Origin of the sequence: Thalassovita mangrovi (assembly GCF_009857745.1) — a bacterium.
GTDB lineage: Bacteria > Pseudomonadota > Alphaproteobacteria > Rhodobacterales > Rhodobacteraceae > Thalassobius > Thalassobius mangrovi.
The window spans coordinates 54,117-109,881 of sequence record NZ_WWEN01000009.1 but is presented as its reverse complement, the minus strand read 5'-3'; the positions used below and the strand labels follow the sequence as shown (position 1 = coordinate 109,881).

Sequence of the window (55,765 nt, the reverse complement as noted above, 5' to 3'; positions counted from 1 at the left end):
GCCGTGGCGCTGAGCGCCTGGCCGCTGCATGCCTGGATGATCGCCTCGCACGGCGCGATGGCGGCGGTGATCGCCACCCACACGCTGACCTTCGCGCTGCTGTCGGTGCCGCTGGGATCGGGCCCGGCGCTGTTCGTCGAAATGTTCCCCGAACGCGACCGGCTGTCGGGCTATTCGGTGGCGTTCAACCTCGGCATCGGCGTGTTCGGCGGGCTGACCCCGATGATCGCCACCAGCCTGATCGCCAGGACCGGATCGGCCATGGCCCCGGCCGCCTACATGGCCGTCGCGGGCGCGGTGGCGGTGATCGCCCTGGCCCTGACCCCCGACCGCAGCCGCACACCGCTGCGATGAGCGGGTCCCGGCGCCTTACCGGGGCCGGACCGTCTGATACCCTTCGCCCATGACGCGCAGCATGCCGCCGGCGATATCGATGACCTCGATATCCGGGGCCGCCGCCGCCACCTGCTTCGAGGCGCGCGAGGTCCGGTTGCCCGACCGGCAGATCAGCGACAGGGACTGGCCGTCCTTGAGATGCGGCCGCACCGCCTTCAGGAAGCTGTTCGCGTCGGTATAGGTAACCAGCAGGGCGCCTTCGACAACACCGGTCTGGTTCCATTCCTCGGGGCGCCGGATATCGACCAGCAGCGTGCTGTCGTCCTTGGCCAGCTCCTGCCCCGTCGCCTTCTTCAAAAGCACGGTGGACGGCGTTGCCGTCGCGCTCACATAAGCCCAGCCTGCTGCAACGACGGCGACAATCCCGCCAACCAAGAAAAAACGTCTACGCATTCTGCTTTCCTTATGTGAAACTCCCGCCCATGTAGGAGGTTGCCTGCGGCGGTTCAAGCCGAAGCGGCCGTTGACCTGCATCAAGGCCCCCTGAAAATCCCGCAATATATTTTTCCACGACGTTCATTTTCCCAACCAAAGTGACTGAGATGGAAAAGATTCAGAAATTCGTCGCCTTGGGATTCACGGTGGCATTCACGGTCCTTGCCGTGGTCTCGGCTGCAGGCCACGCGACCGCAAGCGAAACCCGCTCTGCCTGCAAGCAGGTCGAGGCGGATGGAAAGCGCATGTATCTGACCAGCAGCCTCACCCTGAACGACAACCATACCGGATGCGTGGAGGGGCGGAACGTCATCGATTTCATGACCGAAGAGGCGGCTCTCACCTACACGAACGAGTTGCGAGCGGCGGAACAAACGAGTTCCCTGATGCTGTGCACGATCATCGGCACGGGCGTTTCGGTGTCATCGCCGGTTCTCGGCCCGATCGCAGGTTTTGTCTGCTCCAGAATCGCCTTCGACACCAGGGAGCAATTGCGCGCCGGCGACCGGGTTGTCGAACTGGTGTCGTCCTGCTCCTTCGGCGGAGGCGGAGGCATGGAGACCCTGAACATCAAGGTCGCCCTGAGAATGACCGATGCAGGCCCCCGGCTCGTCTACCTTGCCGCGCCCCTCGGCAAGCTTCCCGACAAGGACGTGCTGGAAAAGATCATCGCGGAAGAGATGGAAAAGTTCGCAGCGAAAGACAGCGCACCGGAAACATGCGCGGAAGACACCGGCAAACCGGCCCCTGCCGGGCAGGAGGAGGCACAGAAAGCCGCGCTGCTCGACGGCAGATATTCCTGGGAGGCGGAGTTTTACAACAAGGACGCGGAGGAACGGCACGTTGAAACCTGTGAAGCGTCGGTCGGCGGCACGACCGTTCATGTCAGCTATACCTACAAGTCCGACAAATACCTCCACACGCGCCTGGATCTGACCCTGACCGGGCATTACTGGCCCGAGGACGCCAACGACATGCACAGCGAGGTCGCCAGCAACAAGGCCCATGTGAATTTCGAACTCGGGGAAATTTCCGGCACCTGGACGCTGTTCCGCGACGGATGGGGCAACGAGGAAAAGAAGGTCGAGGATGTGAAGGGAACCGACGACAGGTACTGGTTCTTCAGGACGCAGGATGGCGGCAAGACCTATGCCTTGCGATGGGCTGCCAGCCGGTTCTCTGGGGATACTTTCAGCGGCGATGCAAGCGGCGATTGCCTGTTCGACCCGGACAACCCGGGCAGGGACGGTGCCATCGGTCACAAGGTCACAATCGCGCGCACGTCCAATCCGTAGCCACGGCCCTAAGGGGGCTGCGCCGCCGATTCCCGCTGGGCGGCGCCCCGAATACGCCCCCTGCCCTCTCCCCTTCCCAGCGCTTGCGCGCGCCTTGGGGCATTTGTACAAAACCCCGGTACGTATTGCACAAATGGCGACAAACTTCTGTGCGCCATGAGGGGGGGAAATGGCGGAATTTCTATTGGTCCACGGGGCCGGGCACGGCGCCTGGTGCTGGCGCGACGTGGTCCCGGCGCTGGAACGGCTGGGACATCGGGCAAAGGCCATCGACCTGCCCGGGCATGGCGAAGATACCACGCCTTATCAAGAGGTTACGCTCGATCTCTATGCCGATGCCATCCTCGATGCGCTGGATCATCCGATGATCGTGGTGGGCCATTCGATGGGCGGCTACCCGATCACCCTCGCCGCCGAACGCAACCCGTTGAATTTCCAGCACTTAGTCTACCTCTGCGCCTATGTGCCCAAGCCCGGCCTGTCACTGGCGCAGATGCGGATGGAAGCCCCCTACCAGCCGCTTCTGCCCGCGATCCGGATGACCGAGGACCGCACCGGCTGGACCGCCGATCCCGACATGATCGGCGACGTGTTCTATCACGACTGCCCCGAGGGCACGGTCGACTTTGCCCGCGACAGGCTGTGCATTCAGGCCACCCAGCCGACCTCCGTTCCGGTCGAGACAGGCAAAAATTACGCAAGCGTGCCAAGAAGTTACATCCGCTGCGCCGACGACCGGGCGATCCCGCCGGAATACCAGGTGACGATGACCGAGGACTGGCCAAGCGATCATGTCTTCACTATGGACTGCGCCCATTCGCCCTTCTTCGCCGACCCCGACGGGTTGGCGCGCATCCTCGACCAGATCGCAAAAGGATAAGCCATGGCCGCGTCGGTTTTCACCTCGGAGCTTTATCACCGCCTGTTCCCCTCGGGCGACGCCGGGCGGCTGTTCACCGACAGCGCCGAGGTACGTGCGATGCTGCTGGTCGAAGGCGCATTGGCCAAGGTGCAGGGCCAGATGGGCGTGATCCCCGACCTGTCGGCCCAGTTCATCCACCGCTCGTCGATGGAGCTGCAGATCGATCCCGGCGGGCTGGCCGAAGCGACCGGGCAGAACGGCGTCAGCGTGCCCGGTCTGGTGGCGGCGTTCCGCAAGCTGATGGAGGCGCCGGAACATGCGCAATACGTGCATTGGGGCGCGACGTCGCAGGATATCATCGACACCGCGCTGGTGCTGCGGCTGCGACAATACCTGACCCATGTGGAAACCGGGCTGAAACAGACACTTGGCGACCTTGCGCGGCTGGCCGAGGCCCATGCGGACCTGCCGATGGCCGGGCGTACCTGGGGGCTGCATGCCACCCCGATCACCTTCGGCGCCACCGCGGCCCGCTGGGGCGCGCCGCTGCTCGACCTGCTGAACGACTTGCCCCGCCTGCGCGAACAGGTGCTGTGGGTATCGCTGTCGGGGGCCGCCGGAACCGGGTCGGAACTGGGTCCCGAGGCGGCAGAGATGCGCGCGGCGCTGGCCAAGGCGCTGAACCTGAACGACCCGGGGCGCAGCTGGCACGCCGACCGCGGGCCGATTCTGGCGCTGTCCGGCTGGCTGACCCGGCTGGCGGCGGCGCTTGGTAAGCTGGGCGAGGATCTGCTTCTGCTGACCCAGACCGGCATCGCTGAGGTGACGCTGGGCGGCGGCGGCAGTTCCTCCACCATGCCGCAGAAACAGAACCCGGTCGCGCCCTCGGCCCTGGTCGCGCTGTCGCGGCAGGTCGTGGGACTGAACGCGATCCTGCAGGGCGCGGGGCTGCACCGGCAGGACCGCGACGGCGCCGCGTGGTTCACCGAATGGATGACCCTGCCGCAGCTTTGCCTTGCCACCGCTTCGGCCTTGGAACATGGCAAGGCGCTGGCCGCCAGCCTGTCGCCCGAAGCCGAGGCGATGGCGGCGGCGCTGCGCGACGGTCAGGGGCTGATCCATGCCGAGGCGCTGTCGTTCCGGCTGGCCGCCCACATGCCCCGCCCCGAGGCGCAGGCGGCGGTGAAGGCGCTGTGCAAGCAGGCCGCGCAAAGCGGCGCGGAACTGTCCGATCTGGCCCGCGCGGCCTATCCCGACCTGCCGCTGGACGGGGTGTTCGATCCGGCGCAGCAGACCGGCCACGCGCCGATTGAAGCCCGCGCCTTCGCGCAGGCGGTCAAGGCGATCTGACCTCGGGTCGGGGCTTTTCAGCCCGGCCCCTTGGGCCTATCGTCCAGCCACGGCCCAAGGCCGCGATTTCAGACAGGCCTTTTCAGATGACCAACAGATTCGCGATCCTTTTCATCCTGATGACCGTGGTCATCGACGCGATGGGGATCGGGTTGATCATGCCCGTCATGCCCGGGTTGATCCGCGAAGTCGGCGGCGGCGGGTTGGCCGATGCGGCGATCTGGGGCGGCATCCTGTCGACCTCCTTCGCGGTGATGCAATTCCTGTTCGGGCCGCTGCTGGGGCGGCTGTCGGATGCCTTCGGGCGGCGGCCGGTGCTGCTGGTGTCGCTGGTGGTGATGGCGGCGGATTACCTGGTGATGGCGCTGGCCGGGACGATCTGGCTGCTGCTGGCGGGGCGCATCGTCGGCGGCATCACGGCGGCCACCCATTCCACCGCCAACGCCTTCATGGCCGACATTTCCGCGCCCGAAAACAAGGCGCGCAACTTCGGCCTGATCGGCGCGGCCTTCGGGGCGGGTTTCGTTCTGGGCCCGGTGCTGGGCGGGCTGCTGGCGGAATACGGCACGCGGGCGCCGTTTTACCTTGCCGCCGCGCTGGCGCTTGGCAACGCGATCTTCGGCGCGCTGATCCTGCCCGAAACGGTGACCGACAGAACCCGCCGGACCTTTTACTGGCGCGGCGCCAACCCGTTTTCCGCCTTCAAAGGGCTGGCCCACCTGCCCGCGATCCGGCCGTTGTCGCTGGTGTTCTTCTTCTACCAGATGGCCAACGTGGTCTACCCGGCGATCTGGGCCTATTTCTGCACCGAACGCTTCGGCTGGTCGCCTGGCATGATCGGGGTGTCGCTGGCGCTTTACGGGCTCTTCATGGCGGCGGCACAGGGGATGCTGGTCGCCCCCGCGATCCGGCGTTTCGGGGAAACCCGCACCGTGCTTATCGGGCTGAGCATCGAATGCGCTACCCTGCTGATCCTGGTATTCCTCTCCTCCGGCACCGTAACGCTGGCCTTGATCCCGGTGATCTGCCTCGGCGCGGTGGGGCTGCCGGCGCTGCAGGGCATCCTGTCACGCGCCACCCCCGATGACAGCCAGGGCGAATTGCAGGGCGTGCTGTCCAGCGTCACCTCGGTCGCGATGATCGCGGGGCCGATCGTGATGACGCAGATCTTCGCGATGTTCACCCGCGATGGCGCGGCACTTTACCTGCCCGGCGCGCCCTTCCTTCTGGCCGCCGTGATGATGGCGCTGGCGCTGATGATTTTCGCCCGCGTCGCCCGTCCGGAAAATTGACGTAGCGTCGCCCGTATTTCGCATGGTAAAACCAAATTTCGCACTTGCGGTAAAATCCGCCACTGGTGCAGGTTTCGGGCGAACTGAAGAGGGGGGAATCTCATGTCGAAAGTCAAAGCAGCCGTCTGCCACGAATACGGTGCGCCGCTGGTGATCGAGGAGGTCGAACTGCGCGCGCCCGAAATGGGCGAGGTCGAGGTGATCGTCGACGCGGTCGCGATCTGCCATTCCGACATTTCTTACTGGGAAGGCGGCTTTGGCGGTTCCCTGCCCGCCGTCTACGGCCACGAAGCGGCCGGGCGCATCACCGCCATCGGCGCCGGGGTGCAGGGGTTTGCGATCGGCGACAGCGTCGCAGTGACGCTGATCCGCGCTTGCGGTCACTGCAACAGCTGCGGCAGCGGCAAGCCGACCATCTGCGAAACCCCCGTCGACCACTCCAAGGGGCCGATCACGACAACCGAGGGCGACGCGGTCTACCAGGCGATGGAAACCGGCGCCTTCGCCGAAAAGGTCGTCGTCGATCAAAGCCAGATCGTGAAAATCCCCGGCGACATGGCCAAGGACGTGGCCTCGCTGTTGTCCTGCGGGGTGATCACCGGGGTTGGCGCGGCGGTGAATGCTGCCGGCATCCGTCCGGGTCAGGACGTGGTGGTGATCGGCGCCGGCGGTGTCGGGCTGAACGCCATCCAGGGCGCGCGGATCGCCGGGGCGCGCCGCATCGTCGCGGTCGACATGAACCCCGACAAGCTGGACGTGGCGAAGGAATTCGGCGCCACCGACGGCGTGCTGGCAAGCGACCCCAAGCCATGGAACGCGGTCAAGAAACTGCTGGGCCGCGGCGCCGACGTGGTGCTGGTCACCGTGGGCGTGGCCCCGGTTTACGACGTCGCGCCGCGCTATATCGGCAATGGCGGCAAGGTGATCATGGTCGGCATGCCGCATTTCGACAAGTCGTCGACCTATTCGCCGCTGCTGGTCGCCGATATGGGCCAAAGCATGATCGGGTCGAAAATGGGTGACGTGGTGATCAAGCGCGATATCCCCTGGATGGTGGACCTGTATCAGCAGAACCGGCTGAAGCTGGACGAGCTGATTTCCGGCCGCTGGACGCTGGAGCAGATCAACGAAGCGATCGCCGACACCAAGACCGGCGCCGCCCGGCGCAACGTGATCATTTTCGATCACGGCTGATCCTGATTGAGACGGCCCTTGAAAGAGGGCCGTCATGCATCTGAAAGACCTCGACGCCATCCGGGAGGCCTGCCGCCCCAGGATATCGGGACCGGCCGACCATCGGCCCGCGCAACACCTGTTCCGGCGTCAAACTGCATCTGGAAATGCAGCCCCCCCTTGCGAATAGCCTGCAAGAGAACCAATTTGAAGGCGGAACCCAGACAACGCAGCGCCGATCTCGCTCTCTGCGAAAAGACGTGCTATGAAATCTGGAAAGACGAGGATTGTATCGAAACGTGAACCAGCAAACACCACCCGCCCCACCTTCGGAAATGGCCCGCAGCGCGGAAACCGCCGCGGCCTATCTCAAGACCCTGGCCCATGAAGGCCGACTGATGATCCTGTGCCACCTTGGCTCCGGCGAAAAATCCGTGGGCGAGCTGGAAAATCTGCTGGGCATCCGTCAGGCGGCGGTCAGCCAGATGCTGGCCCGGCTGCGCGAAGAAGGGCTGGTCACCACCCGCCGCGAAGGCAAGACGATCTATTACTCGCTGGCCGACAACAACACCTATGAGGTGATCAGCCTGCTATACCGGCTGTTCTGCGGTCCCGAGGACAATCCCGAAGGCAAGGTGACCTGCTGAGGCCCCTATCCGTGCAGCGGCGCTAGATCCTGTCCTGGTTCAGTTCGTCCGCGATCCGTCCCAGCACCCCGCGCACCCATTTATACATCGCCGAATGGTGGGTGCGCGACGTCCAATAGAGGTCGATGCTAAACGGCGCGGGAAACGGGCATTGCCCGATCGCCACCCGATCGCCATAGGCGCGCGCGATGCGCAGCGGCACCGTGGCGATCAGATCGGTGCCGGTCAGGATATCGGGCAGGTTGGCCGGGCTTGGCACCTCCATCACCGCGTTCAGCGCCAATCCCGCCGCGTCAAGCTCGACAAGGTAGCGCGACCGCCAGTTACCGCCGTAATTCACCACCACCTGCGGCACCGCCACGTAGCTTTCCGCATCCAGCACCCGATCCGCCAGCGGATTTTCCGGCGCCATCACGCAGACATAGTGATCGCCGATCAAACCGCGGCCGTAAAAACCGCCCTCGGTGATCTGCACCGGCCCGGCCAGCAGGTCGCTTTCGCCGCGCGCCAGCTGTTCCTTGCCCAGCACCGTCGATGAGATGATGTCGAGCTTCAGCCCCGGCGCCAGTTCGCGCAGCCGCCGCACCAGTGGCGGCACCAGCGTGACCCGTTCGTAGAAATTGCACGACAGGGTGATGGTCGCGCGGGCATTGGCCGGGTCAAAGTCGAGCGGTTCGCTCAGCGCCGCGAATTCATCGACCATCCGCCCTGCCACCGCGACGATTTCCTCGCAGCGGTCGGTGGCGACGATCCCGGCGCCCTGGCGCACGAAAAGCGGGTCCTTGAACACCTTGCGCAGCCGGTCGATCGCATAGCTGACGGTGGACTGGTTCACCCCCAATGCCTCGGCCGCGCGGGTGAAGGACCCGTGCGCATGCACCAGCCGCAACACTTTCAGCGCGGCGAAATCGACCGTCATCGGATCAAAGGACGACACGGGGCACCTCCATCGACTTTTTCGATCCGGTATATCAATTTCATCGGATTGTCGAATGAAAGCGCAAATCCTACTCTGGTCCCCGTTCACGTTCTGGGGAGGGAACGATGGCCGGCACCATAGACAATCTCGCGCCGCTCGATGAATCGATCACGATTCAGCAGCTCACGCTCGACCCGTATCCGATCTACAAGCGGCTGCGCGCCGAATCCCCCGTGCTGCGGGTGAAATCGGTGGGCCGGACCCTGCTGACCAAGGCGGAAGACACCAAATACGTCAAGGACACGCCCGAGCTGTTCAGCGCCAACGACCCCAACACGCCGATGGAACGCGCCTTCCGCGCCCACACCTTGATGCGCAAGGACGGCGAGGAACACGCGCGCGAACGCGGTGCGATGGCGCCGTCGTTTTCGGCCAAGAACATCACCCAGTGCTGGACCCCGATCTATACCGAGATCGCCGAGAACTACGTCGCCGCCCTGCCGCGCGGCGAAACCGTCGATCTGTTCCCAACGCTGGCCGGGCCGTTTGCCGCCCATACCCTGTCGCACCTGCTGGGCATACCCGAAGCCAGCCCCGACGACATGCAGCGCTGGAGCCAGATCCTAATCGACGGCGCCGGCAATTTCGGCTGGGCGGATGAATTGTTCGCGCAATGCGACGCGGCCAACGACGAAATGGACGCGCTGTTCGACAAGGCGGCGGACCGCCACCGGAAGGATCCGAACCAATCGGCGCTGTCGGTGATGGTGAATGCCGAGGACCCGATCCCCAAGTCGCAGATCTACGCCAATGTGAAAATCGCCATCGGCGGCGGCATCAACGAACCGCGCGACGCGCTGCTGACGATCATCTACGGGCTGCTGAGCAACCCCGACCAGTTCGATGCCTGCAAGGCCGACGGCATGTGGCTGCAGGCCTTCGAGGAAGGCGTCCGTTGGGTCGCGCCGATCCAGGCCTCGTCGCGGCTGGTGACCGAGGACACAGAAATCCGCGGGCATTTCATCCCCAAGGGCGACACGGTGATGACGATCCAGGCCTCGGCCAATCACGACGAAGACCTCTACGAGGACGGCCACCTGTTCAACATCTTCCGGCAAAAACAGCCGCACCAGGCCTTCGGCAACGGGCCGCATTTCTGCCAGGGCACCCATGTGGCGCGGCGGATGCTGGCCCATATCATGCTGCCGATGCTGTTCGACCGGTTCCCGAACATGACGCTGCCCGATCCGTCCAAGGTCGATTTCTATGGCTTCGGGTTCCGCGGGCCGCGGCATTTGCCGGTGACACTGAATTAACACTCACGGACCCGCCGCCCTGCGGGGAGGAGCGCAGGGCGGCGGATTTCAACAGGGGCCGGGACAGCTGGCCATTCATGGGAGGAAAAATGAAAAAACGTAATCTGCTGAAAACAGCAGCCGCGGCGGCGCTGGCCCTGAGCCTGACGCCGGTCGCGGCCTTCGCGCAGGATGTCACCCTGACCCTGCACCAGTTCCTGCCGCCGCCCGCGACGGTGCCCAAACACATCCTGAAACCCTGGGCCCAGCGGGTCGAGGAACGCACCGGCGGCAAGCTGAAGATTGAACATTTCGACGCGATGTCGCTGGGCGGGCGCCCGTCGGACCTGATGGACCAGGCAATCGACGGCGTGGCCGACATCATCATGGTGGTGGTGGGCTACACCCCCGGCCGCTTCCCGCGCACCGAGGTGTTCGAACTGCCCTTCATGATGACCGACCCGATCGCCACCGCGAAGGCGTTCCAGGAAATGGTCGAAACCGACCTGCAGGACAGTGAATACAGCGCGGTCAAGGTGCTGGGCGCCTGGGTCCATGGCCCCGGCCTGATCCACACCAAAGAACCCGTCACCAAGCTGGAAGACCTCGAAGGCAAGAAGCTGCGCGGCCCGACCCGGGTGATCAGCGACCTGCTGGGCGAACTGGGCGCGACCCCGGTCGGCATGCCGCTGCCGGCGGTGCCTGAAGCTTTGTCCAAGGGCGTGATCGACGGCACCGTGATCCCGTGGGAAGTGACGCCCGCGATCAAGCTGTCGGAACTGGTCCACAACCACGCCGAATTCTCCGGCGACGAGGCGCTTTATACCGCGACCATCGTGATGGTGATGAACCGCGACAAATACGACAGCCTGCCCGAGGACATGCGCGCCGCCATCGACGCGGAATCGGGGCAGAACCTGGCCGAATTCGCAGCCAAGGTCATGTATGACTATGACAAGCCGGGCCGCGACATCGCCGTGGCGGCGGGCAACACCATCGTCACCCTGGACGAGGCCGAAGTCGCCCGCTTCAAGAAAAAGGCCGAACCGGTGATCGCCCGCTGGGTCGCCGATATGGAAAGCAAGGGCATCGACGGCAACGCCCTGATCGAACAGGCCAAGGCACTGATCAAGAAACACGGCGGCTGACGCCCGCGACCACTCACACGAACAGCGACAGCCGCCCCCCGGGGCGGCTGTTTTCGTTACCGCTGCGGGAAAGCACCAAGATTTTCCGACAGGCGCGGTTGCCAATCGGATTTTCCTGCGCCACGTTTGCCGCCGAACCACCACAACCGAAGCGACCTGCCGCAGATGGATTTCCTCAGCCCCGAAGAATGGACCGCCGTCGCGCTGTCGCTGCGGGTGTCGTTCTGGGCCACGCTGGTGTCGCTGCCCTTCGCGATCTTCGTCGCCGCCCTGCTGGCGCGGCGCGACTTCTGGGGCAAGCAGCTGCTGAACGGGATCGTGCACCTGCCGCTGATCCTGCCGCCCGTTGTCACCGGTTACCTGCTGCTGATGACCTTCGGCCGGCGCGCGCCGGTGGGGGCGTGGCTTTACGACACATTGGGGATCGTCTTTGCCTTCCGCTGGACCGGGGCGGCGCTGGCCGCCGGGATCATGGGGTTTCCGCTGATGGTGCGGGCGATCCGGCTGGCGCTGGAAGCGGTCGACCCCAAGCTGGAACAGGCCGCCGGGACGCTGGGAGCGTCGCGCCCTTGGGTCTTCGTCACCGTCACGCTGCCGCTGATCCTGCCCGGCATCATCGCCGGGGCGATCCTGGGCTTTGCCAAGGCGATGGGCGAATTCGGCGCCACCATCACCTTCGTGTCCAACATTCCCGGCCAGACCCAGACCCTTCCTTCCGCCATCTACACCTTCCTGCAGGTGCCGGGCGGCGAAGCCTCCGCCCTGCGCTTGGTGGCGGTGTCGGTGAGTATCGCGATGGGCGCGCTGATCCTGTCCGAGGTGCTGGCGCGCCGCGCCCAGAAACGGGTGTCCGGCGCATGACCCTGTCGGTTTCGGTCCAACACCATTTCGGGGGCTTCACGCTCGACGCCTCGTTCGAGGCCCCGGCCGGGGTTACTGCCCTCTTCGGCAGTTCCGGGTCGGGCAAGACCACACTGGTCAATGCCGTGTCCGGCCTGCTGCGCCCCGATCAGGCCCGTGTCGAGGTCGGCGGCAGGCTGCTGTGCGACACCGAAAAGGGCCTGTGCCTGCCACCGCACAAGCGCCGCGTCGGATATGTGTTTCAGGAGGCCCGCCTGTTCCCGCACCTGACGGTGCGGCAGAACCTGCACTACGGCCGCTGGTTTTCCAAGACCCGCGGCAGCGATGCCGAGGAATCCCGCCTGGTCGAGATGCTGGGCATCGGTGCCCTGCTGGACCGCCGCCCCGGCGCCCTGTCGGGCGGCGAAAAGCAGCGGGTGGCGATCGGCCGGGCGCTGCTGTCGCAGCCGCTGATGCTGCTGATGGACGAACCGCTGGCGGCGCTGGACGAGGCGCGCAAGGCGGAAATCCTGCCCTATCTGGAACGGCTGCGCGACGACACCGACATCCCGATCCTCTATGTCAGCCATTCGGTGGCCGAAGTGGCGCGGCTGGCAACCACGGTGGTTCTGCTGGACAAGGGCAAGGTGCTGAAAACCGGCCCCACCGAAGAGGTGATGTCGGACCCCGCGCTGGCCCCGGCCATCGGGCTGCGCGAAGCGGGGTCGGTGCTCAGCGCCACGGTGGTGACGCATCACGACGACGGGCTGACAGAATTGGCCGCTGCCGGGGCGAAGTTGTTCCTGCCCCGCATCGGCGGCAATCCCGGCGATCACGTACGGGTGCGTATCCACGCCAATGACGTGATGCTGTCGCTCGACCCGCCGGGGCGGGTGTCGGCGCTGAACACGCTGCCCGGAACCGTCACCTCGATCCGCACCGGCGGCGGGCCGGGCGCGATGGTGCAGATGCAGGCGGGCGATGATCAGATCCTCGCCCGGGTCACCAAGCGGTCTGCCGCTGCGCTGGACCTGAAACCGGGCACCGAATGCTATGCCATCGTCAAATCCGTGTCGGTCGCCCGCGCCGATATCGGCGCCGGGGATCAGTCGATGGCGAAAAGCGACACCACCACCTGACCGTCCTTGCGCGCGCCGGTGCCGACGAACAGGGTCCGGTTCACCCAGTCATAGCGCGGATCGCCGCTTTCCAGCCGCGCATGGGTCCGCATGTAATAGCGCGCCGGATCGACCTCTTCGCCCCGCGCGATGGCGGCGATCACCTCGTCCGGCCCGTGGCGGTATCCGTAGTTGCGGATCTCGACCACCGCGCCGTCATCGGTCTCGATCGCATAGCGGGTGTCGAGTTCCGCCACGCCACCAGCCCAGATCGTTTGCCAATCGGCCCCGAGGTTCAGGATACGCCCGTTCAGTTCCGGCCCTTCGACCCGGCCGCCGATGATCGGGATGATCCGCCTCTGCCCGGCGCGCCCTGCCCCCATTTCACGGATCGGATCAAGCGTCACGAACAGGTCGCAGACATGTCGCAGCGACGGCTGCCCCAGCATCGGTTCAACGGTCATTTCAAACTCCTCCCGGCTTAAATTCTTGCTCGCCCTCACAGAGATAGTTATAGTATATATCAATTATGGGATATGGCGAGTCTTCTTGCGCCATTCCCCTATGGGAGGAGACATTCATGACGCGAGCGCAGTTCTGGGCGCCGGAATTCCGCGTGGAAAAACGCGATGACGGGACCATTCTGATGGAACATCCCGGTCAGGCCGAACGGCTGGCCGATACCATCCCGGCACGGCTGAAATACTGGGCCGACACCACGCCCGAGGCGACCTATCTGGCGCAGCGCGCCGACGGCGGCGACTGGCGGCGGCTGAGCTACGGGCAGGTGCATGAGCGGGTGCGCAGCCTTGGCGCGGCGCTGCTTGACCTGGGGCTGTCGCAGGACCGTCCGGTGCTGATCCTGTCGGAAAATTCGCTCGACCACGCGATCCTGGCACTGGCGGCGCAATATGTCGGCGTGCCGAGCGCCGCGGTGTCCACCGCGTTTTCGCTGGTTTCGGAAACCCATGACAAGCTGATCGGCGTGGCCGAACTGTTGCGACCCGGGCTGATCTTCGCCTCGGACGGCGCGCGATACGCCAAGGCGATCGACGCCATCCGCACACCCGACACGAAAGTAGCCGCCAGCGCCCCCACCGGCGACATGATGGACATCGCGGGCCTCACGGGCGATCCGGCCAAGGCCGACGCGGCCTTCGATGCTCTGACCGGCGACATGGTGGCAAAATACCTGTTCACCTCCGGATCGACCGGCAGCCCCAAGGCCGTGATCAACACCCATGACATGCTTGCCCGCAATCAGGACATGGTCGCCGATTGCTTCCGCTTCCTGCGCGACCATCCGCCGGTCGTCGTCGACTGGGCCCCGTGGAGCCATACCGCCAGCGGCAACAAGGTGTTCAACATGGTGCTGTGCAACGGCGGCAGCTATTACATCGACGAAGGCAAACCCACCCCGCATCTGATCGGGGAAACCCTGCGCAACCTGCATGAAATTTCGCCGACCTGGTATTTCAACGTGCCCGCCGGGTACGAAATGCTGCTCGACGAATTCCGCAAGGACCGGGCATTGGCCGAGAAGTTCTTCGCCCAGCTCGACATGATGATGTATGCGGGCGCCGGCATGGCGCAGCATATCTGGGACGGGTTGCTGCAGATGGCGCGGGACGTGGCCGGGCATGACGTGCTGCTGACCACGGCGCTTGGCGCGACCGAAACCGGGCCGTTCGCGCTGATGTGCACCGAACAGCAGGACGCGCCGGGCAACGTGGGCGTTCCTGCGCGCGGCATCACCCTGAAACTGGTGCCGAACGAGGACAAGCTCGAAGCGCGGCTGAAAAGCCCCTCGATCACCCAGGGCTATTACCAGGACGCCAAGACCACCGCCGAGCATTTCGACGAAGAAGGGTTCTACCTGCTGGGCGACGCTTTGCGCCCCGCCGATCCCGACGACCTGACCAAGGGGTTCTTCTTCGACGGGCGGATCGCGGAAAACTTCAAGCTCGCCACCGGCACGTGGGTCGCGGTGGGGGCGTTGCGCGCCAGGCTGGTCGATCATTTCGAAGGGCTGATCCGCGACGCGGTGATCGTCGGCGAAAACCGCGAGGAACTGGGCGCGCTGGTATTTCCCGCCGAGGGCGTGACTGACGCCGACCTGCCCGCTTTGCAAAACAAGCTCGACAGCTTCGCCGCCGCCGCGACCGGCAGTTCCAACCGGGTGCGCCGCATGGTGGTGCTGACCGCGCCGCCCGACCTGGACAAGGGCGAAGCCACCGACAAGGGATCGATCAACCAGCGCGCGGTGATCCGCGAACGGCCCGCAGCGGTGGAACAGCTTTACCAGGCCCCGCGCGGCGTCAGCTTCCTCTGATCCCGCGCGAAGTGACGTTGCGCCATTTCGCCGGGCCCGGGCAAAACCGGGGGCCCGGCGAATTGACACCCCCTGCCCCCCGCGCCACGCTCGGCCCCGGGAGGAATGCAGATGACCAGTCCTTGGACGACGGGCCAGATGGCCATTGGGCGCGACCGGTTTTTCTATTCCGGTCTGCTGGGCAATTCGGGCAAGCCCCGCTGCCTGGGCGGCATCACCATCTATGTCGCCCCCGAGGGCGGTTTCGACATCGGCTTCGGAAAATCCGGCCCGTTCGAAAACCGCCAGATCGCGGCGTTGCGCCCCTATGAAACCCACCGATTGGTGTCGCCCTGCGGCAGGATCCTCAACCTCGGGTTCGAACCCGAAAGCCTGTCCGACCGGGCGCAGGCCAGTCTGATTGCACGCGCCAACGACCCGGAACAGGGGGCGGATCTGGCCCGGCGCATCCGGGCGGCGGAACCGCATCTGGCGGCAAGCGTCGGCGCCGAAGGCTTCACCGACCGTGCTTTTGATCAGTTGTTCCTGGGCGACGCGCTGACGCCGCGCCGGATGGATGCCCGGATCGCGGCGGTGATGCGCACGATCTGCGCCGAGATCGAGGACAACGCGCTGAGCGCCGACGACCTGGCGGCGCAGGCGGGGCTGTCGACCTCGCGTTTCCTGCACCTGTTCAAGGAAAACACCGGCATCGCCTTCCGCTCGCTGCGGATGTGGAAGCGGGCGCGGCGGTTCCTGGATCACGCCAATGGCAGCGACAGCCTGACCGAGGTGGCGCTGGAACTGGGATATCCCGACAGCAGCCATTTCAGTCATTCGATCCGCCGCACCTACGGGCTGAAGCCACGTTCGATCCGCAACGGGTCGCGCAACCTGAAGGTCTTTGCCGGGGCGGGCTATACGCTGGGACCGGACCGGGTAATGCCCTAGGGCGCGAAACCGGTCCGTTCTGTCCGCCCCTTCAGCCCTTCATCATCCGCTGCAGCTTCGCCATGCCGCCGATCCAGCGGTCGTAATCGGCCAGCTTGTTGGCCATGTAGTCGCGCACCTGTTCATGCGGCAGGATCAGGAAGCGGTCTTCCTCCAGCCCTTTCAGCGCCGCCGCGGCCACCGCTTCGGGGCTCAGCACGCCGTCCAGCGATTGCGGCCCCTCGCTCATGCCCTTGAGCATGTCGGTATCGACGCCCTGCGGGCACAGGATCGACACTTTGATACCGTCGTCGCGATGGGTGATGGCAAGGTTTTCGGCAAAGCCCACGGCGGCGTGCTTGGTGGTGGAATAGACCGCGCTGCCGACCTGGCTCAGCAATCCGGCCGCCGACACGGTGTTCAGGAACGTGCCGCCGCCACGCGCCTTCATCAGCGGCACCAGCACCCGGGCGGCGCGGATATGGGCCATGACATTGACCTCCCACGCCTTTTGCCAAACCGCATCGGATGCCCCACCGGCATTGGCAAACTCCGCGTCGAAACCGGTGGCGATCCCGGCATTGGAACAGAACAGGTCGATCGGCCCGTCGGTGGCTTCGACATCCGCGATCAGCCGCGCCAGAGCGTCGCCATCGCTGACGTCGAGCTGCAATCCGCGCCCGCCGATCTGCTCCGCAACGGCCTTGGCGCCATCGCCATCAAGATCGGTCACCACAACCCGCGCCCCGGCACCTGCCAAAGCCTCGCACAGCGCCCGGCCGATGCCGTTCGCCCCGCCGGTCACCACCGCCAATGATCCGTTGATCTGCATTGTCCCGCCTCCCTTTCGCAACAACTGGCGGGACTGTCGCCCGTGGACCGGCCCCGCGACAAGCGGCCAGTCAACTGACGGTACGTCATTTCGCCATAGCTTCTGCGCACAAGCCCGGTTAGAGCTGCCCCCTATCCTGCGCCCGATAGTGTTGCCGCGTTCAAACCGGAGGTCCCCTTGACCCTGCATTTCCCCATGACCGACACCCCCACCCCCGGTGAAACGCTCGAGGTCGCGCCTGGCATCCTGTGGGCGCGGCTGGCGCTGCCGTTCCGGCTGAACCACGTGAACGTCTATTTCATCGCGGATGACGACGGCTGGGCCATTGTCGACACCGGCATTTCCAATCCCGAAACCCGCGCCGCCTGGCAGGCGCTGCTGGACGGGCCGCTGGCGGGGGAACGCTTCACCCGGCTGATCGTCACCCACCACCATCCCGACCATATCGGCAATGCCGGGTGGCTGTGCGAAAAGCTCGGGATCGAATTGCAGACCAGCGCCGGGTCCTACCTGTCCTTCATGACCCTCGCCCTGGCCCCGGCGGCGCGCGAATCCGATCCCTATACCCGTTTCTATGCCCGCCACGGCATGCCGCCCGAGGGCGCCAAGCTGGTCAGCACACTGGGCCATGGATACCTGCGGATGATTTCAACCCCGCCAGCCAGCTATCGCCGGCTGCGGCAGGGGATGGAGCTGCGGATCGGCGGGCGCGATTTCCGGGTTCTGACCGGCGACGGGCACAGCCTCGAACAGGTGATGCTCTATGCGCCCTCGGACAACCTGTTCCTGGCCGCCGATCAGGTGATCGAACGGATCAGCCCCAATGTTTCCGTCTTCGCCAGCGAACCGAATGCCGATCCGCTGGGCGATTACCTGGCCTCGCTGGATCAGATCTGCGCCACGGTGCCCGAAGACGCGCTGGTCCTGTCCGGCCATCACCGCCCGTTCCGCGGGCTGCACCGGCGACGTACTGAGCTGGCCCAGCACCATGTCGAACGCTGCGACGTGGTCGCCGATGCCTGCGCGATTGAGCCGAAAAGCGTCAACGATCTGGTGTCGGTGCTGTTTTCCGTAAAACTCGATGCGCATGAAACCAGCTTCGCCTTCAGCGAGGCATTGGCGCATGTGAATTACATGGTCGAACAGGGACGGCTGAACTGGATCGAAGAAGGAGACCGCCTGAAGCTGGCCCGCGCCTGAGCCAGCCTGTGCTTGCAATGGGCCGGGGCCGATGCGACAAAAGCCCGGAACACAGGCGGGAATGCGCATGACCAAGACGATCTATATCCTCAACGGCCCCAACCTGAACCTGCTTGGCAAGCGGGAACCCGAGATTTACGGCGACATCACGCTGGAAAATGTCGCCGCCGATTGCAAGAAGCTGGGCGTCGAGCTGGGATTGCATGTCGATCTGATGCAGTCGAACCACGAGGGCCAGCTGATCGACTGGATCCACGAGGCGCGGGAGTCCGCGGCGGGGATCATCATCAACCCGGCGGCCTTCACCCATACCTCGGTGGCGATCCTCGACGCGCTCAACACCTTCGAAGGGCCGGTGCTGGAGGTGCATATCACCAACGTGCACAAGCGCGAAAGCTTCCGCCACCATTCCTATGTTTCGCTGCGCGCCGAAGGCGTGATGGCCGGGTTTGGCGTCGAAGGCTACCAGCTGGCGCTGCGCCGGATGGCAACGCTGGTCGCGGACTGAGCCGGGTCAAATCCATATAGGCAAAGCGTAGCGCAGGGCCAGCGCCGGACCGTGGGCTGGCGCCGCGACGGTTGAGAATGGCAGTTTATCCCGGCCAAGTCCGAACACCCTCAAGACGATGCGGCGGCCTCACCAAAGCGCCAGACCGCCGGGACGGTCCGGCGCTGGCCCGGCGGCCTTCGGCCTTGTTCCGGGCCGGGACTACTAAATAGGCGGCTGGGCGTCGCCTTCTTACAGCTCTCACCCATAGAAAAAGCGCCCACCAACCGGCGGGCGCTTTCCAATTCTCAGCAAAGTCCGTCCTCAGAACGGCAGGCCGACGTAGTTTTCCGCCATCACCCGCTGGGCCGACTCGTTGCTTTCGAGGAATTCCAGCTCGGCGCGCTGCATCTTGCGGTCGAATTCGCCCTGTTCGGGATAGAGGTGCAGCAGGTTCGACATCCACCAGCTGAACCGCTCGGCCTTCCAGATTCGCGCCAGCGCCTTTTCGGAATAGCGATCCAGCCCTTCCTCTTCGCCGTCGACATAGAACTGCACCATGGCGTGGTAGAGGTAATAGATGTCCGAAGCGGCGGTGTTCAGCCCCTTGGCGCCGGTCGGCGGCACGATATGGGCCGCGTCGCCGCACAGGAACAGCTTGCCCCACCGCATCGGTTCGGTCACGAAGGAGCGCAGCGGCGCGATGGATTTTTCGATCGACGGGCCGGTGATCAGCTTCTCGGCCGCCTGTTCCGGGATACGGCGCTTCAGCTCTTCCCAGAAGGCGTCGTCGCTCCAATCCTCGGGGTTATGATCCAGCGGGCACTGGAGGTAATAGCGGCTGAGGTTTTCGTTGCGCATCGAGCACAGCGCGAAGCCGCGTTCGGAATTGGCGTAGATCAGTTCCTCGTGCACCGGCGGGGTTTCCGACAGGATGCCGAGCCAGCCGAACGGATAGATCTTTTCGTATTCCTTGCGGACGGTTTCCGGGATCGTCTTGCGCGACACGCCGTGGAAGCCATCGCAGCCCACCACGTAATCGCAATCGATCCGCTGACCCTGACCGCCGACGTTGTATTCGACATAAGGCGCGTCACCGTCGGCATCCTGGATGCGCACGTCCTCGACGTTATAGACGATCTTGCCATCGGCCGCCTCGCGCGCCTCGTAAAGGTCGCGGGTCAGTTCGGTCTGGCCGTAGACCAGCACCGAGGCATTGGCCCGCGCGGCGAAATCGACCCGGAACTGGTGATTGTCATAGGCGATGACGGTGCCGTCATGCAGGAACCCTTCGCGGTCCATCCGTTCGCCGACGCCCGCCTCGCGCATCAACTCGGCAAAGCCGTGTTCCAGCACGCCGGCGCGGATACGGCCCAGCACGTATTCCTTGGTCTTGCGTTCCAGAACGACGGATTCGATGCCCTTGCGGTGCAGAAGCTGCGACAGCAGCAGACCCGACGGACCCGCGCCAATGATACAAACCTGAGTACGCATTTCCATTCTCCCTTGCGTGATGGAGGGCAGGATTACCATCCGGGCGCGTATATTCGGAATGGCAGTTTCCCCCAAAGACTGGTACTTTTCGAACATCGAAAGGAACCCAGAGATGTCCCAAATCCCCGCATACGCGCTTTACGGCGAACAGCAGCTGTTGCCGGACCTGTTGCATTGCGAACGGATTCTGGACCGCGCCGGGCCGCGCGGATGGACCATTCCGGTGCACCGCCACCCGCATGTGCACCAGCTGTTCCTGATCCGGCGCGGCGCCACCGTCATGAGCGTCGACGGCGCCCGGCACGACCTGGACCCGCCGGTCGTCGTCAATATGCCGCGCTGGAGCGTGCACAGTTTCGAGTTCTCCAAGGGCACCGACGGATATGTGCTGACCCTGCCGGTCGCCGAACTGCCCGAGGTGTTCGATCAGCCCAACGACCTGGCCGAACGGCTGGACCATTGGGGCATGGTGCCCGCGGGGGCGGCGATCTGCGACCTGTTCGATTCCGTGCAATATGAACATGCCGCCGCCAATCCGGGCCGGTCGCTGATCCTCAGGGCGCTGGCGACGCAGATCATCGTGCAGGTGGCGCGGCTGCTGCCGCAGCCGCAGCGCGGCGACATCCCGGCGCGTTACGGCCAGATCATGGCCGGGTTCGAACAGCTGGTGCAGAAACATTTCCGCGACCGCTGGCGGGTGTCGGATTACGCCGATGCGCTGGCCGTCACCTCGACCCATCTCAGCCGAGTGGTGCGCGACATGAGCGGGGCGTCGGCGCTGGCCTATATAGAGGCGACGGTGTTCCGCGAAGCCTGCCGGCAACTGGCCTATACCCGCATCGACATCCGCCAGATCGGCTTCGATCTGGGCTTCGACGACCCGGCCTATTTTTCCCGCATGTTCCGTAAACGGATCGGGATGAGCCCTTCGGCCTATCGCAACAAGGTGAATGACGGCTTCGTCGCGACCTAATCGGAAATCGCCGCCGCCACTTCCTCGGACCGGATCATTTCGGTCGCATGGGTGCGGATTTCGTCCCACACCACCTGCATCGCCCCGGTCAGCCGCTGCTGCGACCGGTGCAGCACGAACCAGTAGCGCATGATCGGCAGGCCTTCGGCCTGGATGATCGCCAACCGGCCGGATCGCAATTCGTCGATCACCGTATGCGCCGACAGCAAAGCCACGCCCAGCCCGGCGATCACCGATTGCTTGATGGTTTCGTTGCTGCCCATTTCGGTGAAGTCATAGACCTTGCCCTGCCCCAGCCGGTCGAGATAGCGCATCGTCAGGATACGGGTGCCCGATCCTTCTTCGCGCATCAGGAAGTGCTGCGCCAGAATATCGGCCTTGCGCACCTTACCCGCCCCGACCAGCGGGTGATCGGGCTTGGCGATCAGCACATGCGGATGCGGGCCCAGGGACTGGGCGGTCACGTCGGGCTGGCGCGGCGGGCGGCCCATCACGGCGATGTCGATCTTTTCCGCCTCCAGCCCCTCGATGATCTCATTGCGGTTACCAACGATCAGGCGAATCTCGATTTCCGGGTGCAGATCCTTCAGCCGGGCGACGATTCCGGGGGCGAAATACTTGCCGGTACTGACCACACCCAGCATGACACGCCCTGCGGCGCCACGCCGCACGGCGTCGATATCCTCGGCTGCGCGGCTCAGCGCGCCCCAAGCCTTCTCAAACGCATCGATCAAAATTTGACCTTCCTGCGTGGCGTGAAATTGCCCCGAAACGTCCCGGTCGATCAGCGGCACGCCGACGTTTTCTTCCAGCAATTTCAATTGGCTGTGCACCGCGGGCGAGGACAGCGACAGCGTGTCCGCCGCCGCCGCGATGGTGCCATGCTCGGCCACGGCCGTTAGCGCTCGCAGTTGTTTGAAGGTCAGAGCCTTGAGGTTCTGCATTCCAAAATTCCTAAGACGAATTCAAAAAGATTAAATTTTCTTATCGCTCTTCCTCCCCCAAATCAATCTCATCCACAGCCGAAGGAGGGGAGGCCTTGGGGATGACCGATAAATCCTACATCGACGCAGAATCCATTCCGACCGCGTTGCGCCCGGTGATCGGCGCGCTGTGCCGCGTCGGATCGGAGCTCAGCCTGCAGATCGCCCGCGGCCCGCTGGCCGAACGCCTGGGCGCTGAAATGGGGTCGAACAGCGACGGCGACACCCAGAAGGCGCTCGACGTGATCGCGGACAAGGCCTTTGCCGAGGCGCTGACCGGCACCGGCGTGCGCTACTACGCATCCGAAGAACGCGAAACGGTGGAAGAGCTGGACCCGGCTGGCAGCCTGGCCCTGGCCATCGACCCGCTGGACGGGTCATCCAACATTGACGTGAACGTGTCGATCGGCACGATCTTTTCGGTCTTTGAGACCAAGGACGGGGCCGAGGAAAGCTTCCTGCGCGACACCAACGAACAGATCGCCGCGGGCTATCTGATCTACGGACCGCAGACCATGCTGATGGTCACCTTCGGCGACGGCGTGCTGCAATTCGTGCGCGACCCGCTGGACGGGGTGTTCAAGCTGAATGTCGATCGCCTGATGATCCCCGCCAATGCCGATGAATTCGCCATCAACGCGTCGAATTACCGGCACTGGTCGAAACCGATCCGCGCCTATATCGACGATTGCCTCGCCGGTATCGAAGGGCCGCGGGAAAAGAATTTCAACATGCGTTGGGTCGCCTCTCTGGTCGCGGAAACCCATCGCATTCTGACCCGGGGCGGTATCTTTCTGTATCCCTCCGACGACCGCCCCGGGTACGAACACGGCCGTCTGCGCATGGTCTATGAATGCGCCCCCATCGCGATGCTGGTGGAACAGGCGGGCGGCCAGGCGACATCGGGCTGCGACCGCTTGCTGGGCCAGCAGGCCGACACGCTGCATGCCCGCACGCCGCTGATCTTCGGATCGGGGGACAAGGTCAGCCGCGTCTGCGCCTATCACGATCTTCCGGAACAGGAAGTATCCGCCCTGTTCGGCAATCGCGGCCTGTTCCGCGCCTGAGGAGACCCAAAATGTCCAAGAAACACCCCATCATTTCGGTGACCGGGTCCTCCGGCGCCGGCACCACCACTGTCAAATCCACCTTCGATCAGATTTTTCGCCGCGAAGGCGTGAATGCGGTGTCGATCGAGGGCGACGCCTTCCACCGCTATGACCGCGCCGCGATGAAGGCGGAACTGGAACGCCGCTATTCCGACGGCGATCAGACCTTCAGCCATTTTTCCTTCGACGCCAACGAGCTGGAGAAGCTCGAAGACGTGTTCCGCACCTATGGCGAAACCGGCAAGGGCGAAACCCGTCACTATGTGCATGACGAGGACGAAGCCGAACTCTGGGGATCGGCCCCCGGCACCTTCACCGACTGGGCCCCGTTCGAGGACGATTCCGACCTGCTGTTTTACGAAGGGCTGCACGGCGCGGTGGTCAACGACACGGTGAACCTGGCGCAATATGCCGATCTGAAGATCGGCGTGGTGCCGGTGATCAATCTGGAATGGATCCAGAAGATCCACCGCGACAAGGCCAAGCGCGGCTACACCACCGAGGCCGTCACCGACACGATCCTGCGCCGGATGCACGCCTATGTGCATTGCATCTGCCCGCAATTCGTCGAAACCGACGTGAATTTCCAGCGCGTGCCGGTGGTCGACACCTCGAACCCGTTCTGCGCCCGCTGGATTCCCACCGCCGACGAAAGCCTGGTGGTGATCCGCTTCAAGAACCCGCGCGGCATCGATTTCCCCTATCTGACCTCGATGATCCAGGGCAGCTGGATGAGCCGCGCCAATTCCATCGTCATTCCCGGCGGCAAGATGGACCTCGCGATGCAGCTGATCTTCACCCCGATGATCGAACGGCTGGTCCGTGAATCGAAACGCGCCTGAGGAGGTCCCCCGATGAATCTGCAAAGCAAAGTTTCCGTATCCGAACAGGTCATGGCCAACGCCATCCGTGTGTTGGCGATGGATGCCGTGCAGGCCGCCAATTCCGGCCATCCCGGCGCGCCGATGGGGCTGGCCGATGTGGCGACCGTTCTGTTCAACCGTTTCATGCGGATCGACCCGGCCGATGACAAATGGCCCGACCGCGACCGTTTCGTGCTGAGCGCCGGGCACGGGTCGATGCTGCTGTATGCGATCAACCACCTGCTGGGCTATGACGACATGGACATGGACCAGCTGCGCAACTTCCGCCAGATGGGTTACCGCACCGCCGGCCACCCCGAATACGGCCATGCCAAGGGGATCGAAACCACCACCGGCCCGCTGGGTCAGGGCATCGCCACCGCGGTCGGCATGGCGCTGGCCGAACGGATGCAGAATGCCCGCTTCGGCGATGCGCTGGTCGATCACTACACTTACGTGATCGCCGGGGACGGCTGCCTGATGGAAGGCATCAGCCACGAAGCGATCGATTTCGCCGGCCACATGAAGCTGGGCCGGATGATCGTGTTCTGGGACGACAACAAGATCACCATCGACGGCTCGACCAAGCTGTCCACCTCGACGGATCAGCAGGCGCGGTTTGCCGCTGCGGGCTGGCATGTGCAATCGGTCGACGGCCATGACCACGACGCCATCGCCGCCGCCATCGACGCGGCCCGCGCCGACGACCGCCCCTCGATGATCGCCTGCCGCACGGTGATCGGCAAGGGCGCGCCCAACAAGGGCGGCAGCCACAAGGTGCACGGATCGCCCCTGGGCGAGGAGGAGGTTGCAGCCGCACGCGAGGCGCTGGACTGGCCCTACCCCGCCTTCGAGGTCCCCGAAGACATCAAGGCGGCCTGGGAACGGATCGCCGCCAATGGCGCGCGGCTGCGCAAGGGCTGGCAGGAGCGGCTCGACGCAGCACCTACCAAGGACGATTTCGCCAAATCCCTCGCCGCGCCGGACATGGCCGCGCTCGATGCCGCGATGAACGCCTACAAGGCACGCTTGTCGGCGGACCAGCCCAAGGTCGCCACCCGCAAGGCCAGCGAAATGGCGCTGGAGGTGGTCAATGCCACCCTGCCCAACACCGTCGGCGGCTCGGCCGACCTGACCGGATCGAACAACACGCTCACCAGCGACATGCGCCCGGTCAGCAGCGCCGATTACGGCGGCGACTACATTCACTACGGCATCCGCGAACATGGCATGGCGGCGGCAATGAACGGCATCGCGCTGCATGGCGGCTTCGTGCCCTATGGCGGCACCTTCCTGGTGTTTGCCGATTACTGCCGCCCGGCGATCCGCCTGTCGGCGCTGATGGAAGTGCCTGTCACCTACGTGATGACGCATGACTCGATTGGCCTCGGCGAAGACGGCCCGACCCACCAGCCGGTGGAAACCATCGCCAGCTTGCGCGCCATGCCCAACCTCTACGTGATCCGCCCCGCCGACGCGGTGGAAACCGCCGAAGCCTGGCAGATCGCTGCCGGGTCCGCCGGCACCCCCACCGTGCTGTGCCTGTCACGCCAGGGTCTGCCGACCCTGCGCACCGCCCATACGGATGCGAACCTGACCGCGCGCGGCGCCTATGTGCTGCGCGAGACGCCCAAGCGCGACGTCACCCTGATCGCAACGGGGTCCGAGGTGGAACTGGCGATGAAGGCCGCCGATATCCTGGCCGCGAAGAGCGTTCAGGCGGCGGTGGTGTCCGCCCCCAGCTTTGAGCTGTTCGCTGCGCAGGACGCTGCCTATCGTGCGCAAGTGCTGGGCGACGCCCCGCGCGTCGGGATCGAGGCTGCCGTGCGGATGAGCTGGGGCCAGATGCTGCGCCCCGAAGACGGGTTCGTCGGCATGGACAGCTTCGGCGCCTCCGCCCCGGCGCCCGCGCTTTATGAACATTTCGGCATCACGCCGCAGGCCGCCGCCGACACGGCGCTGGCCCTTCTGTGACTACAAGAGACGAGGACGACATGACTGTCAAAGTAGCCATCAACGGTTTCGGACGCATCGGGCGATGCACCTTTTCCCACATCGCCGAAAGCGGCCGCAACGATATCGAGGTCGTGGCGATCAACGCCACCGGCCCGATCGAGACCACCGCGCATCTGCTGCGATATGACTCGGTGCATGGCCGGTTCCCCGGCGATATCCGGGTCGAGGGCGATACGATCGATGTCGGCAACGGCCCGATCAAGGTCTATTCCACCTACGATCCCTCCGATCTGGACTGGTCCGGCGTCGACGTAGTGCTGGAATGCACCGGCAAGTTCAATTCCAAGGACCAATCCCAAGTCCACATGCAACAGGGCGCGAAATCGGTTCTGATTTCGGCCCCGGCAAAGGGTGTCGACCGGACCGTGGTGTTCGGGGTGAACCACCGCGACGTCCTGGCCAGCGACACGGTGATTTCCAACGGGTCCTGCACCACCAATTGCCTGGCCCCGATGGCCAAGGTGCTGAACGACGCCATCGGGATCGAAGCCGGCATCATGACCACGATCCATTCCTATACCGGCGATCAGCCGACGCTGGATCGCCGCCACAAGGACCTTTACCGCGCCCGCGCCGCCGCCATGTCGATGATCCCGACCTCGACCGGTGCGGCCAAGGCGATCGGCGAGGTGCTGCCGGAACTGAAGGGCAAGCTCGACGGCTCCGCGATCCGGGTGCCGACCCCGAATGTCAGCGCGGTCGACCTGACCTTCCGCCCCGGCAAATCGGTCACCGCCGAAGACATCAACGCGATCATGGCCGAAGCCGCGGAAAACGGAATGCGCGGTATCGTCAGCTATGAAACCGAACCGAAGGTTTCGATTGATTACAATCACGAAACCCATTCCTGCAATTTCGCCAGCGACCAGACAAAAGTCATCGGCGGCGGTTTGGTTCGGGTGCTGGCGTGGTATGATAACGAATGGGGCTTTTCCTGCCGTATGGCTGACAACGCCGCCCATCTGGGCCGGCTCCTGGCATAATCCCGAAAGGAAACAAAGCAATGGCATTCATCACACTCAGGCAACTTCTGGATCACGCGGCCGAAAAGGGCTACGGCGTGCCGGCCTTCAACATCAACAATATGGAACAGGGCCTGGCGATCATGCAGGCCGCGTACAAGACCGACGCGCCGGTGATCCTGCAGGCCAGCCGCGGCGCCCGGTCCTATGCCGGCGACATCATGCTGCGCCACATGGTGACCGCGCTGGTGGAAATGTTCCCCGATGTGCCGGTCTGCCTGCACCAGGACCACGGCAATAACGAAGCCACCTGCCTGAGCGCGATTCGCCACGGCTTCACCTCGGTGATGATGGACGGGTCGCTGGAAGCGGACATGAAGACCCCCGCCTCCTACGAATACAACCTCGACATCACCAAGCGCGTCACCGATGCCGCCCATTGGGTCGGCGCGAGCGTAGAGGGCGAGCTGGGCGTGCTGGGCAGCCTGGAAACCGGCGAGGCCGGCGAAGAGGACGGATCGGGCGCGGTCGGCAAGCTGAGCCAGGACCAGCTCTTGACCGACCCCGACCAAGCCGTTGATTTCGTGCTGAAAACCGAATGCGACGCGCTGGCCATCGCCTGCGGCACCTCGCACGGCGCTTACAAGTTCAGCCGCAAACCCACCGGCGACATCCTGTCGATGGCCACCATCGAGGCGATCAACAAGAAGCTGCCCAACATCCACCTGGTGATGCATGGATCGTCTTCGGTGCCGCAGCACCTGCAGGACATTATCAACGCCTATGGTGGCGAGATGCCGCAAACCTATGGCGTGCCGGTCGAGGAAATCGAAAAGGGCATCAAAATGGGCGTGCGCAAGGTCAATATCGACACCGATTGCCGGATGGCGATGACCGGTCAGTTCCGCAAGATCGCGCAGGAAAAGCCCAGCGAATTCGACCCGCGCAAATTCATGATCCCGGCGATGGACGCTCTGGAAGAGCTGTGCCGCGACCGCTTCGAACGTTTCGGCACCGCCGGTCACGCCGCATCGATCAAACCCATCCCTCTGGACGACATGGCGCGGCGTTACGCCGATGGCAGCCTGTCGCCCCAAACCGCCGCAGCCGCGGCAGCCTGATCAAGGAGTACCCTGACTATGGATCAATCAAACCGCTATGCACGGCTCGACCTGAACGAAGCCGACCTGATCGCGGGCGGCAACCATGTTCTGGTCGCCTATCACATGAAACCCAAGGCAGGGTACGGCTACCTTGAAACCGCAGCCCACTTCGCTGCCGAAAGCTCCACCGGGACCAATGTGGACGTGTCCACCACCGACGATTTCACCCGCGGCGTCGATGCCCTGGTCTATGAAATCGATCCGGACAAGGAATTGACGAAAATCGCCTACCCGGTGGACCTGTTCGACCGCAACATCATCGACGGGCGCGCGATGCTGTGTTCCTTCCTGACGCTGACCATCGGCAACAACCAGGGCATGGGCGACGTGGAATACGCCAAGATGCACGATTTCTACGTGCCGCCCGCCTATCTGCGCCTGTTCGACGGCCCCTCGACCACCATCGCCGACATGTGGCGGGTGCTGGGCCGTCCCCATGTCGACGGCGGTTTCGTCGTCGGCACCATCATCAAGCCCAAGCTGGGCCTGCGGCCGCAGCCCTTTGCCGACGCCTGCTATGACTTCTGGCTCGGCGGCGATTTCATCAAGAACGACGAACCGCAGGGCAACCAGGTCTTCGCGCCGATGAAGGAAACCATCACCCTGGTCGCCGACGCCATGAAGCGGGCGCAGGACGCAACCGGCCAGGCCAAGCTGTTTTCGGCCAATATCACCGCCGACGATCCGTTCGAAATGATCGCGCGGGCCGAATTCATCCTGGAAACCTTCGGCCCGGATGCCGATCACGTGGCCTTCCTGGTCGACGGTTACGTCACCGGCCCGGCAGCGATCACCACCGCGCGGCGCCAGTTCCCGCGCCAGTACCTGCATTATCACCGCGCCGGTCATGGCGCCGTGACCTCGCCCCAGGCCAAGCGCGGCTACACCGCCTTCGTGCTGTCGAAAATGGCGCGTCTGCAGGGGGCGTCGGGCATCCATGTCGGCACCATGGGTTTCGGCAAGATGGAAGGCGAAGCCAGCGACCGCGCCATCGCCTACATGATCACCGAAGACAGCGCCGACGGGCCCTATTTCCACCAGGAATGGCATGGCATGGCACCGACCACGCCGATCATTTCGGGCGGCATGAACGCGCTGCGGATGCCCGGTTTCTTCGAAAACCTCGGCCATTCCAACCTGGTGATGACCGCCGGTGGTGGCTCCTTCGGCCATATCGACGGGGCGGCGGCGGGTGCGATTTCGCTGCGCCAAGCCGAACTGTGCTGGAAGGAAGGCGCCGATCCGGTGGAATTCGCCAAGGATCACAAGGAATTCGCCCGCGCGTTCGAAAGCTTCCCGGGCGACGCCGACAAGCTCTACCCGAACTGGCGCGAGGCGCTGCGGATCAACTCCGCCGCATGATCCTGTTGGGGCGGCGCTGCCGCCCCAACAGTTTCCCCGCCCCGGAAGGAGAGACAGACATGACTTTCGACCGTTCCCTCAAGATCGCGCCGTCGATCCTGTCCGCCGATTTCGCCAATTTCGGCAAGGAAATCGAAGCCATCGAGGCGCAGGGCTGCGACTGGGTGCACGTGGACGTGATGGACGGGCATTTCGTGCCGAACCTGACCTTCGGCCCGCCGCTCTGCGCCGCGATCCGCAAGCACATCAACACCGTCATGGACGTGCACCTGATGATTTCGCCGGTCGATCCCTATATCGAGGCCTTTGCCGAGGCTGGCGCCGACGTGCTGACCGCGCATCTGGAGGCCGGACCGCATATCCACCGCACGCTGCAGGCGATCCGCGGCGCGGGCTGCAAGGCCGGTCTGGCGCTGAACCCGGGCACGGGCGTGGAAGATATCGACTACCTCTTGGACATGGTCGACCTGGTCTGCGTGATGACCGTGAACCCGGGTTTCGGCGGGCAGAAGTTCATTCACAGCCAGATCGAGAAGGTGCGCAAGCTGCGCGCGATGATCGGCGACCGGCCGATCCATATCGAGATCGACGGCGGCGTGACGCCTCAAACCGCGCCGCTGGTGGTGGAAGCCGGGGCCGACGTGCTGGTCGCCGGATCGGCGGTGTTCAAGGGCGGGTCGGTGGACAACCCGGCGCCCTATGGCGATAACATGCGGGCGATCCGCGAGGCGGCCTTGCGCCTGCGGGCCGCCTGATTTCCCGAAAGGACACCGAATGGCTGTTTCGCCCCCCGTCTGCGATTTCGACTGGCCCGCACCCGATTTTTCCCTGCCCGCGACCGACGGCAAGACCTACACGCTTTCCGATATCAAGGGCCCGAACGGCACGCTGATCATCTTCATGTGCAATCACTGCCCCTATGTGCTAGCCGTGTTGGACCGCATCCTGCGCGACGCGCGCGGGCTGCAGGCGCTTGGCATCGGGGTGGCGGCGATTTCGGCCAACGATGCCGATGCCTATCCCGCCGACGGTTTCGACAAGATGAAGGAAATGGCGGAAAGCCGCGATTTCCCCTTCCCCTATCTTTACGACGAAACGCAGGACGTGGCGCGCGCCTACGACGCCGCCTGCACCCCGGATTTCTTCGGCTTCAACGCCGATCTGGGGCTGCAATATCGCGGCAGGCTCGACGCCTCGCGCAAGGAAGCGGGGCCGGAGCACCTGCGCCGCGACCTGTACGAGGCAATGAAACAGGTGGCGGAAACCGGAAAAGGCCCCGCCGATCAGATCCCTTCGATGGGGTGCTCAATCAAATGGAAGGCAGCATAATGGCGCGTATCGTATTCGACCTCGACGGAACCCTGATCCACAGCGCCCCCGACATCCGGACCATTGCCAATTCGATCCTGCGCGACGAGGGGCTGCACCTGATTACGCTGGACGAAACCATCGATTTCATCGGCAACGGTGCCTCGGTCTTCGTGGCCAAGATGCGGGCGGCGCGCGAAATCCCCGATGTCGAACATGACCGTATTTTGGGCGTCTTCCAGGACCGCTATGAAACCGTGCTGGAACTGACCGCCCCCTATCCCAACGTGCGCGAGGCGCTGGCGCATCTGACCGTGGCCGGGCACCGGCTGGGGCTGTGCACCAACAAGCCGATGCGGGCGACGCGGGCGGTGCTGTCGCATCTGTCGCTGACCGATCCGCTGGACGTGATCTATGGCGGCGACAGCCTGGCGCAGCGCAAACCCGACCCGGCGCCGCTGCTGGCGGCGTTTGCCGATCTGGGCGACGGGCCCTGCCTTTATGTCGGCGACAGCGAGGTCGATGCCGAAACCGCCGATCGCGCCGGGGTGCCGTTCCTGCTGTTCACCGAGGGCTATCGCAAGACCCCGGCCGCAGACCTGCCGCACCTGGCAACGTTTTCCGATTTCGCGGAGCTGCCGAAGCTGGTGCAAGCCCAGCTTGAGGTTCTTGCATGACGCTGCGCGCGCTGATCTTCGACGTCGACGGGACGCTGGCGGAAACCGAGGAACTGCACCGGCGGGCTTTCAACGACACCTTCGCGGTCGAAGGCTTGGCGTGGGATTGGGACCGCGATGGGTATCGCGAGCTGCTGAAGACCACCGGCGGCAAGGAACGGATGTTGGCCTTTGCCGCGCGCGAAGGCATCGATTTCAGTACGGAAGAAGCGGCCCGGCTGCACAAGATCAAGACCGCGCGCTATGCAACCCTGGTGGATCGGGGCGGGCTGGAATTGCGCCCGGGCATTGCCGAGCTGATCGACAAGGCCCGCGCGCATGGTTTGAAACTGGCCGTCGCCACCACCACCAGCCCGCAGAATGTCGACCAGCTGTGCCATAGCTGCTGGGGCCGCGCGGCGACGGAGGTGTTCGACACCATCGCCGCGGGCGATCAGGTCGCACAGAAGAAACCGGCGCCGGACGTCTATCAACTGGCGCTGCAGCAGCTGGGCCTGCCCGCCGAGGACACAATCGCGTTTGAGGACACCGCCAACGGCGTCAGATCGGCCCGCGCGGCGGGCATCCGCGTGGTGGTCACCCCGTCGATGTATAGCGGGGCGGAGGATTTCACCGGCGCCGACTGGATCCTGCCGACGCTGGCGCGGGCGAACTGGACGGCCGATCTGGCCAGCCTGCTGCCCGCGGCATAAAAAAAGGGGGGCCAAAGCCCCCCTTTCATCGTTCTTTGGTTTCTCAGAAGCTCAGGCTGTCCAGCGCCGCGGCGTAGATGTCGAACATCTCTTTCACCTGCGCCTCGGTGATGATCATCGGCGGGCACAGCGCCACCGTATCGCCCAGGTTGCGCACGATCAGCCCGCGTTCCAGGCAGGCTGCGCTCATCGCCGCTCCCGCGACGCCGGCGGCTTCGCCCTGCTGGTGCAGTTCCAGCGCACCGATCAACCCGATGCCGCGCGCTTCCTTGGCCAGGTCGTGGCCGGCCATCGCGTTCAGCCGTTCCATGAACAGCGGCGACAGGCGGGCGGCGTTGCCGACCAGATCGCGTTCCTCGATGATCTTCAGGTTTTCCAGCGACACCGCCGCGCCGACCGGGTGGCCCGATCCGGTGAAGCCGTGGCCGAAGGTGCCGATGCGGGCGGTTTCATCGGCGATCGGCTGATAGACCCGGTCGTTCATCATCACCGCCGAGAACGGGATATAGGAGGACGAAAGCTGTTTCGACATCACCATGATGTCCGGTTCGATCCCCATGGTTTCGCTGCCGAACATCTTGCCGGTGCGGCCGAAACCGCAGATCACCTCGTCGGCGACCAGCAGGATGTCGTATTTCTTCAGCACGTCCTGAATCGCCTTCCAATACCCTTCCGGCGGCACGATCACGCCGCCTGCGCCCATCACCGGTTCGCCAATGAAGGCGGCGATGGTGTCGGGGCCCTCTTCCAGGATCATCTCGTCCAGTTCGCGGGCCAGGCGGGCGACGAAATCGGCTTCGGATTCGCCTTCCTGCGCGAAGCCGCCGTAATGCGGGCAACCGGCGTGCAGCACCTGCGGGATCGGCAGGTCGAAGGACATGTGGTTATAGGGCAGACCGGTCAGGCTGCCGGACGCGACGGTGATGCCGTGATAGCCCTTGATGCGGCTGATGATCTTCTTCTTTTCCGGCTTGCCCAGGGCGTTGGAGCGATACCACAGCAGCTTGACCACGGTATCGTTGGCCTCGGACCCGGAATTGGTGAAATAGACCTTCGACATCGGCACCGGCGCCATCTGGATCAGCTTTTCCGACAGTTCCACCGCGGGCGTGTGACCGCGCTGCGCGAAGGTGTGATAATAGGGCAGCTTGGCCATCTGTTCGGCGGCGGCCTTGACCAGCCGGTCCTCGCCGAAACCGACGGCGACCGACCACAGGCCGGACATGCCCTCGATGTATTTCTTGCCGGTATTGTCGGTGACATAGACGCCGTCGCCTTCCTCGATGATCAGCGATCCTTCGGCTTCCATCTTGCGGGCGTTGGTGTAGCTGTGCAGCTGATAGGCCGCGTCGCGGGCTTCAATCGAATTGGGCTGAACGGTCATGGTCATTCCTTTCATGCAGCGATGCCGGGGGACCTGGCGGACTCACCTGCGGCGTTGATTTGACCGAGTGTTTGCCAATTCGGCGCGGCGCGACAAGGCAATTCTGAATATTTTGATCAAATTTTTTCGCGCCCACCCCGCCAAGGCGGCATCCCGGGCGCTGCCGGGCCCCCGCAGCGGGGGCCCGGCGGGCATGTCCCGTCAGCCCGGATTGCGCTCGGCCCAACCGGCAAAGGTCTTCTCCAGCGCGACCACCAGGTAGTAGAGCACGATCCCGAGGAACCCGAGCGCGATCAGCACCGCAAACATCAGCGGGTAATCCGAATTGGTTTTGCCCGAGTCGAACAGCGCCCCCAGCCCACGGCCATGCGGGCTGACGATTTCGACCAGGTTGGTGCCGATGAAGGCCAGGGTGACGGCGACCTTCAGCGCGCCGAAGAATTCCGGCAGGGTTTTCGGCAGGGCGATCTTCCAGAAGATCTGCGCTTGCGACGCGCCGAGCGAACGCAGGATGTCGCGATATTCCGGTTCCAGCGTCGACAGCCCGATCGACACCGAGACGGCGATCGGGAAGAAGGAGATCATGAAGGCCATCAGCACGGTGTTGAGATCATGCTGGCCGATGAACAGCAGCGCGAGTATCGGCACGACGGTGGCTTTCGGGATCGCGTTAAACCCCACCAGCAGCGGATAGAGCGCATCGCGCATCAGCCGCGAAAAGCCCATCACCATGCCAAGCGCGGTGCCGACGATAATGGCCAACACGAGCCCGAGAACGGTGCGCCACAGGGTCTGCCAGCCCATGGTCAGGAACAGGCTCCAGTATTTCTGATAGGCCGGGATCAGGTCCGAGGGGGACGCCATTTTATAATTCGGCCAGCCGTTCAGATAGACGACGAGTTCCCACAGCAGCAGGAAGATCGCCATGGCGGCGGTCGGGACGAGGATCTTGCGCAGGGTGTCCATCAGGCGGCCTCCCCTTCGGCGGGGGCGCGGCCCTGGGCGATTTCGATCTGGTGCCGCAGGATCGCCAGCATCTCGGCCGCTTCGGGCGTGTAGAGATGCTCCAGATCAGCCGGGCCGCGATCGGGCACGTCCAGCACGTATTGCGTCCGCGCCGGGCGGCCCGACAGCACCACGACCTGATCGGCCAGGAAGATCGCCTCGCGCAGGTCATGGGTGATCAGGACGCCGGTAAAGGGTTCCTTTTCCTTCACCTTGTACATGGTCTGCCACAGGTCTTCGCGGGTGAAGGCATCCAGCGCGCCGAAAGGTTCGTCGAGGATCAAAACCTCGGGCTGATGGATCAGCGCCCGGCACAGCGAGGCGCGCTGGCGCATGCCGCCCGACAGTTCCGAGGGGCGCTTTTCCTCGAACCCTTCCAGCCCGACGATGGACAGTAGGTAACGCGCGCGGTCCTGCTGTTCCTTCTTGCTCAGTTTCGTGGGCACGATTTCAAGCGGCAGCAGGATGTTGTCGAGGATCGTGCGCCATTCCAGCAGGACCGGGTTCTGGAACGCCATGCCGACGGTCGAGCGCGGCCCGGTCACCCGTTCGGAATGCAGCATGACCATCCCCTCGTCGGGCTTCATCAGCCCCGAAATCAGCCGCGTCAAAGTCGATTTCCCGCAACCCGAGGGCCCCACCACGGCGACGAAGCCGCCCTCGTCGACGGACAGTTCCAAACCGTCCAGAACAGGCAGCGGTCCGCTTTTTGTTTTATAGGCGTGACGCACGCCTTCGATTTTTATCATCGGATACATGTCTGTTTCCTGCTTCGGATTATCCTGCGCTCAGGCAAGTTGTGCTTAGGGGTAGTTAACGGGCGTCAGAGATCAATGACAATACGTCCACAGCCGCGCGACACGCAGGGCAGGAAGACATTGCCCCCTGCCCGTTCTTCAGTGCTGAGAATATAATCATGATGGTCCAACTGCCCCGACAGGACCCGGGTCCGACAGGTGCCGCAGACCCCGGCCTCGCAGCTGCTTTCGACGGCGATTCCCGCCGCCCGCAGCGCGTCGAGCGCGGTTTGCCCCTCGGCCACGAAGATGGTGCCTTCGCGGCCCGACACCTCGATCTCGAACCCTCCGGATGGGGCCACCTCGGGTTCCGGGGCGTCGAAATATTCGCTCGCCACGGCGATGCCGCGCGCGCCGAATTCCGCTTCCGCCTCGGCGATCATGGCACCGGGACCGCAGACATGGACCAGCGTGGCGGGATCGGCCCCGGCGGCGAGCGCCGGGATGTCGAGCCGCCCGGCAGATGTGCCCGCGCCGTAGAGGTGAACACGATCCGCAAACGGCATCCGCAACAGCCAATCCGCCATCCCCGGCGCGTCATCGGGCGCAAAGGCGCAATGCAGTTCGAAATCGCGGCCCTCGCGCGCGAGTTCATGCGCCATGGCAAGCAGCGGCGTCACCCCGATCCCGCCGCCCAGCAGCAGAACCGGCCCCGCCCTTTGGGCAAGCGGGAACAGGTTCACCGGCGGCCGGACGGTGAAAGCCGCCCCGAGCCGCAGCACCCGGTGCAGCCCCACCGACCCGCCGCGCCCGTCGTCGCGCCGGGCGACGGCGATGCGGTAGCGATGCGCTTCGCCCGGGTCGTTGAGCAGCGAATACTGCCGTCCCCCCACCCCCGGTACCTCCACTTGCAGATGCGCGCCCGCGGTGAAGGGTGGCAGCGCCCCGCCATCCGGCGCGCGCAGTTCGATCAGGGTGATACGGTCGCTCAGGCAGCGCAGGGCCACCACGATCAGGTCGAGTTTCTCTGTCATGCCTGCCTCAGATCGCGGTCGCGATACCAAGCTCCTCGATCCATTTCTGGTACTGCATCAGCGGCAGGTCGCCCGGCCCGACCGGCAGTTCCATCTGCGTCCAGAACGGCGGCACCAACCAGGGCCGCTGGCTTTCGATCACCGGCTTGTCCTGCAACCGCACATGGCTGGACAGATCGAGAAACGCATCGTCGCTTTCCGGCGCCATGTCGAAATTGCGCGAGAAGATCCAGAAGGTCTGCGTCAGGTTCCAATCGACCGGCGAGGTGGCGAGCCAGATGACGTACCGGCCCGACGGGCTGTCCTTCACCAGCCGGATCACCCCGGGCATCGCCACATAATCGGTATAGGTCAGCGTCACGTCGCCCGCTTCGCCTGCCTCGGGGTTCGACTGATCGACGGTCAGAAGCCCCGGCGGCTGCACCGTTTCATATTGCACGATCAATTCGTCGCCTTCGCGCCAAACCCGGTGATCCGGCGGTTCCGGGTGATCGCGGTCGCCCAGGATGCCTTCGTGCACCCAGGGGAAATGGGTGTCGTCCAGCGTCCCCATGACCATGCGGACCGAGGATGTCTTGACCAGCTCCTCCTCGGTCAGGCGCAGCGACCGGAAAGCCGGGTCGTGCAGTTCGGGGAATTCGGGCAGCGGGAAACGCGGGGCGCCCGACAGGCAGACCCAGATCAGCCCATGGCGTTCCTCGACCAGGTAGGCAGGCAGGTTCGCGGCGGTCGGGATGGCGCGGCCCTCGGCCAGTTGCGGGATCCGGACGCAATGGCCGCCCGCGCCAAAGGCCCAGCCGTGATAGGGGCATTGCAGCGCCTGGGCGCCGCCGACCGTCACCACCTCGCCCAGCGACAACTGCGCCTGGAAATGCCGGCAGGTGTCAGGCATCGCCACCAGCTGGCCGTCAAGCTGCACCAGCACCACCCGCCGCCCCAGCAGCGTCACGCCCACCGGGCGGCCTTCCTGCAGCGCCTGCGCTTCGCAGACCGGATGCCAGAATTCGGCCATGCTGCTGCGGAAATCCTCGATCGCCTTGGGGCTGGGGCCAAGGTCGGCGCGTGCAATGGGGTCGAGTGCGGGCATGTGTTTCTCCGTCCTGTCTGTCGCAGTGGGCAGAAGGCCAAAGCCAAGCGTCAACAACAAGCGCCGTTTTGGCGACGCACCGATCTCGAAATCAGAACGCTTTCGCCGCCGCGGCCTGGCGCAGGACCTGTTTCAAATGACCGCAGAAATTCGCCACCGCGACGGGCATCGACGCATCCGCGACCCCGGCGATGACCCGCTGCGGCAGCAGCCCCCGGTCGGCCAGCGGCAGGAAGACAAGCCGCCCGGTCGCGAGCCGATCAAGGATGCCCACCGGCGTCATGATCGAAATCGCCTCGCCCGCCTCGACATAGCGGCTCATGAAGGTGATCGAGTTGGACCTGATCCGCGCGGGCAGCTTCAGCCCGGTGGTCGACAGCACGATATCGAGCTGTTCGGCAATGGTGACGGACGGGTCCGGCAGCACGATCTGATGGCCCAGCAGGTCCGACAGCTGCAGCGCGGGCAGCCGGGTCAGCGGATGGTCCGGGGCGCAGATCACGCCGAGGGGGAAATCCGCATGGGCCGCCTGCACCAGCGACAGTTTCGGCGGCGGGTTGAAGATCAGCGCCAGGTCGGCGGCCCCGTCAGTGGCCTGGGCGATCGCGTCCGCCGCCGAACAGCTGCGGACCTCGAAATCGATACGTGGGTACAGGCTGGCAAAGCTTTCCACCGCCATCGGCAGCAGGTCGGCCAGGACGCTTTCGATGCTGGCGATGGTGATCCGGCCGCGCACCCCGGTGGCAAGCTGGCCGATTTCGCTCATCGCCTTGTCATAATCGCGCAGGGTGCCGCGCACATGGCGGGCCAGGATTTCGCCCGCCGCCGTGGGGCGCAACCCGCGCGGCAGCCGTTCGAACAGCGGCGTGCCCAACTGCGCCTCGAGCTCCAGCAGGTGCCGGTTGATCGCGGAAGGGGAGACATGCACCGCCTCGGCCGCCTTGCGGATCGACCCGTAGCGGATGATCGCATCGAAATAGGTCAGCAGGCGCGCGTGCATTCATAATCTCCAAAAACGCGAACGATGCCGCCTTGCGGGCGGCATCGTTGCGGCTTCGCCCCGTACGGGGGCAAATTCACAGCTTGCCCGGGTCTCAGGGCAGCTTGCGCAGCTCCGGGGCCGGCAGATAGGCATCGGTAAAATAGAGTTCCGGCGTCGGCGCGTTCTTGAACTCATAGGCCGTCTGCATCTGTTCCAGCGCGTGGGCGAAACGCTCGGGCAGCATGCCGCCGAAGCCGTTTTCCTTCACCTCGTCGGTCAGCACGTTGCCGTCGATGGCAAGCTGCAGCCGGCGGGTTTCCAGCGCCGGGTCCATCGCGGGCGCATAGGGTTTCATCGCTTCCACCGCGGCGGCGGGATCGGCGATGGCGCTTTGCCAGCCTTCGGCGATCCCGGTCAGGAAGGCGGTGATTTCTTCCGGGTGCTCGGCCGCGTAATCGGTGTTCACGATGACGGTGGAGCCATAATAATCGATGCCGTTATCGGCAAACAGGAAGACCGAGATATCGTCTTCGGGCACGCCCAGACGGGCCAGCGACAGGAAGACCGAGAAGGAAAAGCCGGTAACGGCCTGCACGTTGCCTTCGGCCAGCATCGGTTCGCGGGTCGGGAAGCCCACCGGTTCGACGGTGATCGTATCCATGTCGAGCCCGTTCAGCTTGGCGAACAGCGGGAACTGCGCCCAGGCGCCATCGGGCGGCGGTGCGCCCAGCACTTTGCCCTGGATGTCGGCGATCTTTTCCACGCCCAGCGATTTGCGGCCGACCATCGCGGTGGCCGGTTTGTTATAGATCACCATGGCGGCGGTGACCGGCGCGCCGGGGTTGGCGTCCAGGAACTTGATCAGCGCCTCGAGATCGGCAAGCCCGACAGGAAACGCCCCGGTGGCGACCTTCGGGATCGCGTCGAGCGATCCTTTCCCGGCCGAGATTTCGACATCCAGACCCTTGCCGGCGAAATAGCCCTTTTCGACCGCCAGCACGTAAGGCGCGGCCGGTCCTTCGAAGCGCCAGTCCAGCGAGAACGGCAGTTTGGTTTCGGCCGCCGCGGCGAAAGTCGAGCAGGCAAGCATCGCGCCGGCCAGCAGGTGTCTTGAAAACATCTGGATCCCTTTCCTGTTCGCATCCGGGTCCACATCAGCACTGAATCCCGTTGCCTTCCATATCAAGTATGAGAGCATCGCGATCTTGTTTTGAGAACGGGTGACGCGGGGGCCGCCCCGGGCGCATCCGCGTTTTGAGCAAATTAGAGGCGAAAGCGGCCCGCGCCCCGGCCGCGTTGCACAAACGGGCGGCAGCCGGAGAAATACCGGGGGCGGGGAACGGATGTCGTTATCTCGGGAAGGGGAACAACTGGCGCCGGCCGGTCCGGCGGACGAAGCAAGGGCCTGATGTGCAGAAGAAAATGGCGATCCCTGAAGGACTCGAACCCTCAACCTGCCGATTAGAAGTCGGCTGCTCTATCCAGTTGAGCTAAGGGACCGCGAAAGGCGGGCGCGTTGCGCCTGCCCTGGTGTCAGTAGGCTGTCAGTGGGTCCAGGCGCCGCGGCGGTTGGTGGCGAAGTTTTCGCCATAGCCGCCCGCCCGCAGGTTGGGCTTGCGCTTGTGGGGTTCGGTGACCACCGCGTCCAGCCCGTGTTCGCGGGCATAGTCCAGCGCCGCTTCCTTGCTGTCGAATTTCAGCCTGACCTGGGTCTGGGTATCCGCGCTGGAGGTCCAGCCCATCAGCGGGTCGATGTCCCGCGCCTGTGCCGGTTCGTAATCCAGAACCCATTGACGGGTCTTGGCCATGCCCGATTGCATGGCGTTGCGGGCCGGTTGGTAAATGCGTGCGCGCATCGGCGACTCCTCTGCTTTGCGGTCTTATCGGGAATATGCGGCATTTTTGCAAGAGCGGGAACCGCCAAGGCGCGCGGGAAAACCGCAGGCCGCGGCACGGAGCGTCGAGGCCCGAAGCAGGAAGGGAAAAACAGCGTTGGCTGCCAGAAGAACCACAGGGAGCGAGGGGTGGGTGAATCGCGGCCCGCCCGGCAGCCAAGCATTCTGAGTGTAAGTGAAGACTATATGCCGAAACCGCCCCCGGACAAGCGCGACGCAAGATTGTTTCAAACAATACACCGAATTTTGTAATATCTAAAAATTCGCTCAATTTCACCCCGACAGGCGCCGCCGGACCGGCGGGGTGAACAGGGGCAATCTCGGGCTTCGGGCCAGATGGGGGTTGAAAGAGAACAAAAAGCGATCAAATTAGCCTGCAACCACCGGAGAGTCCCATGCCCTATGCCCATTCCGACAAATCGGCGCCGATGATGCACGCCCCCGCCCCGGACGTGAAGACCCGCGACAAGCTGGAAGGCGGCAAGCGCTTCGTGATGAAGACCGAATTCGAACCGGCAGGCGACCAGCCCACCGCGATCGCCGAACTGTCCGAGGGCGTCGAAAACGGCGAACACGACCAGGTGCTGCTGGGCGCCACCGGCACCGGCAAGACCTTCACCATGGCCAAGGTGATCGAGGAAACCCAGCGGCCCGCCATCATCCTGGCCCCGAACAAGACGCTGGCGGCCCAGCTTTACGGCGAATTCAAGGGCTTCTTCCCCGACAACGCGGTAGAATATTTCGTTTCCTACTACGACTATTACCAGCCCGAGGCCTATGTCGCACGCTCCGACACCTTCATCGAGAAGGAATCCCAGATCAACGAACAGATCGACCGGATGCGCCACTCGGCCACCCGGGCGCTGTTGGAACGCGACGACGTGATCATCGTCGCCTCGGTGTCGTGCATCTACGGTATCGGGTCGGTGGAAACCTACGGCGCGATGACCCAGGACCTGGAGGCGGGCAAGGAATACGACCAGCGCGCGGTGATCGCCGATCTGGTCGCCCAGCAATACCGCCGCAACGATGCCGGGTTCCAGCGCGGCAGCTTCCGGGTGCGCGGCGACGTTTTGGAAATCTGGCCCGCCCACCTGGAGGACCGGGCCTGGAAGCTCTCCTTCTTCGGCGAGGAGCTGGAAGCGATCACCGAATTCGATCCGCTGACCGGCGAAAAGACCGACACGTTCGAGCGCATCCGGGTCTACGCCAATTCCCACTACGTCACGCCGAAACCGACGATGCAGCAGGCCATCATCGGCATCAAGAAGGAGCTGCGACAGCGGCTCGACCAGCTGGTCGGCGAGGGCAAGCTGCTGGAGGCGCAGCGGCTGGAACAGCGCACCAATTTCGACCTGGAAATGCTGGAGGCCACCGGCGTCTGCAACGGGATCGAGAACTATTCGCGCTACCTGACCGGCCGCGCCCCGGGCGAACCGCCGCCCACCCTGTTCGAATTCATCCCCGACTCGGCCATCGTCTTCGCCGACGAATCCCACGTCACCGTGCCGCAGATCGGCGGCATGTACCGGGGCGACTACCGGCGCAAGATGACGCTGGCCGAACACGGGTTCCGGCTGCCGTCCTGCATGGACAACCGGCCGCTGAAATTCGAGGAATGGGATGCGATGCGGCCGCAATCGGTCTTCGTGTCCGCCACCCCCGCCGCGTGGGAACTGGAACAGACCGGCGGCGTGTTCACCGAACAGGTGATCCGCCCGACCGGCCTGCTGGACCCGGTGGTGGAAATCCGCCCCGTCGACATGCAGGTCGACGACCTGCTGGACGAGGTGCGCAAGGTGTCGGCCGCCGGGTTCCGCACGCTGGTCACCACCCTGACCAAGCGCATGGCCGAAGACCTGACCGAATACATGCACGAACAGGGCATCCGGGTGCGCTACATGCACAGCGACATCGACACGATCGAGCGGATCGAAATCCTGCGCGACCTGCGGCTCGGGGCCTTTGACGTGCTGATCGGCATCAACCTGCTGCGCGAGGGGCTGGATATTCCCGAATGCGGGCTGGTCGCCATCCTGGACGCCGACAAGGAAGGCTTCCTGCGCTCCGAAACCTCGCTGATCCAGACCATCGGGCGGGCGGCGCGCAACGCCGAGGGCCGGGTCATCATGTATGCCGACCGGATCACCGGGTCGATGGAACGGGCGCTGGCGGAAACCGAACGGCGCCGGGTCAAGCAGATCGCCTATAACGAGGAACACGGCATCACCCCCGCCACGGTGAAGAAGAATGTCGAGGATATCCTCGCCGGGCTCTACCAGGGCGACACCGACCAGTCCCGCGTCACCGCCAAGATCGACAAGCCGATGCACGGTGCCAACCTGGAGGCGCATTTGGACGGTCTGCGCGACGAGATGCGCAAGGCCGCCGAGAACCTGGAATTCGAGGAAGCCGCAAGGCTGCGCGACGAGATCAAGCGGCTGGAAGCGGTCGACCTGGCGATATCCGACGACCCGCTGGCGCGGCAATCGGCGGTCGAGGACGCGGTGGAAGCCGCCGGTGCCGCGCGCGGACGCTCAACGGCGGGACGGCCGGGGCAAAGGGGTGGTGTGAAGAAGCGGAGGGGGAGGTGAGGATAAGGCGTAGAAAAAGCCCGTCTCAACCTCATAGGCGCGATCCCCGATATTGCAATGTAGCTTTGGACGCAAATGCGTTGGATCGCTTAGACGCCGAAAGATCAGCTTTGGTGGATGAGTTTCTACGGTTGGAAGCGTCGCTCGGGTTATCTGTAATTAAACCGCACGGCGTCGAAATTGAACTCAATCGCGCAAATACACCGGAGCAAGTACGGGGCGATATGAGCGGTATTTACACGCTGGAGACCGCACTAATTCCTGACGAAGTTAGCCGCAGGGAAGCTATCCGGACATTGATGACTGGAAACGCGCAATCCGACAAACACAAGGATGATGCGGATCACCTTTTTGAAACGTCGAAATATGGTGGCGGTTATTTCGTCACGCATGACAGACGCATACACAAACGAAAAGCTGAACTCGCCTCTTTAGCTCCCGGCGTGCAAGTCGTGACTTTAGAAGAAATGGTGGAAGTCTGCCGCCAATATGCGAAACAACGACACCAGTAAGCCGTAGGGTGGGCTTCCAGCCCACCATTCTCCGGCACCATCCGCGCGAAAGGTTGGATGGAAGCCACCCTACCCTATGTCGAACTGGGCCCTCTCAAGCCAGCCCATCCCAACCCACGCCATCGGCGGGCCGCGGTGCGGCGATCCGGCGGGTGCGATCTGGCAGTTTATCCCGAGGCCCCGCAGGCCCTCCGAACGATGCGCGAACCTCACCCAATCGCCGTGCCGTCTCGCCGTAGGCGAGCCGATTTAAAGTCGGCGCATCTCTGGTGTGACGGGCGGCCCGGGCGTCTGGCGCGGCGGGCTCCGCCCTTGTTCCGCGCCAGGCGTTTGGTTCGCCCAGGCCTCGGAACCAAAAGCGAAAGCACGCCGCAAAGTCCCGGCAGGCCGGGCTGACCCCCGGCCTACGGCGCCATCTCCGCCTCCCCGCCTCACTCGCAGGTCTGTGCCTCTTCCAGCGTCTTGGCTGCCTCCACGCAATCGTAGAGCGCGAGGATCGACCCATAAGCTTCCTGGGCCTCCTTCAACAAGGCGAGATGCTCATCTATCAGGGCGTCGTGTTCGTCCGTGAGCGCGTTGTATTCGTCGACAAGCCCGTTGTAGCGCCCCTGAAGCGCTTGGTAATCCTCGACGCATTCGGTGACGTTCGACCGGCAGGTATAGCCTTGGTAATCGCACTGGCCGCCGTCGAAACAGACCGCGTCGTCGCTGACGCATTTGCCTTCCGATGAACAGACCGTATCGCCCGTATCGAGGCAGGCCGGTCGGCTGCCATAAAGGCAACTGAAGGAGTCCGCCGCCGACGCGCATGTGGCGCCCACGGCGAGAAGCAGCGCCAGCGAAGCCGCGCCAAGAGTTTTCGAGTATTTCACGTTCCCGTCCCTGTGTATTCTTTGTTGGGGGTCTTTTGCCCCTGTAAACAGGGCTAGCAGCCCTGCACCTTTCGGACAATCCATCCGTAGGATGCGCTCCACAGGCCCACGGCAAAGGCGCACGCAGTCCACCGCCCTGCCCCGGCGGGCCTGTGGCGCGCGCCCCGACCGTGCTACCCTGCCGACATGCTGGAACTCGAAACCACCCATTCCCATCTCTACCCCGGCGCGCGGGGGCGGGTTGTGGCGGGCGCGGTTGCCGACGGGCCGGTCACGCTGATCTTCGCCGATGGCGCCCGCGCGGCCGCGACGCTCACCGGCAACCGGCTGCAAGTCGCCGCGCATGAGACGGCGAAGGGCACGGCCATCGCGGCAAAGGGCTGGGCGATCGCCTTCGACGGCGCGGATTTCCGCATCACCGCCCGCGCGGGCTGAGCCTGTCCCCAGGCCCCCGGCTGCGCTACACTCGCCCCATGTCGCGCCTGCTGATCCTCATCGGTGTTGCCCTGATCCTCCTCGGCCTGCTCTGGGGGCCGTTGACGCGGCTGGGGCTGGGGCTGGGGCGGCTGCCCGGCGACATCGTGATCGAGCGGGAAAATCTCCGGCTCTATATCCCCATCACCAGCGCCATCCTGGTGTCGGTTGCGCTGTCGGCCGCCCTCGCCCTCATCCGCCTGGTCCTGGGCCGCTAGCCATGGCCGGGACGCGGAAATGGTCGCAACAGGTCACCGAGACCAGCCATGCACTGGAGCTCGAAGACGGCGTGTTCACCTGGGACGATCCGAAACGCATCGCGGCGTCGCTGAAGCGATCGGCCGAACACAGCCCCCGGCGCAAGGGCACGGTGCTGCAATCGGCCATGTCGATGCTGACATTCTACATCAACCGCGCCGGGCACGGCCTGGACCCGGGGCAGCGGAAAATCCTCGAACGGGCGAAGGACGAACTGCGCACACTGTGCCGGGGCAAGCAGGGATAGACCGACGCGACCGGTTCGGCCGCACCCCGGGTTTCAACGTGCCCGGCCGCGTGCCATAGTCGCCCCGATGACCTAATTTCAGGGACCCCCATGTCGAAATTTCAATTCATCACCGACCATTTCGCCGATATCCCCTATATGAATGAGGCCCGTGCCAATTTGATGCGGAACCTGATCCAGCAGGAAGGCGCGCAGCAAATCCTGGAAATCGGCTTCTTCCAGGGCAAAAGCAGCGCCTATTTCGGCGCCATACTGGAAGATCAGGGGGCCGGGCATCTGGTCACCATCGACAGAAACAGCGCCCGCAACCGGTCGCCGAACATCAACGACCTGCTGGACACCGCGGGGCTGAGCCACCGGGTCGAACCGCGCTTCGCCCACCGGTCCTATACCTGGGAATTGCAGAAGCTGATCAACAGCACGCCGCGGCCGCAATTCGATCTGTGCTATTTCGACGGCGGCCATCACTGGGACGGCACCGGCTTCGGGGTGCTGCTGGTCGACATGCTGCTGAAACCGGGCGGGTTGCTGGTGCTCGACGACATGAGCTGGTCGATGGCCGCTTCCCCCTATCACCAGAAAAACCCCGACACGATGAAGGAGTTTTCCCAGGACGAGCGCGAGGCGAAGACGGTGCAGCTGGTCTGGGACACGGTGCTGCCGCATCTCGGCTATCAGCCGGTCAAGATATACCCCGACGCCGATTGGGGCGTCGCCCGCAAACCAGGGTGAGCGGCGCGGTCACAGCGCAGACGGCCGCCCGCCTTTGCTCAGCACATGCCGCAGACCGGGAAACAGCCAGACAGGGCCAGCAGGCCCAGGATCAAAACGAAACGCATTCTTTCCCCCTCAGATCAGCGGCACGAAGGGCACGCCGCATCCCGCCAGAACCAGCAAACCGCCCAGCATAATCCAACGCATCGCTCAGTCCCCCGTCACGCTCAGCCCGAGCAGGCGCCAGGCCTGCATGCCGCCGCGATAGTAGTAGATATGATCGGCGGGAAAGCCTGCCTCGATCATGTTGCGGATCGCGGTGGGCGACTGGCCGCACCAGTTGCCGTTGCAGAACAGCGCCACGCGCTTGGGCGCCTCGCAGGCCCAGCCGTCGAAATCCGCCTCGCAGCCCAGATCGCCCAGCCGGTCGATCACCTCCGTATAGGGAACGTTGATCGCGCCGGGGATCGATCCGCCTGCGAACCAGTCGGGCAGGCGGCTGTCCATCACCACCACTTCGGGGTCCTGCAGCAGTTCGATCAGTTCCAGCTCGCCGATGGTGGTGACGCCCGGGGCGGGCGACATCGGCTGAATGCAGAACGGCGGACAGGGGCGCGAGGTGCGCGCCCAGTCGCCAGTCAGTTGATTGTCGGCGTCGGGAATGCGGCGGATCACCGCCTCGCCGCCCGGCACCGGCACGGTGACCGACGGTACGTCCTTGCCGATATTCACCGGCTTGTCCTCGGCCCAGGCCAGCGCGGGCAGCAACAGGGGCAGCAAAAGCAGGCTCAGCAGTTTCTTCATTTCATCCTCCTTGCCCCCTGCGGCAGGAGGCGCGATTGAATTCATCGCCACATTTGGGCATACTGTTGTCGTAGAGGGTAACATGTGCGGCGGTCAGGAAAAGGTGAAAACACCCCCCGCCGAACGGATCGAGGCAGAGATATGAAACGCATCCTTTGGGCCGCTTGTCTTGCGGCGATGTTCGCCCCGCTGGGCGTCGAAACCGCACAGGCCGGGCCGATCGACCGCGCCTGCATGGCGTCGCAGCGGCCGCAGAAAAGCTGGGCCCTGTGCCGTTGCATCCAGCAGGTTGCCAACCAGACGCTGAGCCGCGCCGATCAGCGCCGCGCCGCCAAGTTCTTCGAAGATCCGCACAAGGCGCAGGAAATCCGCCAATCCGACAGCCTCTCGCATGAACGGTTCTGGCTGCGCTACAAGGAATTCGGCGCCACCGCCGCGGCAGCCTGCAACTGATCCCGGCAACCATCCGTTGTCACAGCCTTATTGCCAGAACAATCCGCCTGCGCCATGATCGCGCGGAACGGGGGGGAAAGCCATGCGTAAATTCCTTGTCATATTGGATGACAGCCGCGAATGCCTGAACGCGATGCGCTTCGCGGCGATGCGCGCCGCCAAGTCGGGCGGCGGCGTGAAGATCCTGTCGGTCATCCCGCCCGAGGAGTTCAATCACTGGATCGGCGTCGGCGACATCATGCGCGAAGAAGCCCGAGAACGGATCGAGGTGCATTACGAGGTCTTCGCCAAATGGATGCGCGACCGCCAGGGCATCGACCCCGAACTGGTGATCCGCGAAGGCGAACCGGTGACCGAAATCCTGGGCCAGATCGCGGACGATCCCGAAATCGGCATCCTGGTGCTGGGCGCGGGCACCGACAAGAAGGGGCCGGGGCCGCTGGTCACCCAGCTGAGCCGCAGCGCCGGCACCCTACCGGTGCCGATCACCATCGTGCCGGGCGACATGTCCAAGGACCGGCTGGACTCGATCACCTGAGCCCAACAACGGCAGCGCCGCCGCAGCCCGCCCGATTTAGAATCGTTCCAAACCTTGACACACGGGTACTTGAGGCGCATATCCTGACTCAATCAGAAAGGTGTTCCCGCGATGTTCATTCAAACCGAATCCACGCCGAATCCGGCCACTCTGAAATTCCTGCCCGGCCAGGCCGTGCTTGGCGCCGGCACCGCGGATTTCCCCACGGCGGACACGGCAGGCGCATCGCCGCTGGCACAACGGATCTTCGCCGTCAGCGGCGTGACCGGCGTGTTCTTCGGCGGCGATTTCGTGACCGTGACCAAGGCCGATGACGTCGAATGGGATCACATCAAGCCCGGCATCCTGGGCGCGATCATGGAACATTTCCAATCCGGCCAGCCGGTGATGGCGGGCGAAGGCGAAGCGGCTTCGGGCCATGCCGATCATGACGGGCCGGATGCCGAAATCGTTGGCCAGATCAAGGAACTGCTGGATACCCGCGTGCGCCCGGCCGTGGCGCAGGATGGCGGCGACATCACCTTCCACGGCTTCGACCGCGGCGTGGTTTACCTGCATATGCAAGGCGCCTGCGCCGGCTGCCCGTCCTCGACCCTGACGCTGAAGATGGGGATCGAGAACCTGCTGCGCCACTACATCCCCGAAGTGACCGAGGTTCGTCCCGTTGCCGTCTGAACCGCTGGTCCTCGGCTTCGATACATCGGCCGCGCATTGCGCGGCCGCTTTGCTGTCGGGCGACCGGGTGATCGCGGCGCGGACCGAAGACATGGGCCGGGGCCAGGCCGAACGGCTGATGCCGCTGCTGGAGGACGTGCTGAAAGAGGCCGGTTTCGGCTGGGCCGACCTGGACGCGATCGGCGTCGGCGTAGGTCCGGGCAATTTCACCGGCATCCGCATTTCGGTATCCGCCGCGCGCGGGCTGGCTCTGGCGCTGGATATCCCGGCGATCGGCGTGAACAGTTTCGAGGCCACCAGCCTGCACGAGACCGAACCGCATATCCCCGTGGTGCCCGCCCCGCGCGATCAGCTTTACGCGGCCCCCGCCGGTGAAGCCCCCCGGATGATAACGCTGGAGGACGCCAAGGCGCTGGATCTCCCGCTGCTCGCCGCATCGTCCCCCGCGCGGCTGGCCGAAAATATCGCACGCATCGCCGCTGCCCGGGTGCCGGGCGACGGGGTGTCCCCTGCGCCTCTTTACATCAAGGCCGCCGACGCCGCACCGCCGCGCGATCCGGCGCCGGTGATCCTGTCCGATGACGCCTGAGGATCTGGCCCGCCTGCACCGCGCCGCCTTCACCGCGCAGCGCCCGTGGTCGGAATCGGAATTCCGCGACCTGCTGGCCTCCCCCCACGTCTTTCTTGTGACGACCGATCACGCCTTTGCCCTAGGCCGGGTGATCGCGGGCGAGGCCGAATTGCTGACCATCGCCACCGATCCGGCCCATCAACGGCAGGGACAGGGGCTCGCGGCGCTGGAGCTCTATCACGAAGAAGCCGCGCAGCGGGGGGCGGAAACGTGCTTCCTCGAAGTGGCGGAAAACAACCTGCCCGCCATCGCGCTTTATAGCCAAAACGGCTACGAAAAAACGGCGGAACGCCCCGGCTATTACCGCCAACCCGACGGGTCCCGGGTGGCGGCATGGATCATGACAAGGCAGTTGACCCAAAGTCACCCCTGAAATTGACCGCCAAGTCAAAGTTTTTCGGCGGTTTGATATTGACGCTCTCCCGACCCTGCGACCTAAATCGCCTCCGGACAGAATAAATCTGCTCGAGCGCGGCCTCCGTTTCACATGGCCGCATATAAAAAACTACGGGAGAGTATAATGAGTCTCATGAAGAATTTCCTCGGCGCAGCCGCAGCCGTCGCCCTGAGCGCCGGTGCAGCCCTCGCCGAACCGGCGGTGATTTTCGACCTCGGCGGCAAATTCGACAAATCCTTCAACGAAGCCGCCTATTCCGGCGCCACCCGCTGGGCCGAAGAAACCGGCGGCAGCTTCCGCGAAATCGAACTGCAATCCGAAGCCCAGCGGGAACAGGCGCTGCGCCGTTTCGCCGAAGCGGGCGCCAACCCGATCGTGATGACCGGCTTCGCCTTCGGCAGCGCCCTGTCCGAAGTCGCCCCCGATTACCCCGACACCAAATTCGCCATCATCGACATGGTGGTGGATCAGCCGAACGTGCGTTCGGTGGTGTTCAACGAACACGAAGGGTCCTACCTGGTCGGCATGATGGCCGCGATGGCGTCGAAAACCGGCACCGTGGGCTTCATCGGCGGCATGGACATCCCGCTGATCCGCAAATTCGCCTGCGGCTATGTGCAGGGCGCCAAGGCGGTCAATCCCGACGCCAAGGTGATCCAGAACATGACCGGCACCACCCCCGCGGCCTGGAACGACCCGGTGAAGGGGTCGGAACTGACCAAGGCGCAGATTTCGCAAGGCGCTGACGTGGTTTACGCCGCCGCCGGCGGAACCGGCGTTGGCGTGTTGCAGACCGCCGCGGATGAAAACATCCTGTCGGTCGGCGTCGACAGCAACCAGAACTACATGCATCCGGGCAAGGTCCTGACCTCGATGATGAAGCGCGTCGACAACGCGGTTTACGACGCGCTGAAAGCGGGCGGGGAGATGGAAACCGGGTTCAACGTGATGGGCGTTTCCAATGGCGGCATCGATTACGCGCTGGACGAACACAACGCAGCACTGGTGTCGGCTGACATGAAGGCTGCGGTGGACGGCGCCAAGGCGAAGATCGCCAGCGGCGAGCTGTCGGTGCATGACTACATGGCCGACAACGCCTGCCCGGTGGAATAACCGATCCGAGAAAAAGCAGTGAAATCAGGGGCCGTGCCATGGCGGTGCGGCCCTTGCCAATGGGGGTTTGTCATGCCGAAATCGGGTAAAACCTATTGCGGGCATCGGGGCAAAACACAGGGGACCACGGCCATGAAATCTATCGGCTCGTCCGGATCGCGGGGGGTCGCATGACGGCGCCTGCACTCGAACTCAAGGGCATTTCCAAGGCATTCGGCCCGGTCCAGGCCAACAAGGACATTTCGATCGCGGTCCAGCCCGGCACGATCCATGGCATCATCGGCGAAAACGGTGCGGGGAAATCGACGCTGATGTCGATCCTCTACGGCTTCTACAAGGCCGACGCGGGCGAGATTTTCATCAAGGGCGAAAAGACCGCCATCCCCGACAGCCAGGCCGCCATCGCCGCCGGCATCGGCATGGTGTTCCAGCATTTCAAGCTGGTGGAAAACTTCACCGTGTTGGAAAACATCATCCTGGGCGCCGAAGACGGGAGGCTGTTGCGCCCGTCGCTGTCCAAGGCGCGCAAGGTTCTCAGGCAGCTGGAACAGGAATATGAGCTGCATGTCGATCCCGACGAGATCATCGAAAATCTCAGCGTCGGCCATCAGCAGCGGGTCGAAATCCTCAAGGCGCTGTACCGCCAGGCCGATATCCTGATCCTGGACGAACCGACCGGCGTTCTGACCCCCGCCGAGGCCGATCAGCTGTTTCGCATCCTCGACCGGCTGCGCGAGGAAGGTAAAACGATCATCCTGATCACCCACAAGCTGCGCGAAATCATGGAAATCACCAACACCGTGTCGGTGATGCGGCGCGGGCAGATGACCGCGACGGTGAAAACCGCCGACACAACGCCGGAACAGCTGGCCGAACTGATGGTCGGGCGCAAGGTGCTGCTGCAGGTGGAAAAGGCCCCGGCTCAACCGGGCAAGACCGTGCTGGAGGTCGAAAACCTGAAGGTGACCGACGCCAAAGGCGTGGCGCGGCTGAAGGGCGTGTCGCTCGATATCCGCGCGGGCGAAATCCTCGGCATCGCCGGGGTGGCCGGCAACGGCCAGTCGGAACTGCTGGAGGTTCTGGGCGGCATGATCCCGGGCGACGGCGTGATCCGGCTGAACGGCGCGGAAATCCCGCTCAGCGGCCAGGGTGCCAACGGGAAGGCGCGCCGCGACATCGGCATCGCCCATGTCCCCGAAGACCGCCAGCGCGACGGGCTGATCATGGATTTCCACGCCTGGGAAAACGTCGCCTTCGGTTATCACCACGATCCGGCCTATCAGAAAAACGCGCTGTTCATGGACAACGCGGCGCTGCGCGAAGACACCGCGCGCAAGATGGAGAAATTCGACGTGCGCCCGCCCGATCCCTGGCTGGCGGCCAAGAACTTTTCCGGCGGCAACCAGCAGAAAGTCGTCGTGGCGCGGGAAATCGAACGCAATCCCGACCTGCTGCTGGTGGGGCAGCCGACGCGCGGCGTCGATATCGGCGCCATCGAATTCATTCACAAACAGATCATCGCCCTGCGCGATCAGGGCAAGGCGATCCTGCTGGTCAGCGTCGAGCTGGACGAGATCATGAGCCTGTCCGACCGCATCGCGGTGATGTTCGACGGCCAGATCATGGGCGAACGCCTGCCCGATCAGACCAATGCGCAGGAACTGGGCCTGTTGATGGCCGGCATGGCAAATGACGGGGGGGCCGCCTGATGGAAAAGATGCCGAAATGGGCCGATGTGGTCCTGATCCCGCTGATTTCACTGATCCTCGCCGCGGCCATTTCGGCCCTGGTGATCCTCGGCATCGGCGAAGACCCGGTGGCGGCGGTCAAGCTGATGGTGAAAGGTTCCCTGGGGTCGACCTATGGCTGGGGCTACACGCTTTATTACGCCACCAATTTCATGTTCACCGGCTTGGCCGTCGCGGTGGCCTTCCATGCCAGCATGTTCAACATCGGCGGCGAAGGCCAGGCGATGCTGGGCGGGCTTGGCGTGGCCCTGGTCTGCCTGTTCGTACCCTGGCCGCACTGGTCGGTCGCCATTCTGGGCGCCATCGCGGCCTCGGCGGTGTTCGGTGCCGCCTGGGCGGCGATCCCGGCCTATCTGCAGGCGCGGCGCGGCAGCCATATCGTGATCACCACGATCATGTTCAATTTCATCGCCGCGGCGCTGCTGAACTATGTTCTGGTCAACCTGCTGCGCCCGGCCGGGTCGATGGACCCGGCGACTGCGAAATTCCCCGCCGCCACCAACCTACCGACGCTGCATGAACTGCTGGCCCCGCTCGGCATCAGTTTTTCCAAGTCGGCCCCGGCCAATGTCAGCCTGATCATCGCGGTGCTGGCCTGTGTCGCGGTCTGGGCGCTGATCTGGCGCACCAGGCTGGGGTTCGAGCTGCGCGCCTTCGGCAAATCCGAAAGCGGCGCGCGCTATGCCGGGATTTCGCCGTTCAAGATCACCATGCTTGCGATGCTGATTTCCGGCGGATTGGCCGGGATGATGGCGATCAACAACGTGATGGGCGAAGCCGAACGGCTGGTCCTGAACGCGGTCGAGGGTGCCGGTTTCATCGGCATCGCGGTGTCGCTGATGGGGCGCAACCACCCGTTCGGGGTGTTCCTGGCGGCGATCCTGTTCGGCTTCCTCTATCAGGGCGGGGCGGAACTGGCGCTGTGGACCAACATCCCGCGCGAACTGATCGTGGTCATTCAGGCGCTGGTGATCCTGTTCACCGGGGCTCTCGACAACATGGTGCGGATGCCGCTTGAGCGGCTGTTCCTCGCCCTGCGCCGGAAGGAGGCGTGACATGGATTATCTGACGCTTCTGCAGGTCCTCGATTCGACCGTTCGCCTTGCCACGCCGCTGCTGCTGGCCTGTCTGGCCGGGCTGTTCAGCGAACGCGCGGGCATTTTCGATATCGGGCTTGAGGGCAAGATGCTGCTGGCCGCCTTCTTCTCGGCCGCGGTGGCCTATGTCACCGGGTCGGTCTGGCTGGGCTTGCTGGCCGGGATCGCCAGTTCGATGGTGCTGGCCGGGCTGCACGGACTGGCCTCGATCACCTTCCGGGGCAATCAGCTGATTTCCGGCGTGGCGATCAACTTCCTCGCCGCCGGGATGACGGTGCTGATCGCGCAGGACTGGTTCAAGCAGGGCGGCCGCACACCGTCGCTGATCGGCGGCGCGCGGTTCGAACCGATCACCCTGCCGCTGGCCGAAACGCTGCAGCCGGTGCCGGTGATCGGGCCGCTGTATCACGACCTGATCTCGGGCCACACGGTGCTGGTCTATATAGCCTTCCTTTGCGTCCCCGCGACCTGGTGGCTGCTGTACCGCACCCGCTTCGGCCTGCGGCTGCGCGCGGTGGGGGAAAACCCGGCGGCGGTCGATACCGCGGGCGTGTCGGTTGTCGGGCTGCGCTATGCGGCGGTGGCGATCTGCGGCATCCTGTGCGGCATAGCCGGGGCATACCTGGCTACCGCGTTGCAGGCGGGCTTCGTCAAGGACATGACGGCGGGGCGCGGTTATATCGCGTTGGCAGCGCTGATCTTTGCCAAGTGGCGGCCGTGGTACGCGCTGTCGGCGACGCTGCTGTTCGGCCTGCTGCAGGCCGTCGCGCTGCGCTATCAGAACATCGACCTGGGCGGTGTGGTGATCCCGGTGCAGGTGATGGACGCGCTGCCCTATATCCTGACCGTGGTGATCCTTGCCGGTTTCGTGGGCAAGGCGATCCCGCCGCGCGCCGGTGGCGAGCCCTATGTGAAGGAACGCTAGAGACCTGCGATAAGCGCTTCTGCTATACTGCGTTACAAATCTGATATGCCCTTCGGGGCACACCAGACCAAAGTTGCAGTATTTTGCGGCGCAGCGCGCTTGATTACGCGGCGCACGTCGAGCTAGGAACGGGCATGCATATCTACCTGCCCATCGCCGAAGTGTCGGTCAATGCCTTCCTGTTGCTGGGGCTGGGCGGCGTCGTGGGCATTCTGTCGGGCATCTTCGGTGTCGGCGGCGGCTTCCTGATCACGCCGCTGCTGTTCTTCGTCGGCATCCCGCCCACCGTGGCGGTGGCGACCTCGGCCAATCAGATCGTGGCCTCGTCGGTGTCCGGCCTGCTGGCGCATCTCAAACGCAAGACCGTCGACCTGAAGATGGGTTACGTTCTGCTGGCCGGGGGGCTGGTGGGATCGGGCTTCGGGGTGCTGATCTTCAACTACCTCAAGTCGCTGGGCCAGGTCGATCTGCTGGTGCGGCTTTGCTACGTGGTGTTCCTGGGCATCATCGGCGCGCTGATGTTCGTGGAAAGCCTGCGCGCGATCCAGCGCGCCCGCAAGGCGGGCGGCGTCCTGCCCCGCAAACGCAAGCAGCGCAACTGGGTCCACGCCCTGCCCTTCAAGATGCGGTTCCGCGCCTCGGGGCTTTATATCTCGGCCATCCCGCCGCTGCTGGTGGGGTTTGCCGTCGGCCTGCTGGCCGCCGTGATGGGTGTGGGCGGCGGTTTCATCATGGTGCCGGCGATGATCTATATCCTCGGCATGCCGACCAAGGTGGTGGTGGGCACCTCGCTGTTCCAGATCATCTTCGTCGCCGGGTTCACCACGCTTTTGCACGCGATCACCAACCACACGGTGGACCTGCCGCTGGCGCTGTTCTTGCTGATCGGCGGGGTGATCGGCGCGCAGCTGGGCACCGGGATCGGGGTGAAGCTGAGGGCGGAAATGCTGCGGGTATTGCTGGCGCTCTTGGTGCTGGCGGTCTGCGGCAAGATCGCGCTGGAACTGCTGATCGAACCCTCCGAGATCTATTCTCTGGCAAAACCGGGGGCGGCAGAATGATCCGCGCCCTGATCCTTTTCCTGCTGTCGCTGATCCCGCTGAAGGCCGCGGCGCAGGAAGAAATCGTGCTGGGCCTGTCACAAAGCGAAGTGGCGATCACCGCGCGGTTCGACGGGTCCGACATGCTGATCTTCGGCGCGGTGAAGCGCGAAACGCCGATCCCCGAACAGCCGCTGGAAGTCATCATCGCCATCGAGGGCCCGTCGGGCCCGATCACCGTGCGCCGCAAGGACCGCCGCTTCGGCATCTGGGTCAACGCCGCCGAGATCGAGGTCGCAAGCGCCCCGGCCTTCTACGCCGTCGCCTCCAGCGGGCCGCTGGAGCAGGTGCTGGACCGGATCGAAAACGAACGCTACGGCATCACCGTTGACCGCGCGATCCAGGCGGTCATTCAGA

Annotated in this window: 59 protein-coding genes and 1 tRNA gene (2 of these 60 only partly in view); 43 read left to right on the top strand and 17 right to left on the bottom strand. The window is 64.4% G+C overall.

What is annotated here, in order from left to right; all coding sequences use genetic code 11:
* A protein-coding gene (locus GR167_RS17450) for an MFS transporter (protein WP_212770026.1) crosses the window boundary here: on the top strand, positions 1–354 show its 3' portion. 942 nt of this gene lie to the left of the window's left edge; the window shows 354 of its 1,296 coding nt (coding positions 943–1,296); its start codon lies off the left edge, out of view; its stop codon occupies positions 352–354.
* Positions 355–369: 15 nt separating this feature from the next.
* On the opposite strand, the gene GR167_RS17445 is transcribed toward GR167_RS17450, so the two are convergent.
* Positions 370–789 (bottom strand): rhodanese-like domain-containing protein, encoded by a 420-nt coding sequence (locus tag GR167_RS17445; RefSeq protein ID WP_160975015.1) that lies wholly within the window; start codon positions 787–789, stop codon positions 370–372.
* Positions 790–938: 149 nt separating this feature from the next.
* Here GR167_RS17445 and GR167_RS17440 point away from each other — a divergent pair, with 149 nt between their 5' ends.
* From GR167_RS17440 to GR167_RS17415, 6 genes are all read left to right on the top strand, one after another.
* On the top strand, positions 939–2,126 hold the full coding sequence (locus tag GR167_RS17440; RefSeq protein WP_160975014.1) for a hypothetical protein: 1,188 nt from the start codon (positions 939–941) through the stop codon (positions 2,124–2,126).
* Positions 2,127–2,295: 169 nt separating this feature from the next.
* Positions 2,296–3,006 (top strand): alpha/beta fold hydrolase, encoded by a 711-nt coding sequence (locus GR167_RS17435; protein WP_160975013.1) that lies wholly within the window; start codon positions 2,296–2,298, stop codon positions 3,004–3,006.
* 3 nt (positions 3,007–3,009) lie between these two features.
* Positions 3,010–4,338, top strand: a complete 1,329-nt coding sequence (locus GR167_RS17430; RefSeq protein WP_160975012.1) for a class-II fumarase/aspartase family protein — start codon at positions 3,010–3,012, stop codon at positions 4,336–4,338.
* A gap of 38 nt (positions 4,339–4,376) precedes the next feature.
* Positions 4,377–5,630: a TCR/Tet family MFS transporter gene (locus GR167_RS17425; protein ID WP_370741341.1), complete on the top strand. Its 1,254-nt coding sequence runs from the start codon at positions 4,377–4,379 to the stop codon at positions 5,628–5,630.
* A gap of 102 nt (positions 5,631–5,732) precedes the next feature.
* Positions 5,733–6,824: a Zn-dependent alcohol dehydrogenase gene (locus GR167_RS17420; protein ID WP_160975010.1), complete on the top strand. Its 1,092-nt coding sequence runs from the start codon at positions 5,733–5,735 to the stop codon at positions 6,822–6,824.
* Positions 6,825–7,138: 314 nt separating this feature from the next.
* A complete protein-coding gene (locus GR167_RS17415; protein WP_160975009.1) occupies positions 7,139–7,450 on the top strand; it encodes an ArsR/SmtB family transcription factor in 312 nt (103 codons plus the stop codon).
* A 22-nt stretch (positions 7,451–7,472) separates the two neighbouring features.
* Here the strand turns inward: GR167_RS17415 and GR167_RS17410 are convergent, their stop codons facing one another.
* Positions 7,473–8,387, bottom strand: a complete 915-nt coding sequence (locus GR167_RS17410) for a LysR family transcriptional regulator (RefSeq protein WP_160975008.1) — start codon at positions 8,385–8,387, stop codon at positions 7,473–7,475.
* A 107-nt stretch (positions 8,388–8,494) separates the two neighbouring features.
* Between GR167_RS17410 and GR167_RS17405 the strand changes: the two genes are divergently transcribed.
* From GR167_RS17405 to modC, 4 genes are all read left to right on the top strand, one after another.
* Complete coding sequence (locus GR167_RS17405) at positions 8,495–9,685, top strand: cytochrome P450 (protein ID WP_160975007.1); 1,191 nt, start codon at positions 8,495–8,497, stop codon at positions 9,683–9,685.
* A gap of 89 nt (positions 9,686–9,774) precedes the next feature.
* Positions 9,775–10,812: a TRAP transporter substrate-binding protein gene (locus GR167_RS17400; protein ID WP_160975006.1), complete on the top strand. Its 1,038-nt coding sequence runs from the start codon at positions 9,775–9,777 to the stop codon at positions 10,810–10,812.
* A gap of 165 nt (positions 10,813–10,977) precedes the next feature.
* Positions 10,978–11,673: a molybdate ABC transporter permease subunit gene (modB, locus tag GR167_RS17395; RefSeq protein ID WP_160975005.1), complete on the top strand. Its 696-nt coding sequence runs from the start codon at positions 10,978–10,980 to the stop codon at positions 11,671–11,673.
* Positions 11,670–12,791 carry a molybdenum ABC transporter ATP-binding protein gene (modC, locus tag GR167_RS17390; protein ID WP_160975004.1) on the top strand — a complete coding sequence of 374 codons (1,122 nt, stop codon included), beginning with the start codon at positions 11,670–11,672 and terminating at the stop codon, positions 12,789–12,791. Before modB ends, modC begins: the two co-directional genes overlap by 4 nt.
* On the opposite strand, the gene GR167_RS17385 is transcribed toward modC, so the two are convergent.
* Entirely contained in the window at positions 12,758–13,234 is a 477-nt protein-coding gene (locus GR167_RS17385; RefSeq protein WP_160975003.1) for a DUF3237 domain-containing protein, read from the bottom strand. The genes modC and GR167_RS17385 overlap by 34 nt on opposite strands.
* Before the next feature lie 116 nt (positions 13,235–13,350).
* Here GR167_RS17385 and GR167_RS17380 point away from each other — a divergent pair, with 116 nt between their 5' ends.
* Together GR167_RS17380 and GR167_RS17375 are read left to right on the top strand one after the other, a co-directional pair.
* A complete protein-coding gene (locus tag GR167_RS17380; protein ID WP_160975002.1) occupies positions 13,351–15,102 on the top strand; it encodes a feruloyl-CoA synthase in 1,752 nt (583 codons plus the stop codon).
* Between the two features lie 111 nt (positions 15,103–15,213).
* Complete coding sequence (locus GR167_RS17375; protein WP_160975001.1) at positions 15,214–16,032, top strand: helix-turn-helix domain-containing protein; 819 nt, start codon at positions 15,214–15,216, stop codon at positions 16,030–16,032.
* A 31-nt stretch (positions 16,033–16,063) separates the two neighbouring features.
* On the opposite strand, the gene GR167_RS17370 is transcribed toward GR167_RS17375, so the two are convergent.
* A complete protein-coding gene (locus GR167_RS17370) occupies positions 16,064–16,843 on the bottom strand; it encodes an SDR family oxidoreductase (protein ID WP_160975000.1) in 780 nt (259 codons plus the stop codon).
* Positions 16,844–17,038: 195 nt separating this feature from the next.
* Between GR167_RS17370 and GR167_RS17365 the strand changes: the two genes are divergently transcribed.
* Positions 17,039–18,043, top strand: coding sequence for an MBL fold metallo-hydrolase (locus GR167_RS17365; RefSeq protein ID WP_160974999.1), 1,005 nt, complete (start codon positions 17,039–17,041; stop codon positions 18,041–18,043).
* Positions 18,044–18,110: 67 nt separating this feature from the next.
* On the top strand, positions 18,111–18,551 hold the full coding sequence (gene aroQ / locus GR167_RS17360; RefSeq protein ID WP_160974998.1) for a type II 3-dehydroquinate dehydratase: 441 nt from the start codon (positions 18,111–18,113) through the stop codon (positions 18,549–18,551).
* Between the two features lie 303 nt (positions 18,552–18,854).
* Here aroQ and pobA read toward each other — a convergent pair whose 3' ends face one another.
* Complete coding sequence (gene pobA, locus GR167_RS17355) at positions 18,855–20,024, bottom strand: 4-hydroxybenzoate 3-monooxygenase (RefSeq protein ID WP_160974997.1); 1,170 nt, start codon at positions 20,022–20,024, stop codon at positions 18,855–18,857.
* Positions 20,025–20,136: 112 nt separating this feature from the next.
* Between pobA and GR167_RS17350 the strand changes: the two genes are divergently transcribed.
* The gene (locus tag GR167_RS17350; RefSeq protein ID WP_160974996.1) at positions 20,137–20,997 is read left to right on the top strand and encodes a helix-turn-helix domain-containing protein; all 861 of its coding nucleotides are present in this window, start codon (positions 20,137–20,139) and stop codon (positions 20,995–20,997) included.
* Here the strand turns inward: GR167_RS17350 and GR167_RS17345 are convergent.
* Positions 20,994–21,941, bottom strand: coding sequence for a LysR substrate-binding domain-containing protein (locus tag GR167_RS17345; protein WP_160974995.1), 948 nt, complete (start codon positions 21,939–21,941; stop codon positions 20,994–20,996). The two genes, GR167_RS17350 and GR167_RS17345, sit on opposite strands and share 4 nt — an antisense overlap.
* Positions 21,942–22,042: 101 nt before the next feature.
* Here GR167_RS17345 and GR167_RS17340 point away from each other — a divergent pair, with 101 nt between their 5' ends.
* The 10 genes from GR167_RS17340 to GR167_RS17295 are packed head-to-tail and all read left to right on the top strand — an operon-like array spanning position 22,043 to position 32,132.
* Positions 22,043–23,047, top strand: a complete 1,005-nt coding sequence (locus GR167_RS17340) for a class 1 fructose-bisphosphatase (RefSeq protein WP_160974994.1) — start codon at positions 22,043–22,045, stop codon at positions 23,045–23,047.
* Between the two features lie 11 nt (positions 23,048–23,058).
* Entirely contained in the window at positions 23,059–23,931 is an 873-nt protein-coding gene (locus tag GR167_RS17335) for a phosphoribulokinase (RefSeq protein ID WP_160974993.1), read from the top strand.
* Between the two features lie 12 nt (positions 23,932–23,943).
* The gene (gene tkt, locus GR167_RS17330) at positions 23,944–25,926 is read left to right on the top strand and encodes a transketolase (RefSeq protein ID WP_160974992.1); all 1,983 of its coding nucleotides are present in this window, start codon (positions 23,944–23,946) and stop codon (positions 25,924–25,926) included.
* A 20-nt stretch (positions 25,927–25,946) separates the two neighbouring features.
* Positions 25,947–26,951: a type I glyceraldehyde-3-phosphate dehydrogenase gene (gene gap, locus GR167_RS17325; protein WP_160974991.1), complete on the top strand. Its 1,005-nt coding sequence runs from the start codon at positions 25,947–25,949 to the stop codon at positions 26,949–26,951.
* A 20-nt stretch (positions 26,952–26,971) separates the two neighbouring features.
* Positions 26,972–28,051 (top strand): class II fructose-bisphosphate aldolase, encoded by a 1,080-nt coding sequence (gene fba / locus GR167_RS17320; RefSeq protein ID WP_160974990.1) that lies wholly within the window; start codon positions 26,972–26,974, stop codon positions 28,049–28,051.
* A gap of 18 nt (positions 28,052–28,069) precedes the next feature.
* On the top strand, positions 28,070–29,455 hold the full coding sequence (locus GR167_RS17315; RefSeq protein ID WP_160974989.1) for a ribulose-bisphosphate carboxylase: 1,386 nt from the start codon (positions 28,070–28,072) through the stop codon (positions 29,453–29,455).
* A gap of 59 nt (positions 29,456–29,514) precedes the next feature.
* Entirely contained in the window at positions 29,515–30,210 is a 696-nt protein-coding gene (gene rpe / locus GR167_RS17310) for a ribulose-phosphate 3-epimerase (RefSeq protein WP_160974988.1), read from the top strand.
* 19 nt (positions 30,211–30,229) lie between these two features.
* Positions 30,230–30,784: a thioredoxin family protein gene (locus tag GR167_RS17305; RefSeq protein ID WP_160974987.1), complete on the top strand. Its 555-nt coding sequence runs from the start codon at positions 30,230–30,232 to the stop codon at positions 30,782–30,784.
* Positions 30,784–31,440 carry a phosphoglycolate phosphatase gene (gene gph, locus GR167_RS17300; RefSeq protein ID WP_160974986.1) on the top strand — a complete coding sequence of 219 codons (657 nt, stop codon included), beginning with the start codon at positions 30,784–30,786 and terminating at the stop codon, positions 31,438–31,440. The genes GR167_RS17305 and gph overlap by 1 nt, the downstream gene beginning before the upstream one ends.
* The gene (locus GR167_RS17295) at positions 31,437–32,132 is read left to right on the top strand and encodes an HAD-IA family hydrolase (protein ID WP_160974985.1); all 696 of its coding nucleotides are present in this window, start codon (positions 31,437–31,439) and stop codon (positions 32,130–32,132) included. Before gph ends, GR167_RS17295 begins: the two co-directional genes overlap by 4 nt.
* Positions 32,133–32,175: 43 nt before the next feature.
* On the opposite strand, the gene GR167_RS17290 is transcribed toward GR167_RS17295, so the two are convergent.
* The 9 genes from GR167_RS17290 to GR167_RS17250 form a co-directional block, all read right to left on the bottom strand.
* Entirely contained in the window at positions 32,176–33,516 is a 1,341-nt protein-coding gene (locus GR167_RS17290) for an aspartate aminotransferase family protein (RefSeq protein ID WP_160974984.1), read from the bottom strand.
* Between the two features lie 201 nt (positions 33,517–33,717).
* Positions 33,718–34,482 (bottom strand): ABC transporter permease, encoded by a 765-nt coding sequence (locus tag GR167_RS17285; protein WP_160974983.1) that lies wholly within the window; start codon positions 34,480–34,482, stop codon positions 33,718–33,720.
* Positions 34,482–35,279: an ABC transporter ATP-binding protein gene (locus GR167_RS17280; RefSeq protein ID WP_160974982.1), complete on the bottom strand. Its 798-nt coding sequence runs from the start codon at positions 35,277–35,279 to the stop codon at positions 34,482–34,484. Before GR167_RS17280 ends, GR167_RS17285 begins: the two co-directional genes overlap by 1 nt.
* A gap of 65 nt (positions 35,280–35,344) precedes the next feature.
* Complete coding sequence (locus tag GR167_RS17275) at positions 35,345–36,292, bottom strand: PDR/VanB family oxidoreductase (RefSeq protein ID WP_160974981.1); 948 nt, start codon at positions 36,290–36,292, stop codon at positions 35,345–35,347.
* A gap of 7 nt (positions 36,293–36,299) precedes the next feature.
* Positions 36,300–37,379 carry a Rieske 2Fe-2S domain-containing protein gene (locus GR167_RS17270; RefSeq protein ID WP_160974980.1) on the bottom strand — a complete coding sequence of 360 codons (1,080 nt, stop codon included), beginning with the start codon at positions 37,377–37,379 and terminating at the stop codon, positions 36,300–36,302.
* Between the two features lie 91 nt (positions 37,380–37,470).
* Positions 37,471–38,379, bottom strand: a complete 909-nt coding sequence (locus tag GR167_RS17265) for a LysR family transcriptional regulator (protein ID WP_160974979.1) — start codon at positions 38,377–38,379, stop codon at positions 37,471–37,473.
* A gap of 94 nt (positions 38,380–38,473) precedes the next feature.
* A complete protein-coding gene (locus GR167_RS17260) occupies positions 38,474–39,481 on the bottom strand; it encodes an ABC transporter substrate-binding protein (protein WP_160974978.1) in 1,008 nt (335 codons plus the stop codon).
* Between the two features lie 303 nt (positions 39,482–39,784).
* Positions 39,785–39,861 (bottom strand) — tRNA-Arg (locus GR167_RS17255).
* 44 nt (positions 39,862–39,905) lie between these two features.
* Positions 39,906–40,217 (bottom strand): ETC complex I subunit, encoded by a 312-nt coding sequence (locus tag GR167_RS17250; protein WP_160974977.1) that lies wholly within the window; start codon positions 40,215–40,217, stop codon positions 39,906–39,908.
* 434 nt (positions 40,218–40,651) lie between these two features.
* Between GR167_RS17250 and uvrB the strand changes: the two genes are divergently transcribed.
* Positions 40,652–42,850 carry an excinuclease ABC subunit UvrB gene (gene uvrB / locus GR167_RS17245; RefSeq protein ID WP_160974976.1) on the top strand — a complete coding sequence of 733 codons (2,199 nt, stop codon included), beginning with the start codon at positions 40,652–40,654 and terminating at the stop codon, positions 42,848–42,850.
* A 65-nt stretch (positions 42,851–42,915) separates the two neighbouring features.
* Positions 42,916–43,362: a hypothetical protein gene (locus GR167_RS17240; RefSeq protein ID WP_160974975.1), complete on the top strand. Its 447-nt coding sequence runs from the start codon at positions 42,916–42,918 to the stop codon at positions 43,360–43,362.
* 431 nt (positions 43,363–43,793) lie between these two features.
* On the opposite strand, the gene GR167_RS17235 is transcribed toward GR167_RS17240, so the two are convergent.
* Complete coding sequence (locus GR167_RS17235; protein WP_160974974.1) at positions 43,794–44,234, bottom strand: hypothetical protein; 441 nt, start codon at positions 44,232–44,234, stop codon at positions 43,794–43,796.
* 186 nt (positions 44,235–44,420) lie between these two features.
* On the opposite strand from GR167_RS17235, the gene GR167_RS17230 reads away from it, so the two are divergent.
* From GR167_RS17230 to GR167_RS17215, 4 genes are all read left to right on the top strand, one after another.
* Entirely contained in the window at positions 44,421–44,669 is a 249-nt protein-coding gene (locus GR167_RS17230) for a hypothetical protein (protein ID WP_160974973.1), read from the top strand.
* Positions 44,670–44,707: 38 nt separating this feature from the next.
* Positions 44,708–44,926 carry a DUF2905 family protein gene (locus GR167_RS17225; RefSeq protein WP_160974972.1) on the top strand — a complete coding sequence of 73 codons (219 nt, stop codon included), beginning with the start codon at positions 44,708–44,710 and terminating at the stop codon, positions 44,924–44,926.
* A 2-nt stretch (positions 44,927–44,928) separates the two neighbouring features.
* Positions 44,929–45,213, top strand: a complete 285-nt coding sequence (locus GR167_RS17220; protein WP_160974971.1) for a DUF3175 domain-containing protein — start codon at positions 44,929–44,931, stop codon at positions 45,211–45,213.
* Between the two features lie 90 nt (positions 45,214–45,303).
* Positions 45,304–45,945 (top strand): class I SAM-dependent methyltransferase, encoded by a 642-nt coding sequence (locus GR167_RS17215; protein ID WP_160974970.1) that lies wholly within the window; start codon positions 45,304–45,306, stop codon positions 45,943–45,945.
* A gap of 192 nt (positions 45,946–46,137) precedes the next feature.
* On the opposite strand, the gene GR167_RS17210 is transcribed toward GR167_RS17215, so the two are convergent.
* Entirely contained in the window at positions 46,138–46,731 is a 594-nt protein-coding gene (locus GR167_RS17210) for a rhodanese-like domain-containing protein (RefSeq protein ID WP_160974969.1), read from the bottom strand.
* 141 nt (positions 46,732–46,872) lie between these two features.
* Between GR167_RS17210 and GR167_RS17205 the strand changes: the two genes are divergently transcribed.
* The 11 genes from GR167_RS17205 to GR167_RS17155 all read left to right on the top strand — a co-directional run.
* Positions 46,873–47,184 (top strand): hypothetical protein, encoded by a 312-nt coding sequence (locus tag GR167_RS17205; RefSeq protein WP_160974968.1) that lies wholly within the window; start codon positions 46,873–46,875, stop codon positions 47,182–47,184.
* Between the two features lie 82 nt (positions 47,185–47,266).
* Positions 47,267–47,722 carry a universal stress protein gene (locus tag GR167_RS17200; protein ID WP_160974967.1) on the top strand — a complete coding sequence of 152 codons (456 nt, stop codon included), beginning with the start codon at positions 47,267–47,269 and terminating at the stop codon, positions 47,720–47,722.
* A 111-nt stretch (positions 47,723–47,833) separates the two neighbouring features.
* A complete protein-coding gene (locus GR167_RS17195) occupies positions 47,834–48,397 on the top strand; it encodes a NifU family protein (protein ID WP_160974966.1) in 564 nt (187 codons plus the stop codon).
* Entirely contained in the window at positions 48,387–48,986 is a 600-nt protein-coding gene (tsaB, locus tag GR167_RS17190) for a tRNA (adenosine(37)-N6)-threonylcarbamoyltransferase complex dimerization subunit type 1 TsaB (RefSeq protein WP_160974965.1), read from the top strand. Before GR167_RS17195 ends, tsaB begins: the two co-directional genes overlap by 11 nt.
* Positions 48,976–49,401, top strand: a complete 426-nt coding sequence (locus GR167_RS17185; protein ID WP_160974964.1) for a GNAT family N-acetyltransferase — start codon at positions 48,976–48,978, stop codon at positions 49,399–49,401. The genes tsaB and GR167_RS17185 overlap by 11 nt, the downstream gene beginning before the upstream one ends.
* A gap of 147 nt (positions 49,402–49,548) precedes the next feature.
* Positions 49,549–50,538, top strand: a complete 990-nt coding sequence (locus tag GR167_RS17180) for a BMP family lipoprotein (protein WP_160974963.1) — start codon at positions 49,549–49,551, stop codon at positions 50,536–50,538.
* Between the two features lie 170 nt (positions 50,539–50,708).
* Entirely contained in the window at positions 50,709–52,247 is a 1,539-nt protein-coding gene (locus tag GR167_RS17175; RefSeq protein WP_160974962.1) for an ABC transporter ATP-binding protein, read from the top strand.
* A complete protein-coding gene (locus GR167_RS17170; RefSeq protein ID WP_160974961.1) occupies positions 52,247–53,341 on the top strand; it encodes an ABC transporter permease in 1,095 nt (364 codons plus the stop codon). Before GR167_RS17175 ends, GR167_RS17170 begins: the two co-directional genes overlap by 1 nt.
* 1 nt (position 53,342) lies before the next feature.
* On the top strand, positions 53,343–54,308 hold the full coding sequence (locus tag GR167_RS17165) for an ABC transporter permease (protein WP_160974960.1): 966 nt from the start codon (positions 53,343–53,345) through the stop codon (positions 54,306–54,308).
* A 134-nt stretch (positions 54,309–54,442) separates the two neighbouring features.
* Positions 54,443–55,369 carry a sulfite exporter TauE/SafE family protein gene (locus GR167_RS17160; protein ID WP_160974959.1) on the top strand — a complete coding sequence of 309 codons (927 nt, stop codon included), beginning with the start codon at positions 54,443–54,445 and terminating at the stop codon, positions 55,367–55,369.
* Positions 55,366–55,765, top strand: the 5' portion of a protein-coding gene (locus tag GR167_RS17155; protein ID WP_160974958.1) for a TIGR02186 family protein. 365 nt of this gene lie beyond the right edge of the window; 400 of the gene's 765 nt are visible here — the first part of the coding sequence; it begins with the start codon at positions 55,366–55,368; its stop codon lies beyond the right edge, outside the window. Before GR167_RS17160 ends, GR167_RS17155 begins: the two co-directional genes overlap by 4 nt.

Excerpts from the sequence above, each read along its gene's own strand:
- GR167_RS17160 (WP_160974959.1), top strand. The coding sequence starts at position 54,443 with ATGCATATCTACCTGCCCATCGCCGAAGTGTCGGTCAATGCCTTCCTG.
- GR167_RS17435 (WP_160975013.1), top strand. The coding sequence starts at position 2,296 with ATGGCGGAATTTCTATTGGTCCACGGGGCCGGGCACGGCGCCTGGTGC.
- GR167_RS17285 (WP_160974983.1), bottom strand. The coding sequence starts at position 34,482 with ATGGACACCCTGCGCAAGATCCTCGTCCCGACCGCCGCCATGGCGATC.
- GR167_RS17440 (WP_160975014.1), top strand. The coding sequence starts at position 939 with ATGGAAAAGATTCAGAAATTCGTCGCCTTGGGATTCACGGTGGCATTC.
- GR167_RS17350 (WP_160974996.1), top strand. The coding sequence starts at position 20,137 with ATGTCCCAAATCCCCGCATACGCGCTTTACGGCGAACAGCAGCTGTTG.
- GR167_RS17370 (WP_160975000.1), bottom strand. The coding sequence starts at position 16,843 with ATGCAGATCAACGGATCATTGGCGGTGGTGACCGGCGGGGCGAACGGC.
- GR167_RS17205 (WP_160974968.1), top strand. The coding sequence starts at position 46,873 with ATGAAACGCATCCTTTGGGCCGCTTGTCTTGCGGCGATGTTCGCCCCG.
- GR167_RS17265 (WP_160974979.1), bottom strand. The coding sequence starts at position 38,379 with ATGCACGCGCGCCTGCTGACCTATTTCGATGCGATCATCCGCTACGGG.
- GR167_RS17385 (WP_160975003.1), bottom strand. The coding sequence starts at position 13,234 with ATGACCGTTGAACCGATGCTGGGGCAGCCGTCGCTGCGACATGTCTGC.
- GR167_RS17400 (WP_160975006.1), top strand. The coding sequence starts at position 9,775 with ATGAAAAAACGTAATCTGCTGAAAACAGCAGCCGCGGCGGCGCTGGCC.
- GR167_RS17220 (WP_160974971.1), top strand. The coding sequence starts at position 44,929 with ATGGCCGGGACGCGGAAATGGTCGCAACAGGTCACCGAGACCAGCCAT.
- GR167_RS17405 (WP_160975007.1), top strand. The coding sequence starts at position 8,495 with ATGGCCGGCACCATAGACAATCTCGCGCCGCTCGATGAATCGATCACG.
- GR167_RS17225 (WP_160974972.1), top strand. The coding sequence starts at position 44,708 with ATGTCGCGCCTGCTGATCCTCATCGGTGTTGCCCTGATCCTCCTCGGC.
- uvrB (WP_160974976.1), top strand. The coding sequence starts at position 40,652 with ATGCCCTATGCCCATTCCGACAAATCGGCGCCGATGATGCACGCCCCC.
- GR167_RS17275 (WP_160974981.1), bottom strand. The coding sequence starts at position 36,292 with ATGACAGAGAAACTCGACCTGATCGTGGTGGCCCTGCGCTGCCTGAGC.
- GR167_RS17215 (WP_160974970.1), top strand. The coding sequence starts at position 45,304 with ATGTCGAAATTTCAATTCATCACCGACCATTTCGCCGATATCCCCTAT.
- GR167_RS17375 (WP_160975001.1), top strand. The coding sequence starts at position 15,214 with ATGACCAGTCCTTGGACGACGGGCCAGATGGCCATTGGGCGCGACCGG.
- GR167_RS17305 (WP_160974987.1), top strand. The coding sequence starts at position 30,230 with ATGGCTGTTTCGCCCCCCGTCTGCGATTTCGACTGGCCCGCACCCGAT.
- GR167_RS17180 (WP_160974963.1), top strand. The coding sequence starts at position 49,549 with ATGAGTCTCATGAAGAATTTCCTCGGCGCAGCCGCAGCCGTCGCCCTG.
- modC (WP_160975004.1), top strand. The coding sequence starts at position 11,670 with ATGACCCTGTCGGTTTCGGTCCAACACCATTTCGGGGGCTTCACGCTC.
- GR167_RS17200 (WP_160974967.1), top strand. The coding sequence starts at position 47,267 with ATGCGTAAATTCCTTGTCATATTGGATGACAGCCGCGAATGCCTGAAC.
- GR167_RS17345 (WP_160974995.1), bottom strand. The coding sequence starts at position 21,941 with ATGCAGAACCTCAAGGCTCTGACCTTCAAACAACTGCGAGCGCTAACG.
- pobA (WP_160974997.1), bottom strand. The coding sequence starts at position 20,024 with ATGCGTACTCAGGTTTGTATCATTGGCGCGGGTCCGTCGGGTCTGCTG.
- GR167_RS17165 (WP_160974960.1), top strand. The coding sequence starts at position 53,343 with ATGGATTATCTGACGCTTCTGCAGGTCCTCGATTCGACCGTTCGCCTT.
- GR167_RS17415 (WP_160975009.1), top strand. The coding sequence starts at position 7,139 with ATGGCCCGCAGCGCGGAAACCGCCGCGGCCTATCTCAAGACCCTGGCC.
- GR167_RS17380 (WP_160975002.1), top strand. The coding sequence starts at position 13,351 with ATGACGCGAGCGCAGTTCTGGGCGCCGGAATTCCGCGTGGAAAAACGC.
- GR167_RS17280 (WP_160974982.1), bottom strand. The coding sequence starts at position 35,279 with ATGTATCCGATGATAAAAATCGAAGGCGTGCGTCACGCCTATAAAACA.
- GR167_RS17445 (WP_160975015.1), bottom strand. The coding sequence starts at position 789 with ATGCGTAGACGTTTTTTCTTGGTTGGCGGGATTGTCGCCGTCGTTGCA.
- GR167_RS17420 (WP_160975010.1), top strand. The coding sequence starts at position 5,733 with ATGTCGAAAGTCAAAGCAGCCGTCTGCCACGAATACGGTGCGCCGCTG.
- GR167_RS17315 (WP_160974989.1), top strand. The coding sequence starts at position 28,070 with ATGGATCAATCAAACCGCTATGCACGGCTCGACCTGAACGAAGCCGAC.
- GR167_RS17290 (WP_160974984.1), bottom strand. The coding sequence starts at position 33,516 with ATGACCGTTCAGCCCAATTCGATTGAAGCCCGCGACGCGGCCTATCAG.
- GR167_RS17295 (WP_160974985.1), top strand. The coding sequence starts at position 31,437 with ATGACGCTGCGCGCGCTGATCTTCGACGTCGACGGGACGCTGGCGGAA.
- GR167_RS17250 (WP_160974977.1), bottom strand. The coding sequence starts at position 40,217 with ATGCGCGCACGCATTTACCAACCGGCCCGCAACGCCATGCAATCGGGC.
- GR167_RS17230 (WP_160974973.1), top strand. The coding sequence starts at position 44,421 with ATGCTGGAACTCGAAACCACCCATTCCCATCTCTACCCCGGCGCGCGG.
- GR167_RS17260 (WP_160974978.1), bottom strand. The coding sequence starts at position 39,481 with ATGTTTTCAAGACACCTGCTGGCCGGCGCGATGCTTGCCTGCTCGACT.
- rpe (WP_160974988.1), top strand. The coding sequence starts at position 29,515 with ATGACTTTCGACCGTTCCCTCAAGATCGCGCCGTCGATCCTGTCCGCC.
- GR167_RS17430 (WP_160975012.1), top strand. The coding sequence starts at position 3,010 with ATGGCCGCGTCGGTTTTCACCTCGGAGCTTTATCACCGCCTGTTCCCC.
- GR167_RS17175 (WP_160974962.1), top strand. The coding sequence starts at position 50,709 with ATGACGGCGCCTGCACTCGAACTCAAGGGCATTTCCAAGGCATTCGGC.
- GR167_RS17365 (WP_160974999.1), top strand. The coding sequence starts at position 17,039 with ATGACCGACACCCCCACCCCCGGTGAAACGCTCGAGGTCGCGCCTGGC.
- tkt (WP_160974992.1), top strand. The coding sequence starts at position 23,944 with ATGAATCTGCAAAGCAAAGTTTCCGTATCCGAACAGGTCATGGCCAAC.
- gap (WP_160974991.1), top strand. The coding sequence starts at position 25,947 with ATGACTGTCAAAGTAGCCATCAACGGTTTCGGACGCATCGGGCGATGC.
- GR167_RS17340 (WP_160974994.1), top strand. The coding sequence starts at position 22,043 with ATGACCGATAAATCCTACATCGACGCAGAATCCATTCCGACCGCGTTG.
- modB (WP_160975005.1), top strand. The coding sequence starts at position 10,978 with ATGGATTTCCTCAGCCCCGAAGAATGGACCGCCGTCGCGCTGTCGCTG.
- GR167_RS17170 (WP_160974961.1), top strand. The coding sequence starts at position 52,247 with ATGGAAAAGATGCCGAAATGGGCCGATGTGGTCCTGATCCCGCTGATT.
- GR167_RS17210 (WP_160974969.1), bottom strand. The coding sequence starts at position 46,731 with ATGAAGAAACTGCTGAGCCTGCTTTTGCTGCCCCTGTTGCTGCCCGCG.
- GR167_RS17195 (WP_160974966.1), top strand. The coding sequence starts at position 47,834 with ATGTTCATTCAAACCGAATCCACGCCGAATCCGGCCACTCTGAAATTC.
- gph (WP_160974986.1), top strand. The coding sequence starts at position 30,784 with ATGGCGCGTATCGTATTCGACCTCGACGGAACCCTGATCCACAGCGCC.
- aroQ (WP_160974998.1), top strand. The coding sequence starts at position 18,111 with ATGACCAAGACGATCTATATCCTCAACGGCCCCAACCTGAACCTGCTT.
- fba (WP_160974990.1), top strand. The coding sequence starts at position 26,972 with ATGGCATTCATCACACTCAGGCAACTTCTGGATCACGCGGCCGAAAAG.
- GR167_RS17270 (WP_160974980.1), bottom strand. The coding sequence starts at position 37,379 with ATGCCCGCACTCGACCCCATTGCACGCGCCGACCTTGGCCCCAGCCCC.
- GR167_RS17185 (WP_160974964.1), top strand. The coding sequence starts at position 48,976 with ATGACGCCTGAGGATCTGGCCCGCCTGCACCGCGCCGCCTTCACCGCG.
- GR167_RS17335 (WP_160974993.1), top strand. The coding sequence starts at position 23,059 with ATGTCCAAGAAACACCCCATCATTTCGGTGACCGGGTCCTCCGGCGCC.